The organism is Tenacibaculum haliotis (genome assembly GCF_025215075.1).
GTDB lineage: Bacteria > Bacteroidota > Bacteroidia > Flavobacteriales > Flavobacteriaceae > Polaribacter > Polaribacter haliotis_B.
In genome coordinates this window covers 288357-332448 of the sequence record NZ_JAOBTH010000026.1, presented here as the reverse complement: position 1 = coordinate 332448, position 44092 = coordinate 288357, and the positions used below count along the sequence as shown (strand labels likewise).

Below are 44092 nucleotides of genomic sequence, written 5' to 3'. Positions count from 1 at the left end.
CTTAGCCATTAGAAAAGCACAACAAGGGAAAAAAGATGTTGGGAAAAACCAAGTAAACACCTATTATTTCGATGTAGAAAAATGTAAAAGATGTCCTTTAAAGAAAGGTTGTTATAAAGATGGTGCTAAATCAAAAACTTATTCGGTNCCTAAAATAGCAGTTAAAAAACGGTTTGTTTTACCCAATTTTTATATAACATAAGACTTTATCAAAAAAAGTACAGCAAACAAAAAGCGATTAAGAGAAATGTAACATTTCTTAATCGCTTTTAAAGTTAAATTTCAAAAAGAGTTGCTTTTTCAGTGCCCTCGATATTTCTCGGGGTTTTTTATTGCTTAATTTATTAATTATTTATAATTGAAAACCTAATCGAGTAAAGAAATATGCTCCATCAGAACCCATTTGTACAGAATCGGCTAATCCACCTTGATCTGTCCATCCATCAAATTGTGAAGTAGGGTAGGTGTTAAAAATATTATTTCCTCCAATAGTAAGTGTAAGTTTCTTTGTAAAAGCATAACTTAAACTTAAATCGGCAGTAATTTTACTTTTATAAGTATCTACTGAGCCTAAAGCAGGATCTAACAAGGCATCAACAGCAGCTTGTGATTTTGGAGGCGAATCTACCCATTGAAAATCATAAATTTGTACTTCACTAAATTTAGTAAATGATAAATTTGCGTTAAACTTTTTATAACCATAACCTAAATTTAATCCAAATTTATGATCTGGTGCAGCTGCTTTTAAATAAGCTTCTGAAAATGGACTGAAAAAAGTTAGTTCAGCTTCTTCTGCGCTTAAACCTAGTTTAGTTTGTAAGGTAGATGGCGTGTTAATATTTTCTATTTCAGTGCTATTAAAGTTTCCTACTAGCCCTATATTTATTTTATGATTATTAAAACTTTTTTTGTAATTTAAAACTATATCAACACCTTGAGTTTTAGTATCTACTCCATTTGCAAAAAACTGAGCTGCATCTACACCTAAATTTAAGGTAGAAGCATCAAAATTATCTGTTAAAATAACTCTATCATCTACAGAAATAGAATAAGCATCAACAGTTGCAGTAAATCCGCCAGCTTTGTATGTAAAACCGATACTTGTATTAAAAGCAGTTTCTTCTTTTAATTGATCAATACCAAAAGCTCTAGTTACCGTACTATTATTTGCAGATAATAACGATGGTAATGACACTCCGTTTACAATGTTAGTAAACTTTAAGTTGTAATATAATTGCGCTAAAGAAGGTGCTCTAAATCCTGAAGAAATAGATCCTCTAAAACTTAAGTTATCATTTGCTTTAAATCTTGAAGCTAATTTGAAGTTAAATGTACTACCAAAATCACTGTAGTCTTCAAATCTAAGTGCTGCACCTACTAAAAATTTATCAGTAAAATTAAACTCAGAATCAAGGTATACACCAACATTACTTCTTGATTTGTCTACTTCATTATCTGGGCTGTAACCAGGGAATCCTTGCGCGCCTCCAGGTAAATCATCACCATTAGAATCCATGGCAATAACTTGTGTTCCAGGGTTGGTTATTAAAAGTCCATCTTCATCATACAATCCATAAGAAGATTCTTCACCGGCAAAAATAATAAAGTTCTCTGTTCGGTATTCTAACCCAAAAGCGATATTTATTCCGCTCATTGAATCTTCAAAATATTTAGAAAAATCAACACCGGTAGTATTTTGAGATAAGCTATGCCCACCTGCATCAAACTCTGTAGGAGAAGCAGCTTTTAAAGACGCATTATTAGTGTCTTTTATTAAATAATGGAATTTGTTTTCACCGTAAGTATTGTTAAAATCAAGTTCCCAACCATTTTCTAATTTATGTTTTACACCTGTTGAAACAGAAATATCTGCAATATTAGAAGTTATTCTTGGTGTAAATCCGTTAGGATATAAACTAGGCACACTTCTGTTGTCACCATCATCAAAACTATCTCTAGAAAAAGCGTAAGCATCGGTGTCTCTATAATTTCTTCCGCCAAAAGCATATACTTCGGTGTTATCGTTAATTGGTAAACTAGCATTTACCATAAAGTTAAAGCCATCAACACCAGCACTACCATATCCTTTACGCCAAGAAAAACCAGGACGTAATGTTTTTTCTTTTGATAATAATTCTGTTGTGAAATTAATAAATCCGCCTTTATCGTTTAATTTGGCTCCATAATTTAAATCTAATTTAAAGGTACCACCATCAAAACTTTTGTCTTCTCCATCTAGTCTGTTTTTTCCATTAACATTATATAATGTTTCTCCAGTTTTTTCAGCCCAGCCACTCCCTACAGAAGTACTGTAAGCACCGTAACCTATACTACCAGAAACACCATCGGTAGCATCTTTTAAAACAATATTAATAACTCCTGCAATTGCATCAGAACCATATTGAGCAGAAGCACCATCACGTAAAACTTCTATTCTTTTTATTGCAGCAGAAGGTATTGCATTTAAGTCTGTACCAGAATTACCGCGACCACGTGTACCAAAAATATTTACTAATGATGATTGATGACGTCTTTTACCATTGATTAAAACCAATGTTTGATCAGGTCCTAAACCTCTTAAAGAAGCAGGTACTACATGGTCTGCTCCGTCAGAACCAGATTGTTTGGTTGCATTGAAAGAAGGAGCAGCGTATTGTAAAATGTCATTTATTTCAACTTTACCATTTTTAGCAGCTAAATCACCAACGTCAATAACATCAACAGGTACAGGTGTATCCACAGCTGTTCTTCTTGCGTTTCTAGACCCCACAATAACAACTTCATCTAATTGTAAGCCTTCGTTTAAAGTAATGTTAAAAGTAGTTTGTCCGTTCACAGGAATTTCTTGAGTTTCAAAGCCTGAAAAACTAATGACTAAAGTGCTATTAGGATTTACAGTTAAAGAAAAAGTTCCATCGAATTCTGTTGATGCTCCATTATTTGTTCCTTTTTCAAGGATATTAGCACCAGGTAAAGGTTCATTATTACTATCTTTTATGGTTCCTTTAATTTGTACTTGGGCACTGATTAGTTGTATTCCTAAGAATAAAAAACAAATTAAAAAAAAATGCTGTTTTTTCATGTGTAAAAGTATTTTGATTAATATTCTTTAAAAATAGTAAAAAGAAATACAAAGTGTTTTAAAAATGTTAAAAAAGTAAATATTGTGTTGTTATTTGGTTTAATTACTGATAAAAGTGTAAAATGTTTTTTTGAAACCAAAAATAGTATATTTGCAAACGAAAATTTTCAATAAAAGAACAGAATGAAAGCCGGAATTGTAGGATTACCAAACGTAGGAAAATCAACTTTATTTAACTGTTTATCTAATGCAAAAGCGCAAAGTGCCAACTTTCCTTTTTGTACTATCGAGCCTAATGTAGGTGTTGTAAATGTACCAGATCCTAGAATTCAGGTTTTAGAAGGTATGGTAAACCCAGAAAGAGTAATGCCTGCAACTGTAGAGATTGTAGATATTGCTGGTTTGGTAAAAGGAGCAAGTAAAGGAGAAGGATTAGGAAACCAATTCTTAGCAAATATTCGTGAAACAGATGCAATTATTCATGTTTTACGTTGTTTCGATAACGAAAATATTATTCATGTTGACGCTTCTGTAGATCCTATTAGAGATAAAGAAACGATTGACATTGAATTGCAATTAAAAGATTTAGAAACTGTTCAAAAACGTTTAGAGCGTGTAAAAAGAACCGCTAAAACTGGTAATAAAGAAGCTCAAATAGAATTAGAAATTCTATTAAAAGTTGAAGAAACTTTATTAAAAGGAGTTTCAGTAAGAGCCATTGAGTTTTCAGAAAAAGACCAAGAAATTGTTCAGTCACTACAATTTATTACAGCAAAGCCAGTATTATATGTATGTAATGTTGATGAAGGAGCTGCTGTAAATGGTAACGATTATGTAACTAAAGTAAGAGAAGCTGTAAAAGATGAAAATGCTGAAGTAATTGTTTTAGCAGTTGGTACAGAAGCAGATATTACTGAGTTAGACGATTACGAAGAGCGCGAAATGTTTTTAGCAGATATGGGCTTAAAAGAAGCAGGAGCTTCTGTTTTAATTAGAGCAGCTTACAAGTTGTTAAATTTACAAACTTATTTTACCGTTGGTGTAAAAGAAGTAAGAGCTTGGACCATTAATATTGGTGATACAGCACCACAAGCGGCTGGAGTTATCCATACCGATTTCGAAAAAGGATTTATCCGTGCCGAAGTAACAAAATATGATGATTATACTACTTTAGGTGGTGAGCAAAAAGTTAAAGAAGCAGGTAAGTTAGGTATTGAAGGAAAAGAATACATTGTACAAGACGGTGATATTATGAATTTCAGATTCAACGTTTAAAATAATTATTAGGGCGTTCGAGCGGGCTTTCACTACTCGCTTTTTTTATTGTATTTTCGATAATAATTTGCGAAAAAGCAAATTCACTCGAATTAACAATAAAAAAGAGCTCAAACAAACCGTTCAATCCCTAACGCAAAATACTTAAACGCTGTCGATTTTTTCTACAGCGTTTTTTTGTACCTTTCAAATAACAAAAACAATCGTAATGCAATTAGAAAAATCAACACTTCAATTTTTAAAAGAATTAAAAGAAAACAATAATCGCGATTGGTTTACTGAGCAAAAAGATGCTTTTAAAGAAGTTCAAAATCATGCAAAAGACTTTTATTCTGAAATAAGAACAAATTTAGAGGCACACGACGAAATAGACAAGTTTAAACTATTCAGAATTTACCGTGATGTTCGTTTTTCGAAAGATAAAACACCATATCAACCACATTTTGCAGGTTCTTTTTCTAGAGCAGGAAAACATTTAAGAGGCGGATATTATTTACGTATTCGTCCGGGAGAAAGTTTTTTAGCTGGCGGATTTTGGGAGCCAAATAAAGAAGATTTATTACGTATTCGAAAGGAAATAGAAATGGATGCTGCTGATTTTAGAGATATTTTAAAAGATCCTGAATTTGTAAAGCTTTTTGGAAATAAATTTGAAGGAGAAGAATTAAAATCAGCACCAAGAGGTTTTGATAAAAACCATCCAGATATCGATTTATTGCGAAAAAAAGGATTTATTGCGGTTCGTAATTTTACCGACCAAGAAGTGCTATCTAAAGATTTTTTATCCGAAGTAAATACATCCTTTAAAGCTTTACGCCCGTTTTTTAACTTAATGAGCGATGTGTTAACTACAAATTTAAATGGAGAAAGTTTAATTTAAACTGCGTTTAATTTCTCTGTTTAAATATAAGTAAGTAACCAATGTAGCTAATACATCAGCAATTGGAAAAGACATCCACACACCATTTATACCAAAAAATTTAGGTAGAATATATACTAACGGAATTAAGAAAAAACCTTGTTTTAATAATGTTAGCAATAAAGCAGGTAAAGCTTTTCCTGCTGCTTGAAAATAAGCCGAACCTATGAGTTGAATTGTAATTACAGGGGTAGCTAAAAATGTTATAATTAAAGCGCTAGAAGTAAGGTTAATTAAATTATTATTATCAGTAAAAAGGCTTACGAGTTCAGTAGGAAAAATCATTATTACTATGAAAATAAGTGTTGCTATTGCCGAACCAAAAGTTATCGCAATTTTTATAGACTCTTTAACTCTTTCGGTATTGTTTGCACCATAATTAAAACCAGCAATAGGTAAAAAACCTTGTGTTACTCCTAATACAGGAAAGAGAGAAAATAGCATTACTCGGTTGATAATTCCATATACTGCAATTGATATTTCTCCACCATATTTAAATAAGGTATAGTTTAAAATAATAATTAAAAGACTAATTGTTCCTTGTCTAATAATGGTAATTCCACCTAGAGCAATAATTTCTTTTAAAATTGAAAAATCAATACTAAAATACTTCGGAATAATTTTTAACTCCGTATTTTTAGATAAGAAGAACCATAATATAAATAAACCACTAACGGCGTATGAAATAGAAGTTGCTAATCCAGCACCATACATTCCCATATCCATAAATTTTATGAAAATAACGTCTAAAATAATATTAGCAAACGCAGGAACTATTAGCGTAAACATTGCATAATTAGGTTTTCCAACAGCTCTTGCTACCGGATTTCCCATCATTGCAAAAGCTAAAAAAGGTACTCCCCAAAGAATTACATGAAAGTAGTCGGTAGCAGGAGTTAAAATAGCACCTTTAGCTCCAAATAATTGTAAAATAGGAAAACAAAAAAAAGTTCCTACAGCAACAAATAATACAGATAAGAAAACGGTTAAACTAATTTGATTTCCGAATACTTTAAAAGCTTTATTGGTATTACCTTTCCCTAAAGCTCTTGAAATAATAGAACTACCACCAATACCAATACCCATTCCTATAGATGAAATTAAAAATGCAATTGGTAAAACAACCGTAATGGCAGCAATTGCCATAACACTAATCCAACGACCAACGAAAATAGTGTCGACAATCATGTTTAACGACATTACTAAAATTCCTATAGAAGCAGGTATTGCTTGCTTTAAAAGAAGTTTACTAACCTTCTCGGTACCAAAATTACTTGTTGTTTTATTCATGTTTAATTTTCAATCTTCGAAGATCAACAATAAAATGGTACAGAAACAAAATGGAGGATATATTTAAGTAATAATTAACATCATTGGTGTAGTTTTGTAGAATGAATTTTCACGAAAAAAAATACATTGCTACTGCAAATGAAATAGATGAGTATAACCATGTTAATAATGTGGTGTATGTAAAGTGGATGCAAGAAGTATCTGCAGACCATTGGTCGTTGTTAATAAAAGATGTACCAAAACCAGATTATGTTTGGTTTGTAATTCGCCATGAAATAGATTACAAACAACAAGGTATTTTAGGCGATGAAATTATTGTTAAAACATGGGTGGGTGAAACAGCAGGAATAAAATCTGTTCGTCATTTCGAAATACGTAGAGGAGCAACTCTTTTAGTGAAATCGCAAACCACATTTTGCCTGTTAGACGCAAAAACACAAAAGCCAAAAAGAGTCACTAAAGAAATAACAAACTTACTTTTAGGAAAAAAATAAAGCAATATCTTTGCATTTATAAATAAAGAGAATGACAACATTTACAGCATTAGGAATACGAAAAGAATATGTTCAGGGATTAAAGGAGTTAGGAATAACAACGCCTACTGAAGTACAAGAACAAGCAATACCTTATTTATTACAAAATAATGCTGATTTTATTGGGTTGGCACAAACAGGTACGGGTAAAACTGCTGCGTATGGTTTGCCTGCTTTACATAAGATAGATACATCAAAAGACACAATTCAGGCGTTAATATTATCGCCTACAAGAGAGTTGGTGCAACAAATAAAAAAACAATTATTTAAGTTTACAAAATATGTAGATGGTAAGATTTTTATAGAAGCTGTTTATGGTGGAGAAAAAATTGACCGTCAGATTAATAATCTAAAAAGAACTACACATGTAGTAGTAGCAACTCCAGGTCGTTTGATTGATTTGATAGAAAGAGGTGAAGTTGATTTAAAAGATATTAACACCTTAGTGCTAGATGAAGCTGATGAAATGTTGAGTATGGGGTTTAAATTAGATATCAACCGTATTTTAAAATATACTTCAGGTACAAGAAAAACATGGTTGTTCTCGGCAACAATGCCAGATGAAATAAGAAATATTATTAAAAAATATATGGATGCTTCAGCAAAACAGGTTGAAGTGAATAAAAATTCATTGGTAAACGCAAACATAACGCATCAGTTTGTACAAACTACAATTCCAGAAAAAGTAGATGTAATTGTTAAGTTTTTAGAAAAAAGAAATGCTGAAAGAGGAATTATTTTTGCTAGAACAAAAGCAGGAGCTCAAAAATTAACGAAAGAGTTAAAAGAAGAAGGTTTTTCTGTAGAGGCATTAGAGGGAGATATGCAACAAAGAGATCGTGAAAAAGTAATGCGTGCTTTTAAAAATGAGAATCTTCAAATTTTAGTGTCAACAGATGTTGCTGCAAGAGGAATTGATGTACATAATTTAGGATTTGTTGTACACCATCAATTACCAGAACAAATTGAATATTACACACACAGAAGTGGTAGAACTGCAAGAGCAGGTAAAAAAGGAGTTTCTTTAGTGTTGATTCTTAACAATGAAAGAAATAATATAAAAGAAGTAGAAAGAACTTTACAAATACGAATTTCTGAAATAAACATATAAGTGGACATTATTTACGCTCTTGACATTGTAGGTACATTTGCTTTTGCAATTAGTGGTGCATTGGTTGCAATGAAAAAAAACTTTGATCTATTTGGAGTTATCATTATTGCTTTTGTAACAGCAGTAGGTGGTGGTATGATGCGAGATGTTTTAATTAATGCACACCCAATAAATTGGATTAACGATATTAATTATATCTGGATAATTTTAATAGCAGTTGGAATAACTTTTTTATTTAGAAGCAAAATTGCTCCACTACGAAAAACCATGTTTTTATTTGATACCATTGGTATAAGCGTATTTACCTTATTAGGCTTGCAAAAAGGTTTGGCGTACGATTTACACCCATTTATAGCATTGGTAATGGGAATGGTTTCAGCTGTTTTTGGAGGTGTAATTAGAGATGTGCTTACCAGAAAAGTACCCTTAATTTTTAAAAAAGAAGTATATGCTTCTGCTTGTTTAGCAGGTGGAGTGGTATATCTTATTTTAGCAAAATTTACTATAAATGAAGATTTACATTTTGTAATAGCCGCAACGGTTATTTTTATAATAAGAACAATTGCTGTAAAATATAAATTAGAGTTGCCGAAGGTAAAAGATGATTTATATGGTAAATAATTAATACCTAAAAATGAATAAAGTAATTTTTGAAAACTTAGCAGCGTTACATGTTTTAGAGGGTAAAGCTTTGCCAAAAGGAAAATGGTTTACGGTAACACAACAAATGATTAATGATTTTGCTAATGCCACTTTAGATAAACAATGGATTCATGTTGATGAAGAAAAAGCGGCTAAATACTCACCGACCAAAACTACAATGGCTCACGGATTTATGTCTGTTGCCATGTTGTCTGAGTTAATATCAGATTTAATAGTAATTAAAAGTGTTAAAATGGGCTTGAATTACGGATTAAATAAAGTCCGTTTTCCGAATTCAGTCCCAGTAAATAGTCAATTACGATTGATAAGTTCTTTAAAACAAATTGAAGATTTTCCTAACGGGAAAAAATTAACGTTCAATTGCTTGATAGAAATAAAAGGGCAAGAAAAACCAGCTTGTGTTGCCGAGTTTATTTTTGTCTTAATAGAATAAAAAAGCTGTTTAAAAAGACAGCTTTAATTTTTTTCAATATTAAGAAAGCCAACCTTTGGTTTCACATTTTTTAGTATGCCATAGTATAAAAAAGGCAAATCCGATAACCATAAAAGGCATTATTAAAACTCCAGCACCATATACTTCTAAAGCGCCACTCATAAATACGTTGTATGTCATTTGTATAACAATAGCTATTAGAGAAATTAAGAATACCGGTTTTGCAATTTTTTTACGTAGTAATAAAAATACACTTCCAAGAAAACCTCCAAAAACAGCAACAGCAAAAGCAGCCATAACCCAAGACGGAGTGTTTTGTGCCATTTCTAATACTTTTTCATCAGGATACATTGCTTTAAAAGTAGCGGTATTGTAAGCTTGTTGTAGGTATTGATTAACTCCCATTGCATTCCATAACAATGAAATAACACCAATAACCCAAAATAAGGTCTTCGGTTTGTTTGAATTTGTCATAAGTTTAAAATTTTAGTTAGTTGCCTCTAAAATAAGTATAAACGATTGTATATAAAAATTTATAAAAGTAGTGAGTGTTGTTTTTAGTAAAAAAAAGTAATCTTAAAAAAGTGTTAAAGTAAAGTTTCTGTGTAACGATGTAAGAACTGTACCGTCATATAAGTGTAATTACTTAACAAGTTTGTTTTAGTAATTAATTAGTTTTTAATAGTTGATTGAAAAAGGCTCGTGATTTTAAATCACGAGCCTTTTGAATTTTATAAAAATCATTATTTTAAAATAAAATAGAAATGATCTTGAAATGTTATTTTCTAACTAATTGCGCCATGTAAAATCCGTCAAAACCAAATTTATGAGCCAATACTTTATTGTCTTTTACAAGGGTAAAATCTTTACCATCTTCAGAAGCTAAAAATATTTTTACTTGATCTTGGTTTTCAGATGGTAATACAGAACAAGTGGCATATACTAATTTACCGCCAGGTTTTACCATTCTAGAATATCGTTGCAAAACATCTTGCTGAATTTCTTTGATATTATCTATAAATTCAGGTTGTAGTTTCCACTTACTATCAGGATTTCTACGTAATACACCTAAACCAGAACAAGGAGCATCAATTAAAACTCTATCAGCTTTACCATATAGTTTTTTAATGACTTTGGTAGAATCGATTACTTTTAAATCGATATTACTAATACCATTTCTACGGGCTCTAACTTTTAATTTTTTCAATTTACTTTCGTAAATATCCATGGCAACAATTTGCCCTTTATTTTTCATTAAAGCAGCTAAATGTAAAGTTTTACCACCAGCACCAGCACAAGTATCAATTACTTTCATACCTGGTTCAACATCTAAATAAGCAGCTACTAATTGAGATGAAGCATCTTGTACTTCAAAGAAACCTTTATGAAAAGCTTCTGTTTTAAAAACATTGGCACGTTCTACTAAACGCAAAGCATCATCACAGCCATTAATAAATTCGGTTTCAATACCCTCTTGTTTTAAATCCTTTTGTAAGTGCTCTTTTGTAACATTTAAAGTATTTGTACGTAAAATAACATCTGCTCGTTTATTTAAAGCAGCCATTTCTTTTGTCCAAATATCTTCACCTAATTCTTTAACACCTAATTCGTCTATCCAATCAGGAATAGATTCTCTGTATTTTCTAGTTTGTGAAAGCTCATCAAAACGACCTTTAATTCTTCTGGTTGGTGTTTCTTCAATCTGATTCCAATCTGGTAATTTAATACCTCTTAACACACACCAAACCACTAGTAAACGCCATAAATCGGGTCTAGAATATGGAGTTTTTACATCGGCAATTTCACCGTATAAACGTTTCCAACGTACGATATCATAAATAGTTTCAGCAACAAATTTTCTATCTCGTGCGCCCCATCTTTTATCTCTTTTTAATGCCTTTTCAACAGCTTTGTCAGCATATACGTCGTCGTTAAAAACGTCACGTAAACTATCTATTACTGCGTAAACTAAATTTCTATGTAATCTCATTTGGTGAATTTAAGAGTGCAAAGATAGTTGATTTTAATGTCTTTTTGTATTTTCGTATTTAATGAATTTAAATCATCCTGTAACATACATAAAAGGCGTTAGTGTTGCTCGAGCAGAATTGTTGTTTACCGAGTTAGGTGTAAGAACGTGCAATGACTTATTGTACCTTTTTCCGTTTCGCTATATTGATAAAACTCAGTTTTATACCATAAAAGAATTGTCGCAAAATACTGCTGAGGTTCAGGTGGTTGGTAAGATAACGAGTGTTAAAGAAGTGCAGCAAAAAAGAGGCAGTAGGTTAGTGGCAACATTTTCTGACGCTACGGGTTCGTTAGATTTAGTTTGGTTTAAAGGCGCAAAATGGATAAAGGATAGTTTAAAAACGGATGTTCCGTATGTGATTTACGGAAAATTAAATTGGTATAATAATGTTGCAAACATGCCGCATCCAGAAATGGAAACGGTAAAAGAGTATAAAAGTAAGTTGCAAACGTCTATGCAGCCTGTATATCCATCCACAGAAAAATTAAGTAATAAAGGAATTAGTAATAAAGTTTTAAGAGGTTTTATTCAGAATTTATTTCAGCAAGCATTCGGACAAATAGAAGAGTCGTTACCAACGTATTTAATTGATGAAAATCAGTTATTAGGAAAAAAAGACTCTTTGTTAAATATCCACTTTCCTAAAAGTCAAGAATTATTGGCAAAGGCTCAATATCGCTTAAAGTTTGAAGAATTATTTTTTATTCAATTACAATTACTTCAAAAAAAACTCATCCGAAAATCAAAAATTAAAGGCTATATTTTTGAGAAAGTAGGAGAACAGTTTACTAATTTTTATAAAAATAATTTACCTTTTGAATTAACCAATGCTCAGAAAAGAGTTTTAAAAGAAATAAGAAAAGACATTGGTTCTGGTGCGCACATGAATCGTTTATTGCAAGGTGATGTTGGTTCTGGTAAAACAATTGTAGCTTTATTAACTATGTTAATTGCAATTGATAACGGCTATCAAGCAACAATAATGGCACCGACCGAAATTTTGGCAACCCAACACTATCACGGAATCGTAGAGCTTTTAGAAGGAACAACAATAAAAGTTGAATTACTTACAGGGTCTAGTAAAATAAAAAAGCGTCGTGAAATTCACACTGGTCTAGAAAACGGATCTGTGCATATTTTAATAGGAACGCATGCCATTTTAGAAGATAAAGTACAGTTTAAGAATTTAGGAATTTCAATTATTGATGAGCAACATCGTTTTGGAGTAGCACAAAGATCAAAATTATGGGAGAAAAATCCGGTAACTGCAATTTCTGAAGAAAAAGGGAAGGCTGTTCGTGAAAAATATCTAGAAACACATCCATCGGAATATAAATTATTAAAAGAAATAGCGTTAAAACGTAAAAATAAAACAACCAAAGAAGAAAGAGTTTTGTGGGAAGTTTTAAGCACTAAAAAAACCACTTTTAAATTCAGAAGATATTATATTATTGATGAGTTTATGGTCGATTTTATCTGTTTAGAGAAGAAATTAATTGTAGAGGTTGATGGAAAATACCATGTTACACCCGAACAAATAGCAGCAGTTAACTTAAGAACCACAATTTTAAATGATTTTGGGTATCAGATTATTCGATTAAGTGAAAAAGAAATTACAGAAGATTTAGAAAGCGTTATATCAAAACTAGAAACTAGTTTAAATAACCTTCCTTCGGTAAGAGTTGATAAATCTGTGCCACCGCATGTATTGGTAATGACCGCAACACCAATTCCGAGAACATTAGCAATGTCGGTTTATGGAGATTTAGATATTTCGGTAATTGATGAATTGCCTCCTGGGCGTAAAGAAATTAAAACAGTGCATCGTTATGATAGCAACCGTTTAAGTGTTTTTAAGTTTTTAAAAGATGAAATAAATAAAGGGCGTCAAGCTTACGTGGTTTATCCTTTAATTCAAGAATCTGAAGCAATGGATTACAAAGATTTAATGGATGGTTATGAGAGTATTGTTCGTGATTTTCCGTCTCCAAAATATCAAATTAGTATTGTGCATGGGCAAATGAAGCCTGCGTATAAAGAATATGAAATGAATCGTTTTGTAAAAGGAGAAACTCAAATAATGGTTGCAACTACGGTAATTGAAGTTGGTGTAAATGTACCAAATGCGTCTGTAATGGTTATTGAAAGTGCAGAACGTTTTGGGTTAAGTCAATTACATCAGCTACGAGGTAGAGTAGGACGTGGAGCAGAGCAGAGTTATTGTATTTTATTATCGAGTTTTAAATTATCTTCAGATAGTAAAACACGTTTACAAACGATGGTTGAAACTACTGACGGGTTTAAAATTGCAGAGGTAGATTTAAAACTCCGTGGTCCCGGTAATATTATGGGTACACAACAAAGCGGTGTATTAAACCTTAAAATTGCAGATGTTGTAAAAGACGGAGCTATTTTGCACAAAGCACGACAAACAGCTATTCGTGTTTTAGAAGAAGATGCAACTATTACTAAACCCCAAAATGCTAGTTTATTAAAAGTATATAGTCAAATACAAAAAACAAGCGGACTTTGGAGTAATATTAGTTAGGTTTTAAAATGAAATTAGAAAAAGTACAAAAAACACCTTGGCCTACAAAAGATGCTATGGAACAAGTATATGCTATGAAACTTTGGGGCGATAATAATGCTGATTTTTATTCAGGCTTAGGATCTCATCAACCAGAAATTGTAAATCCCTACATAGCCGCTGTAACTTCATTTTTAACATCATTTAAAAGCTCGTTATCGGTCTGTGATTTAGGTTGTGGTGATTTTAATATTGGTTCACAATTGGTAATGCATACCCAAAAATATATAGGTGTAGATATTGTAGCAGCTCTTATAGAGCATAATAAAGAAAAGTTTACGGCAACTAATTTAGCATTTCATTGTTTAGATATTGCTGAAGACGATTTGCCCGAGGCAGATTGTGTTTTAATAAGACAGGTACTACAACATTTATCAAATGCAGAAGTAGCAAGTATAGTGAGTAAATTAGTCCGTTTTAAATATGTTATTTTAACAGAACATTTACCAGTTGGAGATTTTATACCTAATAAAGATATTATTTCAGGACAAGGAATTCGATTAAAAAAACAAAGCGGATTAAACCTCTTAGCATCACCATTCAATTTTAAAGTAAAAAGCGAAAAACAATTAGTAGCTACTAGTTTAAACGATGGTAAAGGAATTATTGTAACAACACTTTATCAAGTTTTTTAAAGACTAATACTTATTTGTAAATTAAATATTTTGCTCTAATTACTTTAAAATTATCTAAATCATTTTTCCAAGTCGCTTTAATTTCTTCTTCGGTAAATCCTTGTTTAATTTGCTGTTGTAATTTTTCTGTTCCCGCTAATTTTGTAAAAAAAGCATTAAAAAAAGATTCTTTATACGGATATCCTTGTGCGTTTTTAAAACTACTATAGTCTTTATAAAAAGTAAGCAACCAATTTAAGTTTAGTGTATTTAAATGTTCGTTTTCTGTTAGGTTATAACCAAAACAAGCCTTGTTTTTATGCTTCGGATATTTGCTTCCAAAATTTGGATTTGGAGTAAATGAAAAATCATTTTTTAAAGAGAATAAAGGCGAACCAACAATTTGAAACTGCATTTCAGTACCACGACCTACAGAAACATTTGTTCCTTCAAAAAAACACAAACTCGGGTATAAGTTTATACTTTTATCGTTCGGTAAATTTGGCGATGGTTTTATAGGTAAGTTATATTGCGTATTATGAGTGTAATTTTCTAAAGGAATAACAGTCAAATCACATTGAATTCCGTTTTTTAACCATTTCTCACCATTAATCATTTGTCCGTATTCGCCAATAGTCATTCCATATACAACAGGAACAGGATGCATTCCTACAAAACTTTTATGAGCAGTTTCTAATACAGGGCCGTCTATATAGTGTCCATTCGGGTTTGGTCTGTCGAGTAAAATAACTTCAATGCCTTGTTCAGCACAAGCTTCCATAACGTAATGTAGCGAAGATATATACGTGTAAAAACGAGCACCAACATCTTGAATATCAAAAACTACTACATCAATATTTTTTAATTGCTCAGACGAAGGTTTTTTGTTCTTTCCGTAGAGCGAAATAATTGGCAATTGTGTTTTTTTATCAATACCATCAATCACAGTTTCACCAGCGTCTGCTTTACCACGAAAACCATGTTCGGGAGCAAATACTTTTTTTATGTTGATGTTATTATAGGTATGTAAATAATCTACCAAATGATGTTGTACTAATTTACTTCCCATCACATTCGGTGCCACTTCTGCTCTTTGTAAAATACTTAATACTGAAGTTTGATTAGCTACAATAGCAACATTTTTGCCTTTTAATTTAGAGAGGTATAAACCAGTTCTATCAGCACTAATTTTTAAATTTTTAACTACTTCATTAACTGTAGCTGTTTTTTTAATAGTATGTTTTTGTTGTTTAGCACATGCTACAAATAAAAAATTAACAGCGCATAAAAATAAAATAAGGTAACTAAAATTGTTTTTCATCTAAAAGAATATTAAAATATAAAATTAACATTAAAAATCTTATTATAAGAAAAAGAGGAGATAATTTAAAATCAGGTGTTTCATAATATCAGTTAAGTTATAATTAATTACTTTTGAATTTGTAAAAATGATAACTTTTGAATTTCGAATTATTTATAGCCAAACGAATTATTACAGGTAAAGAGTATCAAAGTAATATTTCATCGCCAATTATTAAAATTGCTACGATTGCTATTACTTTAGGTATTGCTATTATGCTAATAGCAGTATCGATAGCAGCTGGTTTTCAAAAAAAAATTAGCGATAAAATGACAGGTTTTAAAGGTCATATTCAAATCGTGAATTACGACACTAATAATTCAGATATTTCTACGGTTCCTATAAGTAAAAATCAAGATTTTTATCCAGAATTTAAAAATATTACAGGTATTAAAAACGTACAGGTTTTTGCGAACGTTGGTGGAGTTATCAGAACTCCAACCGATTTTGAAGCCATTGTTTTTAAAGGCGTTTCTTCAGATTATGATTTTTCATTTTTTAAAGAATATTTAACCCAAGGGCGATTACCAGACTTTAACCAAAATAGAAATAAAGAAATATTAATATCAGAATCTATTGCAAATCGATTACATTTTAAATTAAATGATACGATTCAAACTTTATTTAGCGCAGAAAAAAGTAGATTGAAATATAAAATGCGAAAACCGATTATTGTAGGTATTTATAATACCGGTTTTGAGCAGTTTGATAAAACAATGTTAATTGGTGATATTAGAGAAGTACGTCAAATTAATAGATGGAATGATACTCAAATTGGCGGATTTGAAGTTTTAATTGATGATTTTGAGCAATTAACTGAAAAAGGAAACGAAATTTATAGCACCATTGGAGCAACGTTAAATAGTAATACAATTATTGAAAATTATCCGCTAATTTTCGAATGGATAAAACTTTTTGACAATAATGTATGGTTTATTATCGGTATCATGATTTTAATAGCAGGTATTAATATGATCACAGCCTTGTTGGTTTTAATACTTGAGAGAGTGCAAATGGTAGGTGTTTTAAAAGCATTGGGAAGTGTTAATTGGAGTATTCAAAAAATATTCTTATACAATGCCTCTTATTTAATTTTAAAAGGATTGTTTTGGGGAAATTTAATAGGGATTTCAATCCTGTTAATTCAGCAGTATTTTGAGGTTATAAGCTTAAATCCAGCAACATATTCAGTAGCAACAGTACCAGTTCATATTAATCCTTTAGCGGTAGTTTTATTAAATATAGGTACGCTGTTATTGTGTTTTTTAATGCTGATAATTCCATCTTATATTATCACAAAAATACAGCCTTCAAAATCGATAAAGTTTGCCTAAGTACAATTTTTAAAACGTCGTATTTATTTCTAACATTTTTTTTAGAAGCTATTTCCCGCTTTCCGCACTCGCTCTCCGCGAGGAGCTCAAACAAATGCTACAATCAGGGCTAAACTTATGTATTAAGTTATAGATTATTTAACTGTCAGTTCGAGTGTTTTTTATGGAGCATAGCGAAATAAAAAATGTATCGAGAACTATTTTAAGAGAAACTATTTCTCGATACAATTTCTCTTACATCGAAATCACTCGAAGTGACAACAGATAAAATATAATTTAATTATAAAAATGAGATTTTTTATTTTGATTAGTAGTAGCTTTTAATAAATCATGTCAGTTCGAGTGTTTTTTATTGAGCATAGCGAAATAAAAAATATAGAGAACAATTTCTTATTTATAAACTAGCCTTAATAAATTAGCTGCGTTAGTGATTGAATGGTGTGTTTGAGCTCTTTTTTATTTTTAGTTCGAGTTAATTTGTGAAGAATGAACAAATTTGTATCGAGAACAAAACTAAAAAAAGCGAGTAATGAAAGCACGACACTTGTGGAACGCCCAAAAAGAAATTACCTTTGCAGCTGTAAAATTAAGAAATGAAATACGCAAAAAACATATTAGAAACTATTGGTAATACACCATTAGTTCAGTTAAACTCAGTAACCAAAGAAATTGATGCCTTGGTTTTGGCGAAGGTAGAAACCTTTAATCCAGGAAACTCTATAAAAGATAGAATGGCGTTAAAAATGATTGAAGATGCAGAAGCAGATGGTCGTTTACAGCCAGGAGGAACCATTATTGAAGGAACTTCTGGAAATACTGGTATGGGATTGGCTTTGGCAGCAATTATAAAAGGCTACAAATGTATTTTTGTGATTTCTGACAAGCAATCTAAAGAAAAGATGGATATTTTACGTGCTGTAGGAGCAGAGGTTATTGTATGTCCTACAAATGTAGAACCAGATGATCCTCGTTCATATTACTCGGTTTCTAAGCGTTTAGGAGCAGAAACACCAAACTCGTGGTATGTGAATCAATATGATAATCCTAGTAATGCATTAACACATTATGAGCAAACTGGACCAGAAATTTGGGAACAAACAGCGGGTAAAATTACACACTTTGTAGTAGGAGTAGGTACTGGAGGAACAATTTCGGGAACAGCAAAATTTTTAAAAGAGAAGAACCCGAATATTAAAATTTGGGGAATTGATACTTATGGTTCTGTATTTAAAAAATATCACGAAACTGGTATTTTTGATGAAAATGAAATTTACCCATATATCACAGAAGGAATTGGGGAAGATATTTTACCTAAAAATGTTGATTTTTCTTTAATTGATGGATTTACGAAAGTAACCGATAAAGATGCAGCGGTTTATACGCGTAAAATAGCAAAAGAAGAAGGTATTTTTGTTGGTAATTCAGCAGGATCTGCAGTAAAAGGAATATTACAGTTAAAAGAACATTTTACAAAGGATGATGTTGTGGTTGTATTATTTCATGATCATGGAAGTAGGTATGTAGGAAAAATGTTTAATGATGATTGGATGCGTGAGCGTGGTTTCTTAGAAGAAGCAGTAACAACGGCTGAAGATTTAATAAAGGCACATGTTGATAAATCATTAGTAACCGCGCAAACAGAAGAATTGGTGTCGCATGCAATTGAAAGAATGCGTGAGTTTAAAATTTCACAAATTCCGGTAAGAGATGTTAATGGTTTTGTAGGTTCTGTAGATGAATCTGCTTTATTAAGAAGTTATATAGCAGATAAAAATATAGCAGATAAACCAATTAAAGAAGTAATGGGTGCTATGTATCCGGTGGTAAAATTAACAGCTTCTATTGATGAGGTTTCTAAATTGATAACAAAAGATAATCAAGCTGTATTGGTTGATTTAGGTAATGAAAAACATCATATAATTACCAAATACGATATTATAAGTGCTATTTAAAGTAATGCAGTGAAACGAAAAACGTTTCTTTTATTTTATAAAACACAAAAAGCCCACTCGTATGAGTGGGCTTTTGTTTATTAACTAATTCAAATAGTTTACACAATGAAAACAGTTTACAAAGTTGTTTTCATTATTCTCATTTGCAAGTATTATGCCAAAAAGTGTTTTTCATAATTTTTGTGAGTTAAAATAGTGTTTTTTATTATTTATTAACAGTATTGTGTGTTTTGTTTGTGAAATATATAATAAATAGGGCTTTTGTTGTTTAGCTGTTAATAAAATAAAGTAGTCATTAAATATTTAATAAGTCGTGTTAAAGATGTGAGGGTAAATAGTTGTAAAAAACAGTCAGTTTTACTGAAAAGTAATGTAAAAATGATTTTTTAAAAATTACGGATCATTTATAAAATTAAAAAACCCACTCAAAGAGCGGGTTTTTTTTAATCAATTAATTCAAATAATTTACACAATGAAAACAGTTTACAAGGCTCTTTTCATATACTTGTTAAATAAGTACTCTGCAAAAGTAAAAATAAAAACGTGTATAATAATTAAATTTTAAGCATTTGACATTTTTTTAACACTAAACAGTTAAAACGTTAAGGAATCATTAAACTTAACTCGCATGTTTGTGTGCTTTGTATGAAGAACGTACTAAAGGACCACTTTCTACATACATAAAGCCCATTTCTAAGCCTAATGTTTCATATTTTTTAAATTGTTCGGGAGTAATAAATTCTTTCAGTGGTAAATGTTTTTTACTAGGTTGTAAGTATTGCCCAATAGTAATAACATCTAAACCAACACCACGTAAATCTTTCATGGTTTGAATAACTTCTTCTTCAGTTTCACCTAAACCTAACATAATTCCAGATTTAGTACGCATTCCGTTTTCTTTTAGGTATTTTAAAACTCCTAAACTACGATCATATTTTGCTTGAATACGAACTTCACGCGTTAGCCTACGAACAGTTTCTACATTATGAGAAACTACTTCTGGAGCAACTTCAATAATTCGATCAATCAATTTTTCATCTCCTTGAAAATCAGGAATTAATGTTTCTAAAGTAGTGTTTGGATTTGCTCTACGAACGGCATTTACAGTTTCTGCCCAAATAATAGAACCACCATCTTTTAAATCGTCTCTATCTACAGAGGTTAAAACCGCATGTTTAATACTCATTAACTTAATAGAGCGCGCAACTTTTTCAGGTTCATCCCATTCTACCGTTTCTGGTCTACCAGTTTTTACACCACAAAATCCGCAAGAACGGGTACATACATTACCTAAAATCATGAATGTTGCAGTACCTTCTCCCCAACATTCTCCCATATTAGGACAGCTACCACTGGTACAAATAGTATTCAATTTGTATTTATCTACTAAACCTCTTAAGTCGGTATATTTTTTACCTACAGGTAATTTTACACGTAACCATTTTGGTTTTTTTACTCTTTCTGGTAATACTACAGATTCGTTTGCCATTTTAATGAAAAATTGAATAGCAAATTTACGAAGAAAAGTATTATAAATTGATTAAAAACCAAAGACTAAATACGATTAAAAAAACGATACCACTAATACTTAAAATACGCAGAGGTAATTTTGGTTGATTTTTTTTTGGAGTGTGCTTACTAGTAATGAGTATATAGTTTAAAATAGCGTAAAAAGGAGCTGTTAAAAAAGAAACTACAGTAGCAATTTTAACTAAGAATCCCATATCAGCTAAAAAGTATTTTAAAACAACAGAAGTACCAATGGTTAATAAGAACATCCAAAACCAATAATTTAATTTTGTTTTTTTATTGAATAATAAATTCGAGGTTATTGACATGGCTCTCGGTGAAGCATCTAAAGTAGTTAAAGTAGTACTAAACATGGTTGTAAAAGCAGCAATACCTATAAATAAATAGGAGAAGTCACCTAGGTTTTTTGTGTATAAATGGATTAACTGTGAAGCAAAAATAGTTCCTTTAGATGAAAAAGACTCTCCAGATTGAAACATAACCAATGCACCAAGTATTACAAAACAAACTCCTAAAAAAAGTGTACCAATATAACCTACATTAAAATCGAATATAGCGTACTTGGGTTTAATTTTTTCAAACGTAGTTTTACTTTTTTCAACAGACCAAATAGAGTGCCAAATAGAAATGTCTAAAGGAGCAGGCATCCATCCTAAAAAAGCAATTAAAAAAGTAATCTGAGCCGTTCCGCTTGGTATAATTTGCTGAAAACTAAATCCCTTTTGAGTGCTAAATAATGCAATACTTACGGCAATAACGGTACTTATGGTTAGTATTGCAATAATATACTTCATTAGGTTGTCTAATAATTTGTATTTACCAATTCCTAAAATTCCAACACTAAGTAGTAGGATAATTAAAGACCAAATTACGAGATCGTTAGTGAAACCAAAAATAGTTGAAGCCAAACTAGCAGTTACAATTGTTAATGTAGCTTGAAATATGAACATCATCATAAAATTTAAGATGTAATAGCTCATCAAAACACCTTTGCCTAATTTTTTATAACCATCTAATAGAGTTTCTCCTGTTGCAGCAGCATAACGAGGACCAAACTGAAAAAATGGATATTTAAAAATATTAACAATTAATAACGCCCAAAGTAACCCAAAGCCAAAGTCGGCACCAGCTCTAGTTGATTGTACTAAATGAGAAACTCCTATGGCAGCACCAGCAAATAATAGCCCAGGGCCAAGTATATTAGAAAGAGGTTTTTTCATAAAGGGGATCGTATTAAAATAAAGCTATTTTATTTTAGCGTTTCATAATGTTTTGAAAATCTAGGAATTAAAATATGTGTAAGTTAAGACTTCTTTATTATTTCAGCTAATAATTTTTTAGCCCTCAGTAATTTAACCTTAACATTATTAATAGGTTCTTCTATTTTTTCAGAAATCTCTTTATAACTCAATTCTTGAAAAAAACGCAAATTGATAACTTCTTGGTATTTTGGCTTTAACTTTTTAATATCTTTTAAAAGCTTTGCTAAGTTTTGTTCAGTAATAATTTTGTCTTCAGGAGACGGAGAATTGTCGATAACTCTAAAAGCAGCTTCTTCTTGTTCTTTGGTAGTTTCTGTTAATATTGATGATTTTTTCTTTCGCAGAAAATCAATATATACATTTTTAGAAATGGTAATTAACCATGTTTTAAATTGATATTCATCATTAAAAGTATCAATTTTATCAAAAGCTTTAGAAAAGGTACGAATTGTTATGTCTTCAGCTTCATTATCATTTTTAATTTTTGATAATTGATAATGATATACACTAGTCCAAAAAGTATCAAGCAAGAAATTAAAAGAAACCTGATTTCCTTTTTTAGCTAACTGAATATGGTTTTGTACTTTTTCTTTGTTTATTTCCAATGTATAGGTTTAGAAATTGTATTTGATAAATATAATGATTTGAAATGATACTAAACAAATATGAAATAGTTGGTAAGAGATAAGTAGGTGAATTTATAGAAGTAAAGTTTTTAATAACCATAATTTATACAAACTTGTATAAATTATGGTTATTAAAAAGATGGTTAATTATCGTGTTCAGGTTCTGCACATGAATCAAATTGATCAGGTGTTTTACCACAAAAACCACAGGCTTCTCCACTTTCATTTAAAACAGGATTCTGACTAGCACAAGTACCCGCAAATTCTCCGTCTTTTTTTGCCCAGATTTTTATAGCAATTCCTGCAAAAGCTAATGCTAATAAACCGATGGTAAGAAAAACTAATTTCATTTTTTTAAATTTTAGTAGTACAAAGATACAAACTTCCTGTTTTAAGGGATTGATTATTTATAAATTTATAGATGTGACTTTTCTTTTTTTTAGGGGTCATAAATAAAAATAAATTATTTAAAAATTCAATATATGAAAAAATATTTAGCAGAATCATTCGGAACATTTTGGTTAGTTTTTGGAGGCTGTGGTAGCGCAATTTTTGCAGCAGGGTTCCCTGATTTAGGAATAGGTTTTGTAGGGGTAGCATTAGCCTTTGGTTTAACAGTTTTAACAATGGCATATGCTGTTGGGCATATTTCTGGAGGGCATTTTAATCCTGCAGTTTCGTTAGGTTTGTGGGCAGGAGGAAAGTTTTCTGCTAAAGAATTAATACCATATATTATTTCTCAATTAGTAGGAGCAATTTTAGCTGCCGCTGCTTTGTTTTTAATTGTTTCTGGAAAATCAGATTTTGAAACTATTGGTGGTTTTGCTGCTAACGGATACGGAGAATTATCACCAGGAGGTTATAATATGACATCAGCTTTTGTAACAGAGTTTTTATTAACGATGTTCTTTTTATTAATTATTTTAGGAAGTACCAATGAAAGAGCGCCTAAAGGTTTTGCTCCAATAGCTATTGGTTTAGGTTTAACATTAATACACTTAATAAGTATTCCAATTACAAATACTTCGGTAAATCCTGCACGTTCTATGAGTCAGGCATTATTTGCAGGCGGTGGTTATTTAACACAGTCTTGGTTGTTTTGGGTTGCACCAATAGCAGGAGCAATTGTAGCCGGATTTATTCATAAAGCGTTTTTTGATAAGGAATAAAATATTTAGATATTAGAAAAAAACAGGCTCAATATTTATTGAGCCTGTTTTTTTATTGCTTTTATTTTAAACCTTTTTATGAAACTTAGGTCTTAAAATAAACGTGAAATTCATGAAGCTACCTACTGCTAATCTTATTTTTATCATTATAATTTTATTTATTTCATGCGATAAAGATGTCGTTAACGAAATAGATGATCCTGATGGTTCAACAAACAACAAACCAAATATTTTATTAATTATAGCCGATGATATGGGGTTAGATGCAACTCCTGGGTATAATGTAGGTACTGAAAAACCTACAATGCCAAACCTTCAAAGTATGATTAATAACGGGGTTAAATTTAATAATTTATGGTCATACCCAACGTGTACACCAACAAGATCAAGTATTTTAACTGGTAAATATGGTTTTAGAACAAATGTAATGAAGGTTAATGATGCGTTATCAACATCAGAAATATCACTTCAAAAACATTTAGATAACAATAATTCGGGTTATAATCATGCTGTAATAGGTAAATGGCATTTATCAAAAGATGCTTCACATCCAGCACAAATGGGTGTAGGATATTACGCAGGTTTGTTAAGCGGAGGTGTACAATCGTACACTAATTGGAATTTTACAGAAAATCAGCAAACAACAAATTCAACAGAATATACAACCACTAAATTTACTGATTTAGCAATCGATTGGGTAGCTTTACAAAAAGAACCTTGGTTTTTATGGTTGGCTTATAATGCTCCGCACACACCTTTTCATTTACCTCCTGCAAATTTACATACACAATCATTATCTTCAGATCAAGCAAGTATTGATGCAAATCCACAACCGTATTATATGGCTATGTTAGAAGCTTTAGATACCGAAGTAGGAAGACTTTTAGCTTCAATGTCACAAGAAGAAAAAGATAATACTGTTATCATTTTTATAGGAGATAATGGTACGCCGAATCAAGTTGTTCAAGAGTATGCTAGTCAGCGAGCAAAAGGAAGCGTATATCAAGGAGGTGTTAATGTACCAATGATTATATCAGGTAAAAATATAAATCGATTTAGTGAGTCAGAAGATGCTTTATTAAATACAACTGATTTATTTGCAACAATTTCAGATATAGCTGGTACAGGTACTACAGAAATAAATGATAGTAAAAGTTTTAAAGAATTATTTACAACTTCAAATACTAGTTTTAGAGATTATACATATACCGAAATCGGCGAAGACAACGGAACAGTAAATTATACTATTCGAAATTCAACTCATAAATATATACAGTTTTCAGATGGAAGTGAAGCTTTATATAATTTAATTGAAAATCCTTTAGAAAACCCCAATTTATTAAGCACAAATCAATTGCCTTTAAGTGCTAGTGATACTGTTATTAGAGATGAATTAATAGCGAAAGTAAATAGTCTTAGAGAGTAATTTTAACTAATAATTAAAAATGATACACATGAAAAAAAATCAATTAATTAAAAAAGTAGCAGTATTAATAATGATAGCAGGTTTATTTTATGCTTGCTCATCTGATGATACTACAGAAGAAGGAGGAAATACACCTGAAGTAACAAACTATGATATTACAAGTATTTTATCAAAATTTGATGATGTAGCATCAGTTTCTTATGCCATATCAGATAATATAGTAACTTTTACAACTACCGATTTACCAAATCATAAAAGCCCGTATTGGGGAACAGATAACGCAATGTACGAAGCTTATAACGGTATAAATACTAGTTGGAATCAGAATCCAGGTTCTATCGGAGAGCAGGAGATTACTTTTACCATGTCTTTAAATCCAAGCGAAGCTGTAAATAAAACAGCAACACCAATGGGACCAATAGGAATATCAAGAAATGGTGTTGTTTTTTTCAATCAATATGCCGGAGGAGGTGCACCTTTAACAGGTGAAATTAATTCTTTTGATCAATATTTAGGACATCCTGCAATGACAACATATCATTATCATATTAAGCCAAAGTTTTTAACAGATACTTTTGGTGAAGATGCTTTTTTAGGATTATTATCTGATGGATTTCCGGTATATGGTTCTTTAGAAGATGGAAAAACAATTACAAATGATGATTTAGACGATTATCATGGTTATACTTCTGTAACTGCTGATTTTCCTGATGGAATTTATCATTACCACATTACAAATGAAGACCCTTATTTAAATGGAAATGGTTTTTTCGGTACTGCTGGAGTTGTAACAAGATAATTAAATAGCATGAAAATTTATATCGTAATTATACTGATTTTTATTTCATGTAATTTTAAAGAGAAAGAAATAAAAGATTTATCAATCAATAAAATTATTATTCCGAATATAAAAAAGAATAAAAAAGATAAGAGTTTTAATCTTAAAAATGGTGTTTTGTTATTAAATGAAACACCATATTCAGGAATTGTAGAAGATTATTATTCAAAAGAAAAATTAAAATCAACTTCTGTATATTTTCAAGGAAAAAAACACGGAATTTATAACGGCTGGTATATTAGCGGAAATAAATGGTTTCAACGTTTTTATACAAACGGATTAAAAACAGGAATTCATATTGGTTGGTTTGATAATGGCAAACCAATGTTTAAATATCATTTTAATACTAATGGTGTATATAATGGTAGTATTACAGATTGGTACATGAACGGAGCATTATTAAATGAGTTTAATTTTAAAGATGGAAGAGAAGAAGGTCGTCAAAAAACATGGCAACCTAACGGAAAAATAAAAGCAAATTTTGTAACTAAAAATGGAGAACGTTTTGGATTGATAGGATTAAAAAAATGTTACTCGGTAGCTATTGAAAATGAAAGAATTAAATGATATTTTTAAAAAAACATAAATTGAAAAAGAACATATTCGTATTATTTTTTTTGATGATAAGTTTTACGGCATGTAAAACCAAAATTGAAAATGAAGTAAAAATAGATAAAGAAACAGTATTGCCTTTTTTTAATTCAGCAGAATTTACACCAGAATGGATAGCAGAAAGTTCGTCAGAATATAATAATATACATACAATTCCTGATTTTAATTTAATAAATCAAGAAGGAAAAATTATAACAAATAAGACCTACGAAGGGAAAATTTATGTTGCAGATTTTTTCTTTGTTACTTGCCCTGGAATTTGCCCTGTTCTTGAAAAAAACATGAGTAAAATTCAAGAAAAATATAAGAATGATTCTTCTGTTTTATTATTGTCGCATACTGTTATGCCTGTTAAAGACTCCGTTTCAGTTTTAAAAAAATATGCTTTAGATAATGAGATTGTATCTGGTAAATGGAATTTAGTAACAGGAGATAAAAAACATATTTATAACTTAGCAAGAAAAGGGTATTTTGCAGATGAAGATTTCGAGAAAACACAAAATACAGCTGCTTTTATACATTCAGAAAATTTTGTTTTAGTCGATAAAAAAGGAAGAATACGAGGTGTTTATAATGGCACTTTAGGGTTAGAAACTAAGAGGTTAATACGACATGTTGAAATTTTGAAAAAAGAAGATTAAATAATATTAACTTCAATTTCTAAATCAATAGAAAAAGTATCTTTAATTGTTTTTTGAATGTTTTGCGCTAGTTCGTAAATTTCGATACCTGTAGCATTTCCATAATTAACAAGTACTAAAGCTTGTTTTTCATGTACGCCATAATCACCATAACTTTTACCTTTAAAACCACATTGTTCAATTAACCAACCTGCGGGTACTTTTATTTCAGATTCTGAAATAACGTAACTAGGTATTGTTGAAAATTCTTTTTGAAGTTTATCAAAATCAGCTTTAGAAATTACTGGATTTTTAAAAAAACTTCCGCTATTTCCAATTTTTTTAGGATCGGGTAATTTACTTTGACGTATAGCAATTACTGCATCAGAAATATTTTTTATTGTAGGATTTATAATGTTTTTAGAAACTAATTCTGTTTCAATAGCACCATAAGAAGAATTAAGCTTGTGTTCATTTTTGGTAAGTTTAAAACTAACAGCTGTAATAATATATTTTCCTTTAACAATATTTTTAAAAATAGAATTTCGATAACCAAATTCACATTCAGCATTAGAAAAGGTTACTAATTTGCCTGTTTTAATATCAACAGCTTCTACACGAGTAATGGTGTCTTTAACTTCAATACCATAAGCACCAATGTTTTGAATAGGGCAAGTACCTACATTTCCAGGAATGAGTGATAAGTTTTCAATACCTCCATAATTTTCAGAAACACACCAAAGTACAAATTCATGCCAATTTTCACCTGCATTTACCGTTAAATGTACATTGTTATTATTTTCTCTATCAATAGAAATTCCTTTCATATTAATATGTACCACCAATTTTTCAATATCTTTAGTAAGCAACATATTACTTCCTCCAGAAATTAAAAAGATGTCTTTTTCTTTTTTTAAAAGCTGTTGTAAATCGTAAAGTGAATCTATAGTAACAAAACGCTTGGCATTTACATGAATGCCAAACGTGTTGTATTTTTTTAATGATATGTTTTCTTTAATATTCAAAGAATTACTTATTGTATTGTGTTAAAGCGATTTTTAAAATTTCTACAGCGCGTTTTAAATCAGTTTTATTTAAAACATAAGCGATACGAACTTGATTTTTACCTTCTCCTTCGGTAGAGTAAAATCCACTTGCAGGTGCAACCATAATTGTTTCGTTATTATCGTTGAATTCTTCTAAAATCCATTGTGCAAAATGATCAGCATTAGCAACAGGAAGTTGAACAACACAATAAAAGGCTCCTTTTGGATTTGCCACTTTTACACCATCAATTTTTTGTAATTCAGTAACTAACGTATTTCTACGACCTTCATATTCTTCAATAACGTCATCAAAATAACTTTGAGGCGTATCTAAAGCAGCTTCACTGGCTAATAAAGCATAAGTTGGCGGACTTAAACGTGCTTGTGCAAATTTAATAGCAGTATTAACAAATTCTTCATTTTTAGAAACAATACAACCAATTCTTGCACCACACATACTATAACGTTTAGAGACAGAGTCTATCATAATAGCATGTTGCTCTAAACCGTTTAAAGTCATTATCGAATTGTGCTTTTCACCATCATACGTAAACTCACGATATACTTCATCAGCAATTAAAAATAAATCGTGTTTTAAAACAATTTGCTTTAATTTTTCAATTTCGTCAGCACTGTATAAATATCCGGTTGGGTTTCCAGGATTACAGATTAAAATTGCTTTGGTTTTCGAGGTAATTAGCTTTTCGAAGTCTTCAATAGCAGGTAACGCAAAGTTATTTTCAATTTTTGAAATAACAGGAACCACTTTTACTCCAGAAGCAGTTGAAAACCCGTTGTAATTCGCATAAAAAGGTTCAGGGATAATAATTTCATCACCCGGATCGGTAATACTACCAATGGTAAATAATAATGCTTCAGAGCCACCAGTGGTAGCTACAATATTATTTGCATTAACATGAATGTCGTTTTTAGCATAATAGTTAGCTAATTTAGTTCGGTATTCTTCAGAACCTTCAGAACGTGCATATGATAATACTTCAATGGTATTATTTTTAACAGCATCAAGCGCTACTTGTGGTGTTTTTATATCTGGTTGACCAATGTTTAAATGAAAAACTTTAGTTCCGTTTTTTTTAGCAGCCTCAGCAAAAGGCACCAATTTACGTATTGGTGATTGAGGCATAGAATTTCCTTTTATAGAAATGTTTGGCATTGTAAATAGTATTAGTAGTTTGAAAAGCAAATTTGCGAATTATTTTTGATAAAATAAACTTGTTGTTTATTAAAATAGAGGTTAAAAAAATCATAAAATTGTTGAAAATTAAAATGAAGATTGTATCTTTAAGATTAACCATTAACACTTTACTATTTGAAAAAAGAGATACTTTATATTGTAGCCTTCCTTACTTGTTTGTCAGTTTATTCTCAAAAGAAATTTAAATTTTATGGAAAAAATAAAGAAAAGCAAGAAGTATCATTTAAATTAATAAATAATTTAATAGTGATTCCTTTAGAAATTAACGGACATAAATTGTCTTTTATAATGGATACAGGAGTTAATAAAACGATCTTATTTAATTTAACAGAAAACGATAGCCTAGGTTTAAATAATGTTAAAAAAGTATTTATAAGGGGGTTAGGTGATGGAGAACCAATTGAAGCTTTATTATCAAAAGGGAATAACTTTAGGGTTAAAAACATATTAAGTGCTAACCAAGATTTATATGTTATTTTAAATGATGCTTTTAGTTTATCTGCAAAAATGGGAACCACTATTCATGGTATTATAGGCTATGATTTATTGAAGGATGTTGTTGTTAAAGTAAATTACAGTACTAAAAAAATTGTTTTTTATAACCCTAAAACATATAAAGAATCAAAATGTAGAAAATGTGAAATTTTTCCATTGCAGTTCTATCGTAATAAGCCATATATAAATGTTGAAGCTAGGATTGACACTATAAACAATGTGAAAACTCCAATGAAATTGTTAATAGATACAGGAGGAAGTGATGCAATGTGGTTGTTTGAAGATAGCAAAGAAATTATAAAAACGCCTATAAAACATTTTAAAGATATTTTAGGAGAAGGACTTAGCGGAACTATTTATGGAAACAGAAGTAGGATCCCCTACGTGGCATTAGGTAAGTTTTTAATTAAAGAACCAACGGTTTCTTTTTTAGATGCAGTAACAACATTTAATGCAAGAAAGTTTAAAGGGAGAAATGGTAGTATTGGTGGTAATATTTTAAAACGATTTAAAATATGGATTGATTATCCGAATAAAAAAATCACTTTAAAAAAGAATGCCTCTCTAAAAGACGGTTTCTACTATAATATGAGTGGTTTACATATTATTTATGATGGACAAGAATTGGTTAAAGAAAGAACTGTAAATACTGCTAATATTGGTTACGGGAGAAAATCCACCAATAAAAATAATGTTCTTTCATTTGTTAGTACTTACCACTATAAGTTTAAACCGAAATATAAAATAGATAGAGTTGTTGAGGGGTCTCCTGCTTATAAAGCAGGATTTTTAAAAGATGATATTATAAAATCAATTAACGGAAAACAAGCTTATGAATATACTTTAGAAAAAATAATGACTTTGTTTCAAACAAAGCCAAACAAGAAGATTAAAATGAACGTTAGAAGAGGAGTAACTGATTTAAAGTTTGAATTTCGATTAGAAAAATCAATATAAAAAAAGCGTCAATTTTAAAATTGACGCTTTTTTTATATTGATTTGTTGTAGTAATTACTCACTATCACTTACTGCATCCTTTGCTTTTGCAGGAGCTGCATCTTTAGTAATAAAACCTTTAATTTTAAGCATTGTTCTTTTCTTTTTAGCATTAGAAATTACTGTAATAGCTTTAGAGAAACCTCCTGGTTTTTTGGTGTCGTAAGAAACTGAAATTTCACCTTTTTGTCCTGGCATAATTGGTGCTTCAGGTTTTTTAGGTACGGTACATCCACAAGTAGACTTTATATCTTTAATAATTAAAGGAGCATCACCTACGTTTGTAAATTCAAACACACGTGTTCCTTCTGATCCTACAGCTATTTTTCCATAGTTAATAGTTTCAGTTTCAAATTTAAATTCTTGAGCGCTTACTGTTAACGTAATAAAACAAACAGCAATAATTGATAAAATTGTTTTCATAATAGATAAATTTAATTTAGGGGTTTAAACCACCACAAATTTAGGGTTATTTTTTTAGTTTTAAAAAAATCGACATCTTATTTTCTGTACCTCAGAGATAGTTGTATTTTTGCTTAATTGAATTTCAAAAATAATGCCAAAAAGCACAGAGCTTAATTATTTGGTTATAAAGATATAAAAAACAGATGAATATTCCATCAAAATATAATTCTAAAGAAGTAGAAGGGAAGTGGTACGATTACTGGATGAAGCATAATTACTTTCATTCTGAAGTAGATGATAGAGAACCATATACGATTGTAATTCCGCCGCCAAACGTTACTGGAGTGTTACATATGGGGCATATGTTGAACAATACAATTCAAGATGTATTAATTCGTCGTGCACGTTTACAAGGTAAAAATGCTTGTTGGGTTCCTGGTACCGATCACGCCTCTATTGCTACCGAAGCAAAAGTTGTTGCCAAGTTAAAAGAACAAGGAATTGATAAAAACGATTTAACGCGTGAAGAATTTTTAGAGCATGCTTGGGAATGGAAACATGAGTATGGAGGTAAAATTTTAGAGCAATTAAAAAAGCTTGGTGCTTCTTGTGATTGGGAACGTACAGCTTTTACTATGGATCCAGCGTTGTCTGAATCTGTTATTAAAGTTTTCGTTGATTTATATAATAAAGGATTGATTTACCGTGGATATAGAATGGTAAATTGGGATCCTGAAGCGAAAACAACACTTTCTGACGAAGAAGTTATTCATATTGAAAAACAAGGAAATCTTTATTATTTAGAATATAAAATTGAAGGATCTGAAGATAAATTAACGATTGCAACAACGCGTCCAGAAACTATTTTTGGAGATACCGCTATTTGTATCAATCCGAATGATGAACGTTTTACGCATTTAAAAGGTAAAAAAGCAATTGTGCCTCTTTGTGGAAGAGTAATTCCGATTATTGAAGATGAATATGTAGATGTTGAATTCGGAACAGGATGTTTAAAAGTAACTCCTGCTCACGATGAAAATGACAAGGTTTTAGGAGATAAGCACAAATTAGAAGTAATTGATATTTTTAATGATGATGCTTCATTAAATTCTTTTGGTTTACATTATCAAGGAAAAGATAGATTTGTAGCTAGAAAAGAAATAGCAAAAGAGTTAGAAGAAAAAGGAATTTTAGTTAAAACTGAAGTTCACACAAATAAAGTAGGAACCTCAGAAAGAACCAAAGCTGTTATTGAACCAAGATTATCAGATCAATGGTTTTTAAAGATGGAAGATTTAGCAAAACCAGCTATTAAAGCTGTTTTAGGTGAAGATGCTGAAATTAATCTGTATCCAAAGAAATTCGAAAACACGTATCGTCATTGGATGGAAAATGTTCGTGATTGGAATATTTCTCGTCAACTTTGGTGGGGGCAACAGATTCCTGCGTATTTCTACGGAGACGGAAAAGAAGATTTCGTTGTTGCAACAACTATTGAGGAGGCAGTTAAATTAGCTCAAGAAAAAACAAATAACGATTCGCTGTCGGCATCTGACTTAAGACAAGATGAAGATGCATTAGATACGTGGTTTTCTTCTTGGTTATGGCCAATGAGTGTTTTTGACGGAATAAACAATCCAGAGAACGAAGAAATTAAATATTACTATCCTACAAACGATTTAGTTACCGGACCAGATATTTTATTTTTCTGGGTAGCAAGAATGATTGTTGCTGGTTATGAATATAAAGATGAAAAACCTTTTCAGAATGTTTATTTAACAGGTTTAGTACGCGATAAGCAGCGTCGTAAAATGTCTAAATCATTAGGGAATTCACCTGATGCTTTAAAATTAATTGAAGATTACGGAGCAGACGGAGTAAGAGTAGGATTGTTACTAAGTTCTGCGGCAGGAAATGATTTAATGTTTGATGAAGATTTATGTCAGCAAGGAAAAGGATTTTCTAATAAAATATGGAATGCCTTTCGTTTGGTTAAAGGTTGGGAAGTAGACGCAACATTAGCACAACCAGAAGCAGCCAAAATAGGTTTAGAATGGTATAATGCGAAGTTTCAAACAGTATTAGCAGAAATTGAAGATCATTTTTCTAAATATCGTTTATCGGATGCTTTAATGGCAATTTATAAACTAATTATGGATGATTTTTCTTCATGGTTATTAGAAACGGTTAAGCCAGCATATCAACAACCAATAGATAAAAAAACATTTGATGCAGTAATCGCTATTTTTGAAGAGAACTTAAAAGTATTGCATCCGTTTATGCCATTTTTATCTGAAGATATTTGGCAATATATTGCTGAGAGAACTCCAGAAGAAGCATTAATTATAGCAAAATATCCTGAGGTTAAAAAAGTAGACACAACTATTATTAGTGAATTTGAGTTTGCTACTAATGTTGTTTCAGGAATTAGAACGATAAGAAAAGATAAAAACATTTCATTTAAAGATGCTGTGGAATTATCAGTAGTAAATAAAGAAGATTTTACAAAGAGTTTTGATGTTATTATTCAAAAACTAACAAATGCATCGGTAATTAATTACGTTTCTGATAAAGTTGAAGGGGCTTCATTTAGAGTAAAATCTAACGAATATTTTATTCCGATTGCGGTTGAAAATATAGATGTAGCAGCAGAAACTAAAAAGTTAGAAGTAGAATTAAAAAGAGCTGAAGGTTTCTTATTTGGTATTCAAAAGAAGTTATCTAACGAACGTTTTGTAAGCAATGCGCCAGAGCAGGTAATTGTTATAGAGCGCAAGAAAGAATCAGATACTTTAGCCAAAATAGCAACGATTAAATCTAGTTTAGCTAGTTTAAAGTAAAATAATTCTCATAAATTAAAACCCGCTAAATATGTTATTTAGCGGGTTTTTTATAGCTTATATAACTATTAATTCTTATCAATTATATCACCAGAGCCTACTGAATTAGTATCTATGTTATTTGGTTTTCCTTTATAATAAACACTTCCAGAACCTACAATACTCGCTTTTATTTTAGATGTTACTGTTGTTCGTATATTTCCAGATCCAGCAATACTTGCTTTTACAGTATTGGTGTTTAAATCGTAGGCTTTTACGTTACCAGAACCTGCAATAGAACATTTAAGATTTTCAGATTTACCTTTTAATTTGATGTTTCCAGAACCGCCTATAGAGGCTTTTATAGTATTTGCAGTAACATTTGCAGTAATACTTCCTGAACCTCCAATATTAAATGATACATTATCGGCTTTTATGCGTTTCTCTACAGTTACTTTACCAGAACCACCTAATGAAACAGCTTCAATGTTCTTAAAAGGAATTGTAACTGTTAATTGTTTTGTTGTTTTAATATTGGTGTTTTCTTTAAATTGAACTTTTAATTTTCCGTTTTTAACTGTTGTTTCAATATAAGGTAAGATGTTTTCTTCCCCTTCAAGAGTTATAGTTCCTTCAGTTCCGGCTATTAAATTAACATCAAAAGAGCCGCCAATACTTACTTTATCAAAAGTATTAATAGTTCTCGTTTTGGTAATAGTATTCCCGTTACCTTTAATTTTTTTCGAATTCCACCAACTTTGTGCGTTAGTAGTTACAGATAATAATACGATGACAATTGTAAAAAGTTGTTTGTTCATTTTATTTATTTATTTGAATGGGTTATATTTACTATTATGGATTTAAAATTTAAAATATATAGTACAGTTTATTTCATAGCCTGTTTTATTTCATTGTTTTTTATTGATGTAGGAGCTTCTTTAGAAGAAATGGTTGTTAAATTAACTTCACTTGTTTTTTTAGCTTTTTTATATATTAGTGTATCAAAAAAAATAAACTATTGGTACATCTTAATTTTAATGTGCTCGATAGGTTCTGATTCTTTTTTTATTTTCGATCCTGATTTTCTTAGAGAAGGACTAGTTTTAGTTATTGTTGAAAGAGTTTTATACTTTATAATTTTAAGAAAAACACTTTCTAAAATAGAAATGGGTTCTGTAAAAAAATATATTATTCCAGGAGTATTTGTTTTTATTATGAGTTCCTATTTATTGTCGCCGTATGTAGAAAATATGCTAATTGCTTTTTTTATAATCTGTTTTTTAAATTTAGGTTTGATAGGTGTAGCTTTTTTTCATCTTATACAAAAAAAGGATAGACAAAACATACAATTCTTTTTAGGAGTTTTTCTTATAGGTATAGCAGACTTTTTTCTAGCTTTTAATAGGTATTTAGAGTATAGTATAATTATGGTAATTATATATACAGTAATGTATTATATAGCTCGTTATTTAATTTGTATTTCTATAATTGAGGAAAAGCGCTATTAATCTTTAACTTTTAAAGAAACCCCTCCGTATCTTGATTTTATATTAATTGTTGATTTAGAGTTACCATTCCCAAAAGTACCTTCGTAATATTTTTTGGTAGTTTTTTTAATACTTTTAAAGAGGTTTACATTATTTTCAGGATAGTTAAAACCAGCATATCCTAAATCTATCATGAAATTGAAGTTATTGTTACTACTTGTACCTAATTTAATACTTGCGTAGCTTCCGTCTATTGTAATATTGTTAAAACCTTTTATAATATTACTAACCTTAATACTTCCGTAATCAGTATTTATTTTAAGATTTTTTCTTAAGTTTCCTATTTTTATACTAGCATAATCTGAACTTCCAGTAATATTAGCTATATCAGATACGGCAATACTACCATAATCACTATTAAATTTTACGTTATTAGAACGTCCTATTTTTACAGTTGAATAATCAGCATTAATATTCAAAGATTCTGATTTTTCTATATGTAATTTAGAATAATCAATATTGATATTACCAGATTTCATAAAGTTGATTTCTGATCCACCACAATAATCTAAATTTATAGTATTTGAATCATTCAATAACTCATCAACGTTTATGTTTCCATAATCGCAATTTAAATTTGCTTTTCCTTCAAGCTTATCTATTTCAATAGCACCATATTTGTTGTTTAAATCGGCATTGTTGGTTATTGGCATTTTTACAAAATAGTTAATTTTGTAGTTAATGTCGTTCGAACCCCACAATGACCAGTTAGACTTTATACTTTCTATTTTAGTACGAGCTTCAACCAAGTCATTAGAAGCTTCAAAGAGTATGTTAATAGCATTTAATTTTTTATCAACATTTTTTAAATCATTCCCTTTTACGGTTATTTTAACATCAATTTCAATACGGTTTTCATTCCAAGTAGTTACGTTTACATTACCATATTTATTATTAATATATAAGGTTGCGTTTTTATTAACAGTAAAATTTTTACTAATTGTTTTACTTTTTTCGTGCTTCTTTTTATCGTTTGCAACCAAAACGGTTGGTAAGAGTATAAAAAGGAATATCAATTTATATAATTTCATCATTTAAGTGTGCTAGTTTTGTTGTTTTTTGCTGTTCTAATTGTACTAAAAGCCTTTCTAAAACTATTAGTCGTTGTTGATAATTATCAATTATTTTTTGAATAACTAAGCGCTTATTTTCGTTTTTAGCCAATTCATTAATTAATGATTTATGGTGATCTTCTAATTCTTCAATTTCATCTAAAGAACCTTCAATAATAGTTTCTGTTTCGATAGTTCTATATTGTTCAACTTCTTTTAATTCTTGATTTATTGTTGTTACAAAAAAACTTTGCGTTTCTGCCATTTTCGGAGAAACATCTGCTAGTTCATAACTTTTATTCTGTTGATAACTACCAATATAAAAACCTAAAACCAATATAATTGATGCTGCAATACTCATCCAGAATAAGGTTGGCTTTTGTTGTTTTTTATGTGACTGAAGTTTTCTTTGAAAACGATCTGAATGTCCAGAATGTGGCTCGAATACGTCAAAATCATTTTCATCAAAAAACTGATGTAATTTATCATCCATATATAGGTGTTTTATTAGTGTTGCAAAGCAATAATTGCTTTAGTTTTTTTTTGGCTCTAGATATTGTTGTACGTACATTTTCGTTCGTATAGTTTAATATTTGAGAAATTTCTTCATAGTCGTAGCCTTCTATTAAATTTAAAGTTAACGCAATTCGGTAATTGTCTTTTAAATTCTCTATACTCTTTATTACTTGTTTTACATCTAAAGAATTATAATCAATAACAGTTTCTTCTATTTCATGATTAGGAATAACATCCATTTTTACTTCTTCGTAACGATTATTTTTCTTTAATTGTGTAAGACTTTTATTTACCACAATTTTTTTTAGCCAAGCTCCAAAAGCAACTTCTCCTTTAAAAGTATTCAGTTTGGTAAAAGCAGTTAAAAATGCTTCTTGAATTATGTCTTCAGCTTCAAACTCATCTTTTAAAATACGATATGCGGTATTATACATAGCTTTACAATAGCTATTGTATACTTGCATTTGCGCAGCACTATCATTTTTTTTACAGCGCGCTATTAGTTGGTTGATATGTGTTTTTTCAGACTCCAAATAAATCATTCTATACTAGAGACAATTCAGTTTTCGAATTGTGACAAAATTATTTTATAAAAGTAAAATTTTATTCTAAAACGCAGCTAAAAATAGTGTAATGTTCTATAATTGAGTGAACTATGTTTTTGATGTTTTTTTTAATAGAAAGAAAAAGTGAGGTTCATAAAACGAATCAAAATACGTATATTTGGCATAATGATTGACAGTATAAAAATTATTGAATGCCCAAGGGATGCCATGCAAGGAATTAAAAATCATTTTATTCCTACAGAAGCAAAGGCAAAGTATATCAATTCACTGTTAAAAGTAGGATTTGATACGATAGATTTTGGAAGTTTTGTATCACCAAAAGCAATTCCTCAAATGAGAGATACTGCCGAGGTTTTATCAAAGTTAGATTTATCAACAACAAAAAGTAAATTATTAGCAATTGTAGCAAATGTTAGAGGCGCAAATGATGCTTCTCAGTTTGAAGAAATTGATTATTTAGGATATCCTTTTTCGATATCCGAGAATTTTCAAATGCGAAATACACATAAAACAATAGAGCAATCAATAGATACTTTAAAAGAGGTGTTAGCTATTGCAAGCAGAACTAATAAAGAAGTTGTTGCATACTTATCAATGGGATTTGGGAATCCGTATGGTGATCCATGGAATGTTGATATTGTAGGAGATTGGACAGAGAAATTATCAAAATTAGGTGTAAAAATCTTATCTTTATCAGATACCGTTGGTACATCAACCCCAGAAGATATTGATTATTTGTATTCGAATTTAATACCGAGTTATCCGCAAATAGAGTTTGGAGCACATTTACACACCACTCCAACAAAATGGCACGAAAAGGTAGACAGTGCATTTAAGGCAGGTTGTCGTCGTTTTGATGGTGCTATTAAAGGTTATGGAGGTTGTCCAATGGCAAAAGATGAGTTAACGGGTAATATGCCAACAGAAAAATTGTTATCGTATTTTACAGCCAATAAAGTAACAACAAATATAAAACCAATGAGCTTCGAAAGCGCTTACAATAAAGCTCTCGAAGTATTTTAAATAGATATGAAGCTTAAATTTATTATACTCTTTTTATTTACAACTATTTTTTGTCAATCTCAGGATCAGATTGATGAAAGGTTAGGAGTATGGCAAATTCAAAAGGGGAGTTTAATAAAAAACAGGTCTAATATAAATGATTTGGCTAATGATTACTGGAAAGAGTTTTATAGGATTTTTCCTAAAGAATTAACTAGTAAATATGTGAAGCGAATTATTTTAATGACTGATGGTCCTGACGAAAAAGTAGGTGCGTTAGTCTCGTTAAATTCTAGAAATGATAAATGGCAACTAGAAATTGATGTTAAAGATGTTAATTTAAAATCTAGAGATAAAAGAAGATTATACGAATCTGTTTATACGATGACTCATGAGTTTGGTCATTTATTAACGTTGAATAAAACGCAAATTAGGCCAACAAGAAAAGAGAAACAACAGGAAGGCGAATTGTATTTGACCATTGAGGGAGAAGCTTATAAAAACAGTTATATTAATAAATTTGTTAACCTTTTTTGGAAAGGTGCTTTATTAAATAATTGGGATGTTATTCAAAGAGATTACTGTAAAACTGAAGCGAATTGTGTTGAGAAATTATATGACTTATATCAAAATAATTCCTCTGAATTTTTAACAGATTATGCTGCTATTAGCCCAGAAGAAGATATTGTTGAAAGTTGGACAGCCTTTGTTTTACGCTCTAAAATTAGAAAACCAAGAACGATTGCGCATAAAAAAATAAATTTCTTCTATCAATTTCCAGAGTTGGTAGCATATCGAAAAATGATCAGGCAAAATACTCGTAAATATCTTCATTAGAATATGTAAATTTGTTGCATTAAAAAAAAAATCAATGAAACAAATTAAAATTTTATTTATAATTATACTAACAATTACTATTGTTGGTTGTGATTCTAAAAAAAACAATAAAAAAACTGCTATTGCTTCACATCAATTTAAAAAAGAAGCAGGAAAAACATATTTTAACATACTTCAATTAAACGATGTTTATGAAATAGCACCCATTCAAAACGATGAGTTTGGGGGGATGGCTAGAGTAGAAACTGTGCACCAAAACGTATTAAAAGAAAATAAAAATAGCATGCTTGTTTTAGCAGGCGATTTTTTAAATCCATCATTAATAGGTACCATGAAAGTTAATGGATCTCGTGTAAGAGGTAAGCAAATGGTAGAAGTAATGAATGCCATGAATTTTGATTTGGTTGCTTTTGGTAATCACGAATTCGATTTAAGTTATACAAATTTACAAGAAAGATTAAATGAAAGTAAATTCGATTGGATTTCTGCAAATGTATTACACAATAAAGACGGAAAACAGGAATACTTTCATAAAAAAATCAATGGAGAAAAAGAATATTTAAAAGATTCTTATATCAGGGAATTTGAAAACGAAGATGGCACTAAATTAAAAGTAGGTTTTATAAGTGCATGTATTCCTTCAAATCCGAAAGGGTATGTGTATTACGGAGAAATCTATAAAGAAATACAAAGAGCTTATAATAATATAAAAGATAAAGTAGATGTTGTTATCGGGTTAACGCATTTAACACTTGAACAGGATAAAAAAGTAGCAGAAATGTTTCCTAATATTCCATTAATTATGGGAGGTCACGAGCATACTAATACCTATGAAAATGTTGGAAAAGTAATCATAGCAAAAGCAGATGCAAACGCAAAAACAGTTTATATTCATCGCTTTGAATATGATTTATCAACAAAGAAAATTCAGTTAAAATCAGAATTAAAAGAAATTAATGCTCAAATACCTACAGATGAAAAAGTAGGTGCTATTGTTACGAAATGGCAAAAAGTACTAAAAACAAAAATTCAAGATATTGTAGCGAACCCATATGAAGTGATCTTTAATGCAAAGGAGCCATTAGATGCTAGAGAAACACCAATTAGAAGTATTCAAACTAATATGGGAGAAATTATTACAAAAGCGATGAGTTTTGCTTATGATGACAAAGTAGATTGTGCATTGGTAAATGGAGGTTCTGTTCGTATTGACGATGCGTTAGATGGTGCTATAAATGTAGTTGATATTTTTAGAGTTTTGCCTTATGGAGGCGCTATTTTAAAAGTAGATATTAAAGGAAGTCTATTAAAGGAAGTTTTAGAATATGGTTTTAAAGCAGCAGGTACTGGTGCTTATTTACAACGTTATAACGCAAATAAAGTAGCGGGTAAATGGTTGATAGGAAAAGAAGCCATTATTGTTGATAAAACCTATACAGTAGCATTTTCTGATTATTTATTACGTGGATTAGATATACCTGGTCTATCAGATAAAAACCCTGATGTTATTTCGGTTTACAAACCAAAACCAACCGAATTAAGTGCTGATATTAGAAAAGCTGTGATAAGCTACCTTAAAACTGTAAAATAATAACTTTTTGATTTTTAAGTTATTAAGATTTATTTTAGATAAAGTGTTAAAGTTTATTTAAAATAAATCTTAATAAACTTTGTTAAATTAATTAACTCTTTTACATTTGCACCCGTAAAACAATTAATTATTTAAAATTAATCTAAATAAAGATGAAAAAAGTGTTTTTTGCAGTACTATTAACTGCATCATTATTTGTAACAGCGCAATCGGCTCCGCAAGATAGTATTCCTACGAATCCACAAAGTCAGCAAAATGCAGCACAACGTATCTTATCTTCTAATTTAACCCAAAAAGGTTTAACTGTTGGTGGTTATGCAGAGGTTCATTACAATAGAGCGACAGGACAAAATGCCATGTTAGATGTGCATAGAATGGTTATGTTATTAGGATATAAATTTAACGAACGCACACAATTTATTACTGAAATTGAGTTTGAACACGTAAAAGAAGTATACATAGAACAAGCTTTTTTACAGTATACATTAACAGATAATTTAAACTTAAGAGCAGGTTTAATGTTAGTACCAATGGGTATTGTAAATGAATATCACGAACCAACTACTTTTAACGGTGTTGAAAGACCAAGTATGGATAAATCTATTGTGCCTTCTACTTGGAGAGAAATTGGTTTAGGTATTTCTGGTAGATGGGATGAAGCATCTTTACGTTACCAAGCATATATGTTTAATGGCTTTGTATCTGATAATAATGGTAAATTTTTAGGCGGTAAAAATGGTTTTAGAAACGGTCGTCAAAAAGGAGCTGAATCTATGATGAATAATGTAAACTTCTCAGGAAAGGTAGATTATTACGGAGTACCAGGTTTACGTTTAGGATTATCAGGGTATTTTGGAAGAACTCAATCGGAACAGGCTATAGAGAATATTGATGGTTCTGATGTAGGTATTGCAATGGTAGGTTTTGATGCTCGTTATGCATACCAACGTTTTACAGCTCGTGGTCAGTTTATTCACGCAAGTATTTCTGATAGTAAGGAATATAACGAATATTACAGTACTGTTTCAGGAAGTACTGTAGATTTAGGAAGCGCTTTACAAGGATGGTATGTAGAAACTGCATATAATTTATTACCACAAGATAAAAAACAACAATTATTTGCTTTTGCACGCTACGAAGATTACAATACACATGCTTCAACTGATGGTGGATTGGCTAAAAATTTAGCATACGATCGTAATGAATTAACGTTTGGTTTAACTTATAAAGTTGCACCAGGTGCTGCATTTAAAGCAGATTATCAATTTAAAAACAATGCAATAGACGGTAGTCAAACAATCAAGCAATTAAACTTAGGGTTTGGTGTTTGGTTCTAATTTGTATTAGAAGTTTGTTATTTTTTGCAATAATCGAATCAAGTTTTTATAATTTGGTTCGGTTTTTGTTTTTTATTTAGACTAATTCTAATATTTTTGCAATATGAAAACTCGTATTTTATTACTTTTCTTATTTATTGTTACTTCCTTAGGGTTGCTATCTTTTAGTATTCCTAAAAAGCTGAAGAAGAAAGTTGATAAGGAAATTAAAAAAACATTTAATGTTGAAGACTTTTCGCTAAGTAAAATAATTGTTCCAAAAGCAATTAACAATAAATTAAAGAGTAAAATTTCTGAAGAAAATTTATTTAAAATAACAATTGAAGATAACGTTTTAGGGTATGTTTTTATTGATAAAGCACCAAGTAAAACAGATGAATTTGATTACTTAGTTTTATTAGATAAACAATTAATTGTGATAAAAACCAAGGTATTAATATACCGCGAAGATTATGGCGGCGAAATTGGTAGTAAGCGTTGGTTAAAGCAATTTATAGGCAAAACATCAAAAGATACTTTAAAATACGAAAAAGATATTATGGCAATATCAGGAGCAACAATTTCAGCTTCTTCAATGACAATTGCAGTGAATACTTTTCTACAAAATTTAGAAATCCTTCATAAAAATAAAGTATTGTAAATGCAAGTTCACGGTGTAATTCATCAATTTCCGAAAGAAATAAAATTATTAATACTCGCTTTTGTTTGTACCTTAAGTATTGGTTTTTTTGGCGGAATATCATTTGTTAGAGATACAACAAATTCTAATCCAACAGGAATAGAAGAGCGTTATTTAGGAAACGAAGATGTAGAAGAGGCTACTACAATGAAGTTTAAAAAATCGGCAGGAGAAATCAAAACAATGGTGCATAATCATATTTTATCACTCTCTGTAATTTTCTTTTTATTGGCAATTATTTTAGCTACAACAAGCATTAATAAAAGGCTAAAGTTGTTTTTAATGATTGAACCTTTTGTGTCAATAATTAGCACCTTTGGTGGAATTTATTTAATGTGGACAGGAATTACCTGGATGAAATATATTATTATGATTTCGGGGTTATTTATGACTCTTTCATTCGGAATGGCTGTTTTAATGATTTTTAATCAATTGATTTTTAAAAAGAAGTTAACTTTAGAATAAAGTGTACACAAACAATTTTCATTTTTAAAGCTAAATATTTAATAAATGGATTTATCTGCAAATTTTTGGGGAAAGAAATATACATCTAATAAAATTGGATGGGATTTAGGAGTAGTTTCTCCACCTTTAAAAGCTTATTTTGATCAATTAGAAAATAAAGAACTAAAAATTTTAATTCCTGGAGGAGGAAATTCTTACGAAGCAGAATATCTTTTTAATAACGGATTTAAAAATGTTTTTGTAGTTGATATTTCT

The 44092-nt window shown here is 30.3% G+C and carries 41 protein-coding genes and 1 pseudogene (1 of these 42 running past the window's edge); 26 read left to right on the top strand and 16 right to left on the bottom strand.

Annotated features, from left to right (window positions below):
• Positions 1–145, top strand: a pseudogene (locus tag N2251_RS07650) (IS5/IS1182 family transposase); the annotation flags it as partial.
• Between the two features lie 207 nt (positions 146–352).
• On the opposite strand, the gene N2251_RS07645 reads toward N2251_RS07650, so the two are convergent.
• Positions 353–3082 carry a TonB-dependent receptor gene (locus N2251_RS07645; protein ID WP_260586159.1) on the bottom strand — a complete coding sequence of 910 codons (2730 nt, stop codon included), beginning with the start codon at positions 3080–3082 and terminating at the stop codon, positions 353–355.
• 183 nt (positions 3083–3265) lie between these two features.
• Here N2251_RS07645 and ychF point away from each other — a divergent pair, with 183 nt between their 5' ends.
• The gene (ychF, locus tag N2251_RS07640) at positions 3266–4357 is read left to right on the top strand and encodes a redox-regulated ATPase YchF (RefSeq protein WP_260586158.1); all 1092 of its coding nucleotides are present in this window, start codon (positions 3266–3268) and stop codon (positions 4355–4357) included.
• 208 nt (positions 4358–4565) lie between these two features.
• On the top strand, positions 4566–5237 hold the full coding sequence (locus N2251_RS07635; RefSeq protein ID WP_260586157.1) for a DUF2461 domain-containing protein: 672 nt from the start codon (positions 4566–4568) through the stop codon (positions 5235–5237).
• On the opposite strand, the gene N2251_RS07630 is transcribed toward N2251_RS07635, so the two are convergent.
• Complete coding sequence (locus N2251_RS07630; protein ID WP_260586156.1) at positions 5229–6566, bottom strand: MATE family efflux transporter; 1338 nt, start codon at positions 6564–6566, stop codon at positions 5229–5231. The genes N2251_RS07635 and N2251_RS07630 overlap by 9 nt on opposite strands.
• Before the next feature lie 101 nt (positions 6567–6667).
• Between N2251_RS07630 and N2251_RS07625 the strand changes: the two genes are divergently transcribed.
• From N2251_RS07625 to N2251_RS07610, 4 genes are read left to right on the top strand one after another with little or no spacing between them, the layout of a single operon-like run.
• On the top strand, positions 6668–7060 hold the full coding sequence (locus N2251_RS07625; RefSeq protein ID WP_260586155.1) for an acyl-CoA thioesterase: 393 nt from the start codon (positions 6668–6670) through the stop codon (positions 7058–7060).
• 31 nt (positions 7061–7091) lie between these two features.
• Positions 7092–8210 carry a DEAD/DEAH box helicase gene (locus N2251_RS07620; RefSeq protein ID WP_260586154.1) on the top strand — a complete coding sequence of 373 codons (1119 nt, stop codon included), beginning with the start codon at positions 7092–7094 and terminating at the stop codon, positions 8208–8210.
• The gene (locus N2251_RS07615) at positions 8211–8831 is read left to right on the top strand and encodes a trimeric intracellular cation channel family protein (RefSeq protein ID WP_260586153.1); all 621 of its coding nucleotides are present in this window, start codon (positions 8211–8213) and stop codon (positions 8829–8831) included.
• A gap of 13 nt (positions 8832–8844) precedes the next feature.
• Positions 8845–9306: a MaoC family dehydratase gene (locus N2251_RS07610; protein WP_260586152.1), complete on the top strand. Its 462-nt coding sequence runs from the start codon at positions 8845–8847 to the stop codon at positions 9304–9306.
• Between the two features lie 39 nt (positions 9307–9345).
• Here N2251_RS07610 and N2251_RS07605 read toward each other — a convergent pair whose 3' ends face one another.
• Together N2251_RS07605 and N2251_RS07600 are read right to left on the bottom strand one after the other, a co-directional pair.
• Positions 9346–9780 (bottom strand): hypothetical protein, encoded by a 435-nt coding sequence (locus N2251_RS07605; RefSeq protein ID WP_260586151.1) that lies wholly within the window; start codon positions 9778–9780, stop codon positions 9346–9348.
• Positions 9781–10084: 304 nt separating this feature from the next.
• Positions 10085–11296: an RsmB/NOP family class I SAM-dependent RNA methyltransferase gene (locus N2251_RS07600; RefSeq protein ID WP_260586150.1), complete on the bottom strand. Its 1212-nt coding sequence runs from the start codon at positions 11294–11296 to the stop codon at positions 10085–10087.
• A gap of 61 nt (positions 11297–11357) precedes the next feature.
• On the opposite strand from N2251_RS07600, the gene N2251_RS07595 reads away from it, so the two are divergent.
• On the top strand, positions 11358–13886 hold the full coding sequence (locus tag N2251_RS07595) for a DEAD/DEAH box helicase (protein WP_260586149.1): 2529 nt from the start codon (positions 11358–11360) through the stop codon (positions 13884–13886).
• An 8-nt stretch (positions 13887–13894) separates the two neighbouring features.
• Positions 13895–14560: a class I SAM-dependent methyltransferase gene (locus N2251_RS07590; protein ID WP_260586148.1), complete on the top strand. Its 666-nt coding sequence runs from the start codon at positions 13895–13897 to the stop codon at positions 14558–14560.
• A gap of 10 nt (positions 14561–14570) precedes the next feature.
• On the opposite strand, the gene N2251_RS07585 is transcribed toward N2251_RS07590, so the two are convergent.
• On the bottom strand, positions 14571–15860 hold the full coding sequence (locus tag N2251_RS07585; RefSeq protein ID WP_260586147.1) for an exo-beta-N-acetylmuramidase NamZ family protein: 1290 nt from the start codon (positions 15858–15860) through the stop codon (positions 14571–14573).
• Positions 15861–15997: 137 nt separating this feature from the next.
• Here N2251_RS07585 and N2251_RS07580 point away from each other — a divergent pair, with 137 nt between their 5' ends.
• The gene (locus N2251_RS07580; RefSeq protein WP_260586146.1) at positions 15998–17233 is read left to right on the top strand and encodes an ABC transporter permease; all 1236 of its coding nucleotides are present in this window, start codon (positions 15998–16000) and stop codon (positions 17231–17233) included.
• Between the two features lie 593 nt (positions 17234–17826).
• Positions 17827–19185, top strand: coding sequence for a pyridoxal-phosphate dependent enzyme (locus tag N2251_RS07575; RefSeq protein ID WP_260586145.1), 1359 nt, complete (start codon positions 17827–17829; stop codon positions 19183–19185).
• 619 nt (positions 19186–19804) lie between these two features.
• On the opposite strand, the gene lipA is transcribed toward N2251_RS07575, so the two are convergent.
• The 4 genes from lipA to N2251_RS07555 all read right to left on the bottom strand — a co-directional run bounded on the left by lipA (position 19805) and on the right by N2251_RS07555 (position 22953).
• The gene (lipA, locus tag N2251_RS07570; RefSeq protein ID WP_260586144.1) at positions 19805–20674 is read right to left on the bottom strand and encodes a lipoyl synthase; all 870 of its coding nucleotides are present in this window, start codon (positions 20672–20674) and stop codon (positions 19805–19807) included.
• 40 nt (positions 20675–20714) lie between these two features.
• Complete coding sequence (locus tag N2251_RS07565; RefSeq protein ID WP_260586143.1) at positions 20715–21935, bottom strand: NRAMP family divalent metal transporter; 1221 nt, start codon at positions 21933–21935, stop codon at positions 20715–20717.
• 83 nt (positions 21936–22018) lie between these two features.
• Entirely contained in the window at positions 22019–22582 is a 564-nt protein-coding gene (locus tag N2251_RS07560) for an RNA polymerase sigma factor (protein WP_260586142.1), read from the bottom strand.
• Positions 22583–22746: 164 nt separating this feature from the next.
• The gene (locus N2251_RS07555; RefSeq protein WP_260586141.1) at positions 22747–22953 is read right to left on the bottom strand and encodes a membrane or secreted protein; all 207 of its coding nucleotides are present in this window, start codon (positions 22951–22953) and stop codon (positions 22747–22749) included.
• A gap of 132 nt (positions 22954–23085) precedes the next feature.
• Here N2251_RS07555 and aqpZ point away from each other — a divergent pair, with 132 nt between their 5' ends.
• The 5 genes from aqpZ (at position 23086) to N2251_RS07530 (ending at position 27289) form a co-directional block, all read left to right on the top strand.
• Positions 23086–23772: an aquaporin Z gene (gene aqpZ, locus N2251_RS07550; protein WP_260586140.1), complete on the top strand. Its 687-nt coding sequence runs from the start codon at positions 23086–23088 to the stop codon at positions 23770–23772.
• Positions 23773–23884: 112 nt separating this feature from the next.
• On the top strand, positions 23885–25198 hold the full coding sequence (locus N2251_RS07545) for a sulfatase-like hydrolase/transferase (protein WP_260586139.1): 1314 nt from the start codon (positions 23885–23887) through the stop codon (positions 25196–25198).
• Positions 25199–25226: 28 nt separating this feature from the next.
• On the top strand, positions 25227–25997 hold the full coding sequence (locus N2251_RS07540) for a YHYH protein (protein WP_260586138.1): 771 nt from the start codon (positions 25227–25229) through the stop codon (positions 25995–25997).
• Between the two features lie 9 nt (positions 25998–26006).
• The gene (locus tag N2251_RS07535; RefSeq protein WP_260586137.1) at positions 26007–26603 is read left to right on the top strand and encodes a toxin-antitoxin system YwqK family antitoxin; all 597 of its coding nucleotides are present in this window, start codon (positions 26007–26009) and stop codon (positions 26601–26603) included.
• 20 nt (positions 26604–26623) lie between these two features.
• Positions 26624–27289: an SCO family protein gene (locus N2251_RS07530; RefSeq protein WP_260586136.1), complete on the top strand. Its 666-nt coding sequence runs from the start codon at positions 26624–26626 to the stop codon at positions 27287–27289.
• Here the strand turns inward: N2251_RS07530 and murB are convergent.
• On the bottom strand, positions 27286–28293 hold the full coding sequence (murB, locus tag N2251_RS07525) for a UDP-N-acetylmuramate dehydrogenase (protein WP_260586135.1): 1008 nt from the start codon (positions 28291–28293) through the stop codon (positions 27286–27288). The two genes, N2251_RS07530 and murB, sit on opposite strands and share 4 nt — an antisense overlap.
• 4 nt (positions 28294–28297) lie before the next feature.
• Positions 28298–29488 carry a pyridoxal phosphate-dependent aminotransferase gene (locus N2251_RS07520; RefSeq protein WP_260586134.1) on the bottom strand — a complete coding sequence of 397 codons (1191 nt, stop codon included), beginning with the start codon at positions 29486–29488 and terminating at the stop codon, positions 28298–28300.
• Positions 29489–29644: 156 nt separating this feature from the next.
• Between N2251_RS07520 and N2251_RS07515 the strand changes: the two genes are divergently transcribed.
• The gene (locus tag N2251_RS07515; RefSeq protein ID WP_260586133.1) at positions 29645–30982 is read left to right on the top strand and encodes an aspartyl protease family protein; all 1338 of its coding nucleotides are present in this window, start codon (positions 29645–29647) and stop codon (positions 30980–30982) included.
• Positions 30983–31036: 54 nt separating this feature from the next.
• On the opposite strand, the gene N2251_RS07510 is transcribed toward N2251_RS07515, so the two are convergent.
• Positions 31037–31444, bottom strand: coding sequence for a DUF1573 domain-containing protein (locus N2251_RS07510; RefSeq protein WP_260586132.1), 408 nt, complete (start codon positions 31442–31444; stop codon positions 31037–31039).
• Between the two features lie 185 nt (positions 31445–31629).
• On the opposite strand from N2251_RS07510, the gene N2251_RS07505 reads away from it, so the two are divergent.
• Entirely contained in the window at positions 31630–34266 is a 2637-nt protein-coding gene (locus tag N2251_RS07505; RefSeq protein ID WP_260586131.1) for a valine--tRNA ligase, read from the top strand.
• 68 nt (positions 34267–34334) lie between these two features.
• On the opposite strand, the gene N2251_RS07500 is transcribed toward N2251_RS07505, so the two are convergent.
• Positions 34335–35063: a head GIN domain-containing protein gene (locus N2251_RS07500; RefSeq protein ID WP_260586130.1), complete on the bottom strand. Its 729-nt coding sequence runs from the start codon at positions 35061–35063 to the stop codon at positions 34335–34337.
• Positions 35064–35099: 36 nt separating this feature from the next.
• On the opposite strand from N2251_RS07500, the gene N2251_RS07495 reads away from it, so the two are divergent.
• Entirely contained in the window at positions 35100–35753 is a 654-nt protein-coding gene (locus N2251_RS07495) for a lysoplasmalogenase family protein (RefSeq protein ID WP_260586129.1), read from the top strand.
• Here the strand turns inward: N2251_RS07495 and N2251_RS07490 are convergent.
• The 3 genes from N2251_RS07490 to N2251_RS07480 are packed head-to-tail and all read right to left on the bottom strand — an operon-like array spanning position 35750 to position 37902.
• On the bottom strand, positions 35750–36823 hold the full coding sequence (locus tag N2251_RS07490) for a hypothetical protein (protein WP_260586128.1): 1074 nt from the start codon (positions 36821–36823) through the stop codon (positions 35750–35752). The two genes, N2251_RS07495 and N2251_RS07490, sit on opposite strands and share 4 nt — an antisense overlap.
• The gene (locus N2251_RS07485) at positions 36810–37337 is read right to left on the bottom strand and encodes a hypothetical protein (RefSeq protein WP_260586127.1); all 528 of its coding nucleotides are present in this window, start codon (positions 37335–37337) and stop codon (positions 36810–36812) included. Before N2251_RS07485 ends, N2251_RS07490 begins: the two co-directional genes overlap by 14 nt.
• Positions 37330–37902 (bottom strand): RNA polymerase sigma factor, encoded by a 573-nt coding sequence (locus tag N2251_RS07480; protein WP_260586126.1) that lies wholly within the window; start codon positions 37900–37902, stop codon positions 37330–37332. The genes N2251_RS07485 and N2251_RS07480 overlap by 8 nt, the downstream gene beginning before the upstream one ends.
• A gap of 189 nt (positions 37903–38091) precedes the next feature.
• Here N2251_RS07480 and N2251_RS07475 point away from each other — a divergent pair, with 189 nt between their 5' ends.
• The 7 genes from N2251_RS07475 to N2251_RS07445 form a co-directional block, all read left to right on the top strand.
• On the top strand, positions 38092–38949 hold the full coding sequence (locus N2251_RS07475; protein ID WP_260586125.1) for a hydroxymethylglutaryl-CoA lyase: 858 nt from the start codon (positions 38092–38094) through the stop codon (positions 38947–38949).
• A gap of 6 nt (positions 38950–38955) precedes the next feature.
• Entirely contained in the window at positions 38956–39765 is an 810-nt protein-coding gene (locus N2251_RS07470; protein WP_260586124.1) for a hypothetical protein, read from the top strand.
• Positions 39766–39799: 34 nt separating this feature from the next.
• Positions 39800–41356, top strand: coding sequence for a bifunctional metallophosphatase/5'-nucleotidase (locus tag N2251_RS07465; RefSeq protein WP_260586123.1), 1557 nt, complete (start codon positions 39800–39802; stop codon positions 41354–41356).
• 152 nt (positions 41357–41508) lie between these two features.
• On the top strand, positions 41509–42693 hold the full coding sequence (locus N2251_RS07460) for a putative porin (protein WP_260586122.1): 1185 nt from the start codon (positions 41509–41511) through the stop codon (positions 42691–42693).
• Positions 42694–42796: 103 nt separating this feature from the next.
• The gene (locus tag N2251_RS07455; RefSeq protein ID WP_260586121.1) at positions 42797–43333 is read left to right on the top strand and encodes an FMN-binding protein; all 537 of its coding nucleotides are present in this window, start codon (positions 42797–42799) and stop codon (positions 43331–43333) included.
• Complete coding sequence (locus N2251_RS07450; RefSeq protein WP_260586120.1) at positions 43334–43837, top strand: Aq_1264-related membrane protein; 504 nt, start codon at positions 43334–43336, stop codon at positions 43835–43837.
• 45 nt (positions 43838–43882) lie between these two features.
• Positions 43883–44092 carry the 5' portion of a methyltransferase domain-containing protein gene (locus N2251_RS07445; protein ID WP_260586119.1) on the top strand. 372 nt of this gene lie beyond the right edge of the window, so 210 of the gene's 582 nt are visible here — the first part of the coding sequence; it begins with the start codon at positions 43883–43885; the stop codon falls past the right edge of the window.

Bases quoted from the DNA above. Each gene is read 5' to 3' on its own strand.
- N2251_RS07450 (WP_260586120.1), top strand. From the start codon at position 43,334: ATGCAAGTTCACGGTGTAATTCATCAATTTCCGAAAGAAATAAAATTA.
- N2251_RS07645 (WP_260586159.1), bottom strand. From the start codon at position 3,082: ATGAAAAAACAGCATTTTTTTTTAATTTGTTTTTTATTCTTAGGAATA.
- N2251_RS07510 (WP_260586132.1), bottom strand. From the start codon at position 31,444: ATGAAAACAATTTTATCAATTATTGCTGTTTGTTTTATTACGTTAACA.
- N2251_RS07465 (WP_260586123.1), top strand. From the start codon at position 39,800: ATGAAACAAATTAAAATTTTATTTATAATTATACTAACAATTACTATT.
- N2251_RS07600 (WP_260586150.1), bottom strand. From the start codon at position 11,296: ATGAGATTACATAGAAATTTAGTTTACGCAGTAATAGATAGTTTACGT.
- N2251_RS07625 (WP_260586155.1), top strand. From the start codon at position 6,668: ATGAATTTTCACGAAAAAAAATACATTGCTACTGCAAATGAAATAGAT.
- N2251_RS07535 (WP_260586137.1), top strand. From the start codon at position 26,007: ATGAAAATTTATATCGTAATTATACTGATTTTTATTTCATGTAATTTT.
- N2251_RS07485 (WP_260586127.1), bottom strand. From the start codon at position 37,337: ATGGATGATAAATTACATCAGTTTTTTGATGAAAATGATTTTGACGTA.
- N2251_RS07610 (WP_260586152.1), top strand. From the start codon at position 8,845: ATGAATAAAGTAATTTTTGAAAACTTAGCAGCGTTACATGTTTTAGAG.
- N2251_RS07495 (WP_260586129.1), top strand. From the start codon at position 35,100: ATGGATTTAAAATTTAAAATATATAGTACAGTTTATTTCATAGCCTGT.
- N2251_RS07565 (WP_260586143.1), bottom strand. From the start codon at position 21,935: ATGAAAAAACCTCTTTCTAATATACTTGGCCCTGGGCTATTATTTGCT.
- N2251_RS07490 (WP_260586128.1), bottom strand. From the start codon at position 36,823: ATGAAATTATATAAATTGATATTCCTTTTTATACTCTTACCAACCGTT.
- N2251_RS07520 (WP_260586134.1), bottom strand. From the start codon at position 29,488: ATGCCAAACATTTCTATAAAAGGAAATTCTATGCCTCAATCACCAATA.
- N2251_RS07575 (WP_260586145.1), top strand. From the start codon at position 17,827: ATGAAATACGCAAAAAACATATTAGAAACTATTGGTAATACACCATTA.
- N2251_RS07590 (WP_260586148.1), top strand. From the start codon at position 13,895: ATGAAATTAGAAAAAGTACAAAAAACACCTTGGCCTACAAAAGATGCT.
- N2251_RS07540 (WP_260586138.1), top strand. From the start codon at position 25,227: ATGAAAAAAAATCAATTAATTAAAAAAGTAGCAGTATTAATAATGATA.
- aqpZ (WP_260586140.1), top strand. From the start codon at position 23,086: ATGAAAAAATATTTAGCAGAATCATTCGGAACATTTTGGTTAGTTTTT.
- N2251_RS07605 (WP_260586151.1), bottom strand. From the start codon at position 9,780: ATGACAAATTCAAACAAACCGAAGACCTTATTTTGGGTTATTGGTGTT.
- lipA (WP_260586144.1), bottom strand. From the start codon at position 20,674: ATGGCAAACGAATCTGTAGTATTACCAGAAAGAGTAAAAAAACCAAAA.
- ychF (WP_260586158.1), top strand. From the start codon at position 3,266: ATGAAAGCCGGAATTGTAGGATTACCAAACGTAGGAAAATCAACTTTA.
- N2251_RS07500 (WP_260586130.1), bottom strand. From the start codon at position 35,063: ATGAACAAACAACTTTTTACAATTGTCATCGTATTATTATCTGTAACT.
- N2251_RS07460 (WP_260586122.1), top strand. From the start codon at position 41,509: ATGAAAAAAGTGTTTTTTGCAGTACTATTAACTGCATCATTATTTGTA.
- N2251_RS07470 (WP_260586124.1), top strand. From the start codon at position 38,956: ATGAAGCTTAAATTTATTATACTCTTTTTATTTACAACTATTTTTTGT.
- N2251_RS07545 (WP_260586139.1), top strand. From the start codon at position 23,885: ATGAAGCTACCTACTGCTAATCTTATTTTTATCATTATAATTTTATTT.
- N2251_RS07555 (WP_260586141.1), bottom strand. From the start codon at position 22,953: ATGAAATTAGTTTTTCTTACCATCGGTTTATTAGCATTAGCTTTTGCA.
- N2251_RS07475 (WP_260586125.1), top strand. From the start codon at position 38,092: ATGATTGACAGTATAAAAATTATTGAATGCCCAAGGGATGCCATGCAA.
- N2251_RS07620 (WP_260586154.1), top strand. From the start codon at position 7,092: ATGACAACATTTACAGCATTAGGAATACGAAAAGAATATGTTCAGGGA.
- N2251_RS07455 (WP_260586121.1), top strand. From the start codon at position 42,797: ATGAAAACTCGTATTTTATTACTTTTCTTATTTATTGTTACTTCCTTA.
- N2251_RS07505 (WP_260586131.1), top strand. From the start codon at position 31,630: ATGAATATTCCATCAAAATATAATTCTAAAGAAGTAGAAGGGAAGTGG.
- N2251_RS07585 (WP_260586147.1), bottom strand. From the start codon at position 15,860: ATGAAAAACAATTTTAGTTACCTTATTTTATTTTTATGCGCTGTTAAT.
- N2251_RS07630 (WP_260586156.1), bottom strand. From the start codon at position 6,566: ATGAATAAAACAACAAGTAATTTTGGTACCGAGAAGGTTAGTAAACTT.
- N2251_RS07595 (WP_260586149.1), top strand. From the start codon at position 11,358: ATGAATTTAAATCATCCTGTAACATACATAAAAGGCGTTAGTGTTGCT.
- N2251_RS07480 (WP_260586126.1), bottom strand. From the start codon at position 37,902: ATGATTTATTTGGAGTCTGAAAAAACACATATCAACCAACTAATAGCG.
- N2251_RS07635 (WP_260586157.1), top strand. From the start codon at position 4,566: ATGCAATTAGAAAAATCAACACTTCAATTTTTAAAAGAATTAAAAGAA.